Annotated in this window: 46 protein-coding genes, 2 tRNA genes and 1 pseudogene (1 of these 49 only partly in view); 18 read left to right on the top strand and 31 right to left on the bottom strand. The window is 66.0% G+C overall.

Translation table 11 applies throughout. The annotated features are described in order from the left end of the window. On the bottom strand, positions 1-1,337 hold part of the coding region annotated (locus BKH28_RS06150; protein ID WP_075417976.1) for a transglycosylase domain-containing protein (this coding region is incomplete at its 3' end). 1,051 nt of the annotated region lie to the left of the window's left edge; 1,337 of 2,388 annotated nt are visible. A gap of 550 nt (positions 1,338-1,887) precedes the next feature. Between BKH28_RS06150 and BKH28_RS06145 the strand changes: the two genes are divergently transcribed. Both BKH28_RS06145 and BKH28_RS06140 read left to right on the top strand, forming a co-directional pair. Next, the gene (locus BKH28_RS06145; protein ID WP_075417958.1) at positions 1,888-3,264 is read left to right on the top strand and encodes an anaerobic C4-dicarboxylate transporter; all 1,377 of its coding nucleotides are present in this window, start codon (positions 1,888-1,890) and stop codon (positions 3,262-3,264) included. 138 nt (positions 3,265-3,402) lie between these two features. After that, complete coding sequence (locus BKH28_RS06140; RefSeq protein WP_075417957.1) at positions 3,403-6,819, top strand: hypothetical protein; 3,417 nt, start codon at positions 3,403-3,405, stop codon at positions 6,817-6,819. Positions 6,820-7,044: 225 nt separating this feature from the next. Here BKH28_RS06140 and BKH28_RS13535 read toward each other — a convergent pair whose 3' ends face one another. Further along, positions 7,045-7,203 carry a hypothetical protein gene (locus tag BKH28_RS13535; RefSeq protein ID WP_178388837.1) on the bottom strand — a complete coding sequence of 53 codons (159 nt, stop codon included), beginning with the start codon at positions 7,201-7,203 and terminating at the stop codon, positions 7,045-7,047. After that, positions 7,203-7,976, bottom strand: a complete 774-nt coding sequence (locus BKH28_RS06135) for a class E sortase (protein WP_075417956.1) — start codon at positions 7,974-7,976, stop codon at positions 7,203-7,205. Before BKH28_RS06135 ends, BKH28_RS13535 begins: the two co-directional genes overlap by 1 nt. A 195-nt stretch (positions 7,977-8,171) precedes the next feature. On the opposite strand from BKH28_RS06135, the gene BKH28_RS06130 reads away from it, so the two are divergent. Further along, a complete protein-coding gene (locus BKH28_RS06130) occupies positions 8,172-8,633 on the top strand; it encodes a cell division protein CrgA (protein ID WP_081380065.1) in 462 nt (153 codons plus the stop codon). Positions 8,634-9,126: 493 nt separating this feature from the next. Here the strand turns inward: BKH28_RS06130 and BKH28_RS06125 are convergent, their stop codons facing one another. Beyond that, on the bottom strand, positions 9,127-9,981 hold the full coding sequence (locus BKH28_RS06125) for a rhomboid family intramembrane serine protease (protein WP_075417955.1): 855 nt from the start codon (positions 9,979-9,981) through the stop codon (positions 9,127-9,129). A gap of 186 nt (positions 9,982-10,167) precedes the next feature. Further along, on the bottom strand, positions 10,168-10,689 hold the full coding sequence (locus BKH28_RS06120; protein WP_075417974.1) for a peptidylprolyl isomerase: 522 nt from the start codon (positions 10,687-10,689) through the stop codon (positions 10,168-10,170). Positions 10,690-10,865: 176 nt separating this feature from the next. Here BKH28_RS06120 and BKH28_RS06115 point away from each other — a divergent pair, with 176 nt between their 5' ends. Then, positions 10,866-11,411, top strand: a complete 546-nt coding sequence (locus BKH28_RS06115) for a hypothetical protein (RefSeq protein ID WP_075417954.1) — start codon at positions 10,866-10,868, stop codon at positions 11,409-11,411. Between the two features lie 184 nt (positions 11,412-11,595). Here BKH28_RS06115 and BKH28_RS06110 read toward each other — a convergent pair whose 3' ends face one another. Beyond that, entirely contained in the window at positions 11,596-12,357 is a 762-nt protein-coding gene (locus BKH28_RS06110) for a Rossmann-like domain-containing protein (protein ID WP_075417953.1), read from the bottom strand. 550 nt (positions 12,358-12,907) lie between these two features. Here BKH28_RS06110 and BKH28_RS06105 point away from each other — a divergent pair. From BKH28_RS06105 to BKH28_RS06085, 5 genes are all read left to right on the top strand, one after another. Then, a complete protein-coding gene (locus BKH28_RS06105; protein WP_075417952.1) occupies positions 12,908-15,544 on the top strand; it encodes a CshA/CshB family fibrillar adhesin-related protein in 2,637 nt (878 codons plus the stop codon). Between the two features lie 139 nt (positions 15,545-15,683). After that, a complete protein-coding gene (locus BKH28_RS06100) occupies positions 15,684-16,226 on the top strand; it encodes a helix-turn-helix domain-containing protein (RefSeq protein WP_075417951.1) in 543 nt (180 codons plus the stop codon). 52 nt (positions 16,227-16,278) lie between these two features. Then, positions 16,279-16,500: a PLD nuclease N-terminal domain-containing protein gene (locus BKH28_RS06095; RefSeq protein ID WP_075417950.1), complete on the top strand. Its 222-nt coding sequence runs from the start codon at positions 16,279-16,281 to the stop codon at positions 16,498-16,500. Continuing rightward, the gene (locus BKH28_RS06090; protein WP_075417949.1) at positions 16,500-17,414 is read left to right on the top strand and encodes an ABC transporter ATP-binding protein; all 915 of its coding nucleotides are present in this window, start codon (positions 16,500-16,502) and stop codon (positions 17,412-17,414) included. Before BKH28_RS06095 ends, BKH28_RS06090 begins: the two co-directional genes overlap by 1 nt. Further along, positions 17,414-18,202 carry an ABC transporter gene (locus BKH28_RS06085; protein ID WP_075417948.1) on the top strand — a complete coding sequence of 263 codons (789 nt, stop codon included), beginning with the start codon at positions 17,414-17,416 and terminating at the stop codon, positions 18,200-18,202. The genes BKH28_RS06090 and BKH28_RS06085 overlap by 1 nt, the downstream gene beginning before the upstream one ends. Before the next feature lie 87 nt (positions 18,203-18,289). On the opposite strand, the gene BKH28_RS06080 is transcribed toward BKH28_RS06085, so the two are convergent. The 17 genes from BKH28_RS06080 to dnaA form a co-directional block, all read right to left on the bottom strand. After that, the gene (locus BKH28_RS06080; protein ID WP_075417947.1) at positions 18,290-19,138 is read right to left on the bottom strand and encodes an AraC family transcriptional regulator; all 849 of its coding nucleotides are present in this window, start codon (positions 19,136-19,138) and stop codon (positions 18,290-18,292) included. Further along, positions 19,135-19,584 (bottom strand): GyrI-like domain-containing protein, encoded by a 450-nt coding sequence (locus BKH28_RS06075; RefSeq protein ID WP_075417973.1) that lies wholly within the window; start codon positions 19,582-19,584, stop codon positions 19,135-19,137. Before BKH28_RS06075 ends, BKH28_RS06080 begins: the two co-directional genes overlap by 4 nt. 65 nt (positions 19,585-19,649) lie before the next feature. Then, entirely contained in the window at positions 19,650-20,621 is a 972-nt protein-coding gene (locus BKH28_RS06070; RefSeq protein ID WP_075417946.1) for a quinone oxidoreductase family protein, read from the bottom strand. A gap of 136 nt (positions 20,622-20,757) precedes the next feature. After that, complete coding sequence (locus BKH28_RS06065) at positions 20,758-21,258, bottom strand: MarR family winged helix-turn-helix transcriptional regulator (RefSeq protein WP_075417945.1); 501 nt, start codon at positions 21,256-21,258, stop codon at positions 20,758-20,760. A gap of 1 nt (position 21,259) precedes the next feature. Then, complete coding sequence (locus BKH28_RS06060) at positions 21,260-21,463, bottom strand: helix-turn-helix transcriptional regulator (RefSeq protein ID WP_075417972.1); 204 nt, start codon at positions 21,461-21,463, stop codon at positions 21,260-21,262. After that, positions 21,460-21,849, bottom strand: coding sequence for a hypothetical protein (locus tag BKH28_RS06055; RefSeq protein WP_075417944.1), 390 nt, complete (start codon positions 21,847-21,849; stop codon positions 21,460-21,462). Before BKH28_RS06055 ends, BKH28_RS06060 begins: the two co-directional genes overlap by 4 nt. Positions 21,850-21,952: 103 nt before the next feature. Next, positions 21,953-22,477, bottom strand: a complete 525-nt coding sequence (locus BKH28_RS06050; protein WP_075417943.1) for an HXXEE domain-containing protein — start codon at positions 22,475-22,477, stop codon at positions 21,953-21,955. Positions 22,478-22,573: 96 nt separating this feature from the next. Continuing rightward, a tRNA-Ala gene (locus BKH28_RS06045) sits at positions 22,574-22,649 on the bottom strand. A gap of 32 nt (positions 22,650-22,681) precedes the next feature. Then, positions 22,682-22,816: a DLW-39 family protein gene (locus BKH28_RS13620; RefSeq protein WP_009396342.1), complete on the bottom strand. Its 135-nt coding sequence runs from the start codon at positions 22,814-22,816 to the stop codon at positions 22,682-22,684. 30 nt (positions 22,817-22,846) lie between these two features. Then, positions 22,847-22,920: transfer RNA gene (locus BKH28_RS06040), tRNA-Ile, on the bottom strand. 49 nt (positions 22,921-22,969) lie between these two features. Beyond that, on the bottom strand, positions 22,970-23,467 hold the full coding sequence (locus BKH28_RS06035; protein ID WP_075417942.1) for a DUF3566 domain-containing protein: 498 nt from the start codon (positions 23,465-23,467) through the stop codon (positions 22,970-22,972). Further along, positions 23,464-26,145 (bottom strand): DNA gyrase subunit A, encoded by a 2,682-nt coding sequence (gyrA, locus tag BKH28_RS06030; RefSeq protein ID WP_075417941.1) that lies wholly within the window; start codon positions 26,143-26,145, stop codon positions 23,464-23,466. The genes BKH28_RS06035 and gyrA overlap by 4 nt, the downstream gene beginning before the upstream one ends. 68 nt (positions 26,146-26,213) lie before the next feature. Next, positions 26,214-28,241, bottom strand: coding sequence for a DNA topoisomerase (ATP-hydrolyzing) subunit B (gyrB, locus tag BKH28_RS06025; protein WP_075417940.1), 2,028 nt, complete (start codon positions 28,239-28,241; stop codon positions 26,214-26,216). Positions 28,242-28,567: 326 nt separating this feature from the next. Next, entirely contained in the window at positions 28,568-29,245 is a 678-nt protein-coding gene (locus BKH28_RS06020) for a DciA family protein (RefSeq protein WP_178388836.1), read from the bottom strand. Further along, complete coding sequence (recF, locus tag BKH28_RS06015; RefSeq protein ID WP_075417939.1) at positions 29,238-30,455, bottom strand: DNA replication/repair protein RecF; 1,218 nt, start codon at positions 30,453-30,455, stop codon at positions 29,238-29,240. The genes BKH28_RS06020 and recF overlap by 8 nt, the downstream gene beginning before the upstream one ends. Before the next feature lie 13 nt (positions 30,456-30,468). After that, positions 30,469-31,599 carry a DNA polymerase III subunit beta gene (dnaN, locus tag BKH28_RS06010; RefSeq protein ID WP_075417938.1) on the bottom strand — a complete coding sequence of 377 codons (1,131 nt, stop codon included), beginning with the start codon at positions 31,597-31,599 and terminating at the stop codon, positions 30,469-30,471. A gap of 654 nt (positions 31,600-32,253) precedes the next feature. Then, the gene (gene dnaA / locus BKH28_RS06005) at positions 32,254-33,933 is read right to left on the bottom strand and encodes a chromosomal replication initiator protein DnaA (protein WP_075417970.1); all 1,680 of its coding nucleotides are present in this window, start codon (positions 33,931-33,933) and stop codon (positions 32,254-32,256) included. Between the two features lie 596 nt (positions 33,934-34,529). On the opposite strand from dnaA, the gene rpmH reads away from it, so the two are divergent. The 8 genes from rpmH to BKH28_RS05965 all read left to right on the top strand — a co-directional run bounded on the left by rpmH (position 34,530) and on the right by BKH28_RS05965 (position 40,555). After that, complete coding sequence (gene rpmH, locus BKH28_RS06000; protein WP_003788507.1) at positions 34,530-34,667, top strand: 50S ribosomal protein L34; 138 nt, start codon at positions 34,530-34,532, stop codon at positions 34,665-34,667. Between the two features lies 1 nt (position 34,668). Continuing rightward, entirely contained in the window at positions 34,669-35,037 is a 369-nt protein-coding gene (rnpA, locus tag BKH28_RS05995) for a ribonuclease P protein component (protein ID WP_075417937.1), read from the top strand. A 22-nt stretch (positions 35,038-35,059) separates the two neighbouring features. Next, the gene (gene yidD / locus BKH28_RS05990) at positions 35,060-35,344 is read left to right on the top strand and encodes a membrane protein insertion efficiency factor YidD (protein ID WP_075417936.1); all 285 of its coding nucleotides are present in this window, start codon (positions 35,060-35,062) and stop codon (positions 35,342-35,344) included. A 95-nt stretch (positions 35,345-35,439) separates the two neighbouring features. Beyond that, entirely contained in the window at positions 35,440-36,633 is a 1,194-nt protein-coding gene (gene yidC, locus BKH28_RS05985; protein WP_075417935.1) for a membrane protein insertase YidC, read from the top strand. 52 nt (positions 36,634-36,685) lie between these two features. Beyond that, positions 36,686-37,312 carry a protein jag gene (locus BKH28_RS05980; RefSeq protein WP_075417934.1) on the top strand — a complete coding sequence of 209 codons (627 nt, stop codon included), beginning with the start codon at positions 36,686-36,688 and terminating at the stop codon, positions 37,310-37,312. A gap of 2 nt (positions 37,313-37,314) precedes the next feature. Next, positions 37,315-37,959 carry a 16S rRNA (guanine(527)-N(7))-methyltransferase RsmG gene (gene rsmG / locus BKH28_RS05975; protein ID WP_075417933.1) on the top strand — a complete coding sequence of 215 codons (645 nt, stop codon included), beginning with the start codon at positions 37,315-37,317 and terminating at the stop codon, positions 37,957-37,959. 107 nt (positions 37,960-38,066) lie between these two features. After that, the gene (locus BKH28_RS05970; protein ID WP_003788519.1) at positions 38,067-38,969 is read left to right on the top strand and encodes a ParA family protein; all 903 of its coding nucleotides are present in this window, start codon (positions 38,067-38,069) and stop codon (positions 38,967-38,969) included. Continuing rightward, positions 38,969-40,555, top strand: coding sequence for a ParB/RepB/Spo0J family partition protein (locus tag BKH28_RS05965; protein ID WP_075417932.1), 1,587 nt, complete (start codon positions 38,969-38,971; stop codon positions 40,553-40,555). The genes BKH28_RS05970 and BKH28_RS05965 overlap by 1 nt, the downstream gene beginning before the upstream one ends. A 3,592-nt stretch (positions 40,556-44,147) precedes the next feature. Here the strand turns inward: BKH28_RS05965 and BKH28_RS05960 are convergent. The 8 genes from BKH28_RS05960 to BKH28_RS05925 all read right to left on the bottom strand — a co-directional run bounded on the left by BKH28_RS05960 (position 44,148) and on the right by BKH28_RS05925 (position 56,983). Next, entirely contained in the window at positions 44,148-45,095 is a 948-nt protein-coding gene (locus tag BKH28_RS05960; RefSeq protein ID WP_075417931.1) for a D-alanine--D-alanine ligase family protein, read from the bottom strand. Between the two features lie 8 nt (positions 45,096-45,103). After that, positions 45,104-46,417 (bottom strand): PLP-dependent aminotransferase family protein, encoded by a 1,314-nt coding sequence (locus tag BKH28_RS05955; RefSeq protein ID WP_075417930.1) that lies wholly within the window; start codon positions 46,415-46,417, stop codon positions 45,104-45,106. A 226-nt stretch (positions 46,418-46,643) separates the two neighbouring features. Further along, positions 46,644-48,083 carry a threonine synthase gene (thrC, locus tag BKH28_RS05950; protein ID WP_075417929.1) on the bottom strand — a complete coding sequence of 480 codons (1,440 nt, stop codon included), beginning with the start codon at positions 48,081-48,083 and terminating at the stop codon, positions 46,644-46,646. Positions 48,084-48,305: 222 nt separating this feature from the next. Beyond that, a complete protein-coding gene (gene trxA / locus BKH28_RS05945; RefSeq protein WP_075417928.1) occupies positions 48,306-48,632 on the bottom strand; it encodes a thioredoxin in 327 nt (108 codons plus the stop codon). A gap of 83 nt (positions 48,633-48,715) precedes the next feature. Continuing rightward, positions 48,716-49,642, bottom strand: coding sequence for a thioredoxin-disulfide reductase (gene trxB / locus BKH28_RS05940; RefSeq protein ID WP_075417927.1), 927 nt, complete (start codon positions 49,640-49,642; stop codon positions 48,716-48,718). 86 nt (positions 49,643-49,728) lie between these two features. Next, positions 49,729-54,015: a murein biosynthesis integral membrane protein MurJ gene (locus tag BKH28_RS05935; RefSeq protein WP_075417926.1), complete on the bottom strand. Its 4,287-nt coding sequence runs from the start codon at positions 54,013-54,015 to the stop codon at positions 49,729-49,731. After that, complete coding sequence (locus BKH28_RS05930) at positions 54,012-56,477, bottom strand: DUF6049 family protein (RefSeq protein WP_075417925.1); 2,466 nt, start codon at positions 56,475-56,477, stop codon at positions 54,012-54,014. Before BKH28_RS05930 ends, BKH28_RS05935 begins: the two co-directional genes overlap by 4 nt. Then, positions 56,474-56,983 carry an NUDIX hydrolase gene (locus BKH28_RS05925; RefSeq protein WP_075417924.1) on the bottom strand — a complete coding sequence of 170 codons (510 nt, stop codon included), beginning with the start codon at positions 56,981-56,983 and terminating at the stop codon, positions 56,474-56,476. The genes BKH28_RS05930 and BKH28_RS05925 overlap by 4 nt, the downstream gene beginning before the upstream one ends. Positions 56,984-57,184: 201 nt before the next feature. On the opposite strand from BKH28_RS05925, the pseudogene BKH28_RS05920 reads away from it, so the two are divergent. Further along, a pseudogene (locus tag BKH28_RS05920) lies at positions 57,185-57,671 on the top strand (CCA tRNA nucleotidyltransferase); the annotation flags it as partial.

The raw sequence follows: 57,671 nt of genomic DNA, 5'->3' as shown, positions 1-57,671 counted from the left end.
CACCCGTTCTCCAGGGCGGCCACCAGCGCAAAGGGCTTGAAGGTGGAGCCGGCCTGGGCGATGGCATCGGTTGAGGTGTTGACCTGGCTGGTCAGGTAGTCGTCACCCCCGTAGAGCGCCAGCAGGCCACCCGTCTTGGGATCGATGGACACCAGCGCCTTGCGCAGGTTCGGAGAGGCGCCGGGCGGCAGGGATTTGACCGCGTTGACCGCGGCCTCCTGGTCCTTCTTGTTGATCGTGGTGACGATCTTGAAGCCACCGGTGTCGATCTGCTCCGGCGAGATCTTCGCCTTGTTCTCGAGCTCGGAGCGCACCATCTGGAGCAGGTAACCGTTGGTGCCGGCGTAGACCTGCTTGGTCTGGGACTCCTCGGTCTTCGGCATTCCCGTCTGCTTGGCCTCGCTGTACTGAGCCTGGGTGATGTAGCCGTCGTCGAGCATGAACTGCAGGACTCGTCCCCACCGCTCCTGGGCCTTGTCCGGGTTCTCGGCCGGATCCCAGGCACTGGGGGAGGGCAGGATCCCCGCCAGGAGCGCGGCCTGCGAGGGGGTCATGTCCTTGGCGGGCTTGCCGAAGAACGCCTGCGAGGCCGCCTCGATGCCATAGGCGCCGCGGCCGTAGTAGACCGTGTTGAGGTAGTCGCCCAGGATCTCCTTCGTGGGCTTCTCCCGGTCGATCTTGATGGCCATGATGGCCTGCTTGAACTTGCCGGTGTAGGAGCTGGTGGTGTCGACGTAGTAGTTCTTCACGTACTGCTGCGTCAGGGTCGAGGCGCCCTGGGTGTCGCCTCCGCGCAGATTGTTGACCAGGGCGCGCGCGATGCCCTTGGGGTCGACGCCCTTGTTGGAGTAGAAGGTGCGGTCCTCAGAGGCCACCACCGCGTTGCCCACGTAGTCCGGCAGGGTGGAGGCATCCACGGACTGCCGGTTGATCTCGGCGAACTTCCCCATCTCCGAGGTTCCGTCGGCGTAGTAGACCGTGCTGCTCTGAGCCAGCGCGAACTCGCTGGGCTTGGGCACCTTGATGGTGTTGTAGGCCCACATGAAGGCGCCGATGGTGCTGAGCACTCCCAGCAGGAAGACGCCCAGAACGAATCGCCAGCTGGGGATCCAGCGGTGAATCCGCCCCTTACCGGCGCGGGGGTAGTTGAAGAAACGGCGCTTGCGCCCCGAGGCGGCGTCCTTGGAGCGCTCGGCCTTTGACCGCTTGCGCTCCTTTCCGGGCTTCTTACCAGCCCCCGAGACCCTGCCCAGGGTCTGCCGACCGGCGCCGGTCACTCGGGTCGGCTTGTTGCCGACGGGGCGGCTGGGTCCGCTCCCATTCGTGCCTTCTGCCACGCGCTCCTCGTTTCGGTTGACTGTCACCAAGGTGACTGGGTGCCGCAACGGCGCGGGGGATAACGCTCCGGTTGCGACGTGAGGTCCTAATCATGACCGATGTTGGCTGCTGGCGCCGACTCGGACGCCGGTCACCATCCTGCGGGACCGCCGACGGCGATCGGGAGTGATCGCTGCGGACAAGCCACATCGGGCACCGACATACGTCCAGTATGGGGGAACAGAGGGCAGTGATGGTAGCGATGCGGGCCTGGGAACCAGCCATGACGCCGCCGACTCACGTTATCTGGATGTCACCTAAATCGCTCCGAACAGTGCACTCATGCGCTTTGGTGGCCGGTGATAGTGCAGCGGGAACCAGAATGTGAGTTCGCGCCCAGACCGCAACGAAGCACTCCGAAAACAGCCGATATCCACCAGGACAATGGTCCCCGACTGCTGGTGAGACACTGAGCCGAACCCTGACAGGTGGTCAGTTTCACGCATCGGCTCCTCGCCTGCTCGAGAAGCACCGACCCTCGCCCGTCCGGCTCAACCGGGGAGATCCGCCATGGACGCCAGCTCAACCCTTCAGACCCTCAGCATCATCCTTCAAGTCGTCATCATCCTCACCTGCCTCATCATTGGGGCGAAGAAGGGCGGGATCGCCCTCGGTCTCATCGCCGGGATCGGGCTGCTGGTTCTGGTCTTCGGCTTCCGCCTGGAGCCGGGCGAGGCCCCTGTCGACGTCATCCTCACCATCCTGGCCGTCATCGGATGCGCCGCCACCCTCCAGCAGTCCGGCGGCCTGGACGTCATGATGCAGGTGGCCGAACGGGTCCTGCGCCGACATCCCGAGCAGATCACCATCCTGGGGCCGTGCGTCACCTGGTTCCTCACCGTCCTGTGCGGGACCGGCCACGTCGTCTACACGATGCTCCCGATCATCGCGGACATCGCCATCAAGAAGGACATCCGACCCGAACGTCCCATGGCCGCCTCCTCGGTCGCCGCCCAGATGGGCATCACGGCCTCACCGGTCTCGGTCGCCACGGTCTCGATCGTCTCCATCATCGCCAAGAACACCGACCGGCACTGGTCGGTCCTCCAGATCCTGGCGATCTCCATCCCGGCGTCGTTGTGCGGGGTGCTCCTGGCCTCCCTGTGGTCAATGCGCCGGGGCAAGGACCTGGACAAGGACGAGGAGTACCAGAAGCGCCTGGAGAACCCGGAGTTCCGCGCCGCCGTTCAATCCAGCTCCGAGACCCTCATCGGCAAGGCGTTCCCATCCGAGGCCTACCGCGCCACCTGGATCTTCCTGGGCGCCATCGCCGCCGTCGTCATCCTGGGCGCCTTCGAGGTGCTGCGTCCCCAGTTCCCCACGGGCGACGACGGCGCGCTGGAGCGCCTGAGCATGAACCTGGTCATCCAGATGGTCATGCTCGCCGCCGGAGCACTCATCCTGCTGACCTGCAAGGTGCAAGCCGGCAAGATCGCCTCCACCGCCGTGTTCAAGGCCGGGGCCACCGCCATGTTCTCCATCTTCGGGGTCGCCTGGATGACCGAGACGGTCGTCCACGCCCACCTGGAGAGCCTGGAGCACAGCCTCGCGGGCGTCCTGTCCCAACACGTGTGGATGTACGCCATCGTCCTGTTCATCATCGGCAAGCTGGTGAACTCCCAGGCGGCCGGCCTGCTCATCGTCGCCCCCATGGCCCTGTCGCTCGGGGTGAGCCCGGTCGTCGTCGTCGGGTTCATCGGCGCCTCCTACGGGTACTTCATCCTGCCCACGTACCCCTCGGACCTGGCGGCGATCGGCTTCGATCCCACCGGCACCACACGCATCGGCAAGTACGTCATCAACCACTCCTTCCTGGTGCCCGGGCTCATTGGAGTACTCACCTCCTGCATCGTGGGCACCGCACTGTCCCAGATGCTCCTGTCCTGAGCACTCGACGTCGTACCTGCCACTCGACGCGGACAGCAAACGCAGGCCGGCAGGTGCGACGTCGAACACACCACTGAAGCCGTCCTTCTGGGTAGAACGTAACAGGGTCGTGTCGTCGCGTCTGTCTAGGCTCGTGCCATGACAACAACAGACGCGGCCACCACTTCCGCCATCGCCCTGCGTTTGGAGCTGCTGGGGATCTCCGCCCCGGCACAGGTCAAGCAGAGTGAGGCGGACCGTCTCATGTCCCCGATCCTGGCTCGCCAGCGCGAGCTCTCCCGCCGCCTGGCCCACCGCCCCTGTGCCGCTGACCAGCGCATTCAGACCTTCCTCGACTCCTACCTGGAGGGAGCGGCCGCCACCCCAAGGCTGCCCCGCTCAACCTTCGTCCTGGACCAGCCGGGTCTGGCGCGGGCACTGTCCCTGCCGGCGGACTCCACCAGCTTCACCTCCGACTACGTCGAGAGCTACCGGGTGCTCGGCGGCGTCCTGCACAATCCCCGCAACGACCGCCGCACCACCGCCGGCGTCTTCCACGTCGCCGAGGGCGGCCTGCCGATCCCCGACGACAAGATCGCCGTCCCGCGCGACGTCTTCGCCCGCCTGCTGGCCCACGCCGTGGAGGCCCCCGAGGACCTGCTGACCCTGCCCTGGGCCTCCCGGCAGGAGGATCCGGCGCGCTGCTTCGTGTCCCTGCTGCTGCGCCCCGTCGTCGTGCCCGAGGTCCCCGGCTTCTCCGCCGAGCGCTCCATGGAGATCCGTTTCATCGCCCCCGGCGGCCTGGTCTCCAACCTGGACTTCGTCGAGGGCATCTTCGGCAACGGCGGCGACCCCTACCTGCCGGAGAACGACTCCTCCCTGGCCCCGGAGTCCTGGACCGGTCACACCGGCTGCGTCATTCTCGCCCCGCACCTGACCACCCTGACCAAGAAGGAGCTGGGCCTGCCCTCCTGGGAGGAGGCCACCGAGCGCCAGCGCCGCGACGGCCAGTGCTGGAAGGACGAGGCCGAGCTCTACAACGGCGGCAAGGCCTTCAAGTGCGTGGCCCGCGACGAGCGCGGCGTCATCGTCACCGTCATCGCGGACAACTACTTCGGTTACTGCAAGAAGGAGGTCAAGACCCAGATCGGGTACTCGGCCAACCTCTTCGGCTGCGTGGAGGAGGAGCACGCCGGCGGCGCCGTCGCCTACCCGCGCTACAACCTGAGCCAGGAGTACACCGACACCCACACGCCCGAGAGCCTGACCCTCGAGCACGTCGTCGAGCGCAATCCCGGCCGTTTCGAGGTGCGCGAGGACGGCTCCGCCGTCGTGGTCGACGACCCGACCATCGTGCTGGTCCCCGCCGGCGCCCACTACTCCATGCGCAACCAGACGATCACCTGGACCGGCCCCGACGGCCAGGAGGCCTCGATCCCGCTGCTGGTGAGCAACACCTACGTGGCCCCCAACGGCTACCGGGTCCACGCCAAGCACCGCGAGGGCGACGCCACCCAGTGGCACCTGGTGGGCACCGCCCCCTGGTCCACGCAGGCCCACAAGCCGGCCACCGTCTCCGGCGGCGGCAAGTCGGAGATCTCCAAGTCCCTCCTGGACGCCTTCGTCTTCGGTGAGGCCTACGTCGGCGACGTCGACGAGGACTTCGACGCCGTCCAGACGATCCTCGACGGCAACTACGCCGACCGCTTCGTCGACCCGGCCAACAAGAGCGACAACCACCGCTCGATCCTCTCCGAGCGCCGCTCGCTGGGAAGCGTCATCAAGCTGCTGACGCCGTCGTCGATGTACACCGAGGAGTACAACGCCTTCCTGGAGTCGATCCCGGCCCACATCAAGGAGCTCATCTTCACCGTCAAGCGCTTCTACCAGCCCAGCTGGGGCGAGGACTGGCGCAGCCACTTCTCCGTGGGCATCATCAACGGCCGCAAGGGCAACTCCCTGCGCCTGGACGGTGAGGTCATCAAGGTCAACATGCTGCGCGTGGGCTTCGAGGACGACGGCGCCTGGCGTCTGCTGTCCCTGCGCCCGGACTTCTCGCCGGCGGCCAAGGTCCAGACCGAGGACGACATCACCGCCTCCATCGTGGCCCCCGGCGGACTGGTCTCCACCCCGGACTCGGAGCTGTCGCGCAAGTTCGTCACCAACTGCGAGTCCCTGCTCTTCCAGCGGCCCGACGACGCGATCGTGCGCGGTTACGACAAGCAGACCGAGTCGGACATGTCGGATGCGCAGGCGGACCTGTTCATCTCCAACTTCCAGCCGCTCACGCCCGCCGACGCGCGGGCGATGGCGGCCGACGCCCCCGGCCTGTCCCGCTTCACCCAGCCCATGCAGGACCTGGTGGCCCGCGCCGCGGCCCTGCCCGAGGCCGAGGACTCCGCCGAGCAGACCTACTGGGTCTCCACGGCCGACCCGCGCCTGGTCAACGGCGCCCCCACCAAGAACCCCCGTTACCTCCAAGTGCGTCCCGACATCGCCAACCCGAAGGATGTGGCGCTGGCGGACCTGACCAACCACCTCTTCCGGGACGTGCCCCTGGACGCACCGCTGCGCCACAGCGTCGACGTCGTCGCCGCCGGGCGCCGCAACAACCCGCCCGAGGACGGGGTTCCGCCGCTGTGCGCCTACAACCCGCTGCACTACATGGAGCTGCCCGAGCTGTTCATGGAGTTCATCTCGTCCATGACCGGCAAGTCCCCCTCGACGACGGGCGCCGGTAGTGAGGGGGCGCTGACCAAGTCCCCGTTCAACGCGCTGCCGGCCATCTACGACCTCAACGCGGCCCTGCTGTCCTACGCCCTCAGCGGCTACGACGGCTGGCTGTCCTCGGCCGGCTACATCGGCCCGAAGGTCCAGGTGGCCCACGACATCTCGCTGCTCATCCCGGAGATCTTCTCCCGCATGAGCGTTGAGGAGCGAGACGCCCACCACCTCGTCGAGGGCGGCTACCTCGAGCGCATCGAGGACTTCGAGTACGAGGGCCGCACCGTCCAGGCCTCGCGCCTGGGCTACCGCATGAACCAGGCCTTCGCCTCGACCTTCTTCGGCCGGATCTTCCTGCACCCCGACGTCGTCTTCACCGAGGAGATGCTGCGTCCCGAGCTGCAGGACGAGGCGGTCTTCGCCGACTCGGTGGACATCATCGTCACCACCCACAAGGTGGTGGCCGAGCACTACCGGGCCGACGGCTCCATCGAGTGGGCCGTGCCGCCACTGCGGGCCCTGCTGGAGATCATGATCGACGGCACCTCCCGCGAGGGCTGGGACCTGACGAGCCCGGAGTTCCGCGCCCTGTTCGAGCGCGAGAACATCCTGAGCTCGTCGTGGTACGCGGAGCGCCTGGACGCCAAGGTCGCCCGCGACACCCGCCAGGCCCACCAGGCCATCGAGGACCTCACCCGCTTCTACACCGCGGAGAACAATGAGGAAGTCGTCGAGCGCCTGAACATCGAGGGCCGCCTGGCCGAGGCCCGCGCCTGGCTGGACAAGGTCAGCTCTCCGGCCTACCGCGAGCACCTCGTGGGCACGCTCGGCCTCCAGCCATCGCTGGCCTGAGCGCCGTCGCGCCGGGCCCGCACCGACCTCCCGCGGGCCCGGCCGCACGCCACCTCGCTGACGACGACGGAGCGCGTGTGGGGAACAGGATTCCTGTTCCCCACACGCGCTCCGTCTCGATGAGAGCAGTACGAGCCTTTGTCACGGATCTGGACGCCCCGGCCTCCTACCCGCCGGCTCCCATTCCGGTGCCTGCGGGGGCTTCCGTGAGGTCTGAGGCGGGCGTCAGCCGACGTCGGCGTTGCCGGACAGGTGCCAGGTGGCGTTGGCCCAGGGGAAGACGTACTGCATGAGCACGTAGACGATCCCGGCGATGAGGATGAGCGACTCGATGGCCTTGAGCCACGCAGGCCCCGGCAGGTGCCGCCAGATGAAGCCGTACATCAGTTGACCCCCGGATCGTTGAGCACGGAGTCCGGACGGCCCTCGGAGCGGTCCATCCAGTACGCGAACTTCGCGTGGACGATCCAGCGCTGGTCATTGCCGAACTCACCGGCGGTCGACCCGTGGCAGGTGGTCAGCGTGATGTATCGGTCGGTGGGCTGGGCGTCCGGCTGGTTGGGCACCGGGGCGATGACCTCGACCTGCTCGGGCTGGACGAGCTCGTGACCGGTCACCTTGAACACGTACCAGGTCTTGGCGGTGGAGACGATGATCTCGTCACCCTCCTGGAGCAGGTCGATGCGGCGGAAGGAGTTGCCATAGGTGCGGCGGTGCCCGGCGATCGCGAAGTTGCCGAGCTCTCCGAGCTGCTGGGTGTTGGTGTAGTGGCCCGCCGCGGCCTGGTCCAGGACGTCGGATCCGGTGCCCTCCATGATGGGCATGTTGTTGTTGGTGACGCCGTACCACTTGGGGACGACGAGCATCCCGATGGTCTCGCCGTAGCCGACCTGCTCCATGACGGGCGGGGCGTCGGTGTGCTTCTCGCCCGCCTTCTGAGGTGACTCGACCTGCTTCTCATGGAACTGGGTGGCCACCGCCTGCGCACTCGCGTTGGCGTCAATGCCGGTCCACCACAGCTGCCAGCACAGGAAAAGGGCGACGACGAGGCCAGCGGTGATGAGCAGCTCGCCGATTCCGGTCAAGGCGCCGTTGAAGATTCGGACAGCACGACTCTGGCCGGGCGCTCGGTGTCGCACAAGACCTCCTCCAGTCATCGCCCCTCCTCAGAACTAGGGCATCATCGGGCTAGCGGCCAGTCTAAGGGGGCACACCCCCCACATGACCAGCCAGGAGTGGTGGACTCATCACAGGGTGCACCGTGAGGAAGCTTCACAGCATGTCCTAGGCTAGGGCCGGATGTATTGCGGTGGTCTCATGCCACCATCCCCCAACCAGTGAGGAGACCCAGGGTGGCCTCGGAGAAGAAGTCCACAACGGACGACGCCGACAAGAGCTCGGAGAAGGTCTCGAAGAAGAGCTCCGGCAAGAACAGCGTGAAGGGCACTGAGAAGGACAAGGGCTCGAAGAAGAGCTCGTCGTCGAAATCGAAGAAGAAGCACCCTGAGCGCTCCGGCAACCCAGCCAAGGCGGCCAAGGCTCTCGAGGAGGAGTCGCGCGCTGCGGCGAACCGGGTATCGCGCACACCCAAGAAGATCAAGGACACCGCCTCGCCGCGCTGGTACGCCCCCACCATGGTGTCGCTCCTGGTCATCGGCCTGCTGTGGGTTGTCACCACCTACCTCTTCGACGGCAAGTACCCGCTGCCCTACTTCACCGAGCATCACATGTATGACTGGTTGTACAACGGCAACCTCTACATCGGCTTCCTCATCATGATGTCTGGCTTCCTCGGTCTGTTGCGCTGGAAGTGACAGTTCAGATGCTCATGTGAACAGACATCCGCGAAGGCCCCCGAGCACCGGCTCGGGGGCCTTGTCGTTGTCGTGTCTCCTCACTTCTGAGACGCTCGCTCGGGCAGGAGACCGGGGCGGGCTGGTTGTCCCGGAGTCCACGACGGGCCGCGGGCCTGATTGACTCCACGGGCCCCTGGCGGCGAAGCCGGGCGCCCTCACCCCGGGCCGGCCCCACCTTCCCCTGCCCGGCCACTTCCAGCTCCCGCCCAGGGGCCAGGAGGTCATGGTTCAACGCCGGCTCCGGCCCACTCCTCCCCCGTCTTCCACAGATCTCCTGTGGATCCGTGGACAACCAACTCCCCACAACCCACGTCGACTTTCCCCATGTGTGGACACACCTGTGGATAACTACATGCTTGTGTTTCCACACCTGTGTCCACAGATGTGGATGAACCACAGCGGTGTTCTTCCACCTGTGTCATTCACGACCGTGCGGACCGCGGACGGCGTCTCAGGCGAGGAAGGCCCGAAGAATGTTGAGCGCCACAAGAGCCACCACGACCGCGATGGTTCCGGCAATCCCCACGGCCTTTCGCCTCCCCCGAGGAGCCCAGGCGTAGATCGCCGAGACGATCCCTCCGACGAGGAGTCCGCCGAGGTGCCCCTGCCAGGAGATGTTGGCGCCCAGGAAGGAGACGACGGCATTGATCGCCACCAGCGCCACGATCCCCGAGGTGTCTCGTCCAAAGCGCCGCTGCACGATGAACATGGCGGAGAACAGGCCGAAGACCGCTCCCGAGGCCCCCACCGTCAGCGTGATCCAGGACTCGGTGCCCGGCCAGGAGAGCCAGTAGATCGCCGTCGAGCCGCCCAGGGCACTGAGCAGGTAGACGCTGGCGAAGCGCCACCGCCCGAGCACCGGCTCAAGGGTGCCGCCCAGCACCCACAGAGCCCACATGTTGAAGCCGAGGTGCATGTAGTTCGCGTGGAGGAAGGCGGTGGTCAGGAACCGCCAGGGCTCGTGGGCTGCCAGTACCGGCAGGAAGCCCAGCCGGAAATCCAGCGACTGCGTCGCCAGGCCGGGGGCGAGGACCTGAAGCGCGTAGACGACGACGCACAGACCGAGGAGGATCTTGGTGACGAGGGCGCCGGAGACCATGTTCCCACCCAGCAGCGTGCGCGCCTGGCGTCGACCGGCCTGAGACCGACGAGCGCAGTCCACGCAGTGCACCCCCACGGAGCTGGGCACCTGGCAGGTGGGACAGGTGGGTCGGTCGCAGCGCTGGCAGCGCACGTAGGCCACCGTGTCCGGGTGCCGCGGGCACACCGGCGGTGCCTGCTGTGCGAACGAGTTCGTCGAGGTCATCGGATACTCCTGTGCGGATGATCGGGGCTGAGTGTGTTGTGACAGGTGGACCGGGTACGACGACGCCGCCGGGACGCGGGTCCCGGCGGCGTCACAGGGGCGAATCACACCCGATTCCGGTGGTTCGGTAGCGGCGCGGTGGCAGGTCGGCCGAGGCTGAGCGGCCGTCCATCCCCTCCTGGGGGACTACTCGGTGATGTCCACCGAGGTGATGATGACCTCCTGCACCGGGCGGTCACGTGGGTCGGTCTCCACGCCGGAGATCGCGTCGACGACGGCACGGGAGGCCTCGTCGGTGACGGCGCCGAAGATCGTGTGCTTGCCCTGGAGCCACTCGGTGGGGGCAGTGGTGATGAAGAACTGCGAGCCGTTGGTGCCCTTACCCAGGCGGCGGCCGGCGTTGGCCATGGCCAGGACGTAGGGGGCGGCGAAGGTCAGGGAGGCGTCGATCTCGTCGTCGAAGACGTAGCCGGGGCCCCCGGTGCCGTCACCCAGCGGGTCACCGCCCTGGATCATGAAGCCGGGGATGACACGGTGGAAGATGACGTTGTCGTACAGCGGGGCGTGAGACTCCTCGCCGGTGCGAGGATCCGTCCAAGCCTTCTGGCCAGTGGCCAGCCCCACGAAGTTGGAGACGGTCTCGGGAGCCTGTTCGGGGTAGAGCTCCAGGCGGATATCACCGAGGTTGGTGTGAAGAGTCGCTTCCATGGGTGCCATGGTGACACGGTCCTGAGCACATCGGTATGAACCCTGGGCGGCGTGCGGCGCTGTTCACCCCAGGCAAAACGTCTGGACATCGTGTGGGCCAGGCCGCTCGAGGGTGCGACCATTGGTGCACGTTGCACAACAACCGCCTGTATCCGTTTCCAACCTGGGAGGCAACCATGTCCTGCCTGACGAAGACATGCTGCGACAAGAAACTCGACACCACTCATCTGCGCAAGGAGGCAGCATCCTTCGCCGGGTCCGTCGCCGGCCAGGCTGAGAAGGCAGCCCAGTGGGCGGCTCCCCACGTCAGCAAGGCCGCCGGGAGTGTGGCCCGCGCCGCCAAGGACGCACAGGAGCGTCTGGAGCCGGTGGTCCACGATGCCCGCCACCGGGTTGTCGAGGACTACATCCCGCGTGCGCAGCGCGCCGCCGTGGCTGCCCAGGCTGCCGCAGGTACGGACGGTACCCTGACAGAGCGCGCCCAGCGCGTGGCTGTTGCCGCAAAGTCCGCCGCATTGGAGGTTCCCGTGAAGAAGCAGAAGAAGCACCGCGTGCTCAAGACCCTGGGTTGGCTCGCCGTCGCCGGCGCGGCCGCTGCCGGCGCCTACGTCGTGTGGCGTCGTAGCCAGCCGGTTGAGGACCCGTGGGCCGAGGAGTACTGGGCCGACTCCACCGAGGATGAGGCCGGCTACGGCATCAGCCCCGAGGACGCTCAGGCCTGACGGCCCCAGTTCCGTCGACGACGGCGCCGCGCGGGTTTCCACCTGCGCGGCGCCGTCGTCGTTTCTGTGATCACTCCATGGGACTTGGAGTGCGGTCGATGTCCTGCCGGCAGGCCCCGGTGTCAACGGCGGACGGGGATCGCCAGCCCCGTCGCGCCGGTGGCCGGAGCCGGCATGGGCCGGCTCAGACCCGATGACGGTGAACCCGGAAGCCGGGACCGATGTCGCCGGCCGGGACCATCTCAGCCAGGGAGGCGGGGTCGCCGAGGGACCTCGCCGCAACGAAACCGGTGATGGTGTCCACGCCGTAGTCGAGGAGAACCGGGTTGAGCGGCGTCGACGGACCGACCAGGACGGTGTGCGCGTCACGGGAGAGCTCAATGAGGCGCGGCGCGGTCTTGTTGACGAAGCTCGATGACGAGATGAAGACGAGGTCGCACTCGGGCAGGACGTACTCGCAGGCGCTGTCCGGCCAGTCGCCGGGCTGAAGGTTGCGCTCAAGACAGATGTACTCACCGGCACCGGCCAGGGCGGCCTCGGCGAAGGGGAAGTGCCCGATGACCGCCACCCTCTTGCCGACGATCATCTCCTGGTAGGGGTCGAAGACCTGGCGCCAGGTCAGTCCCTCACCGGTTGGCTCGAAACCGTTGGCTGCGGCCGTCTCCTCCCGCGAGTACCAGGAGTTGATGGCGGCCTGGCCGATACTGGCCTCAGCCAGGTTCCAGGACTTCACCAGGGCACCGACGTCGCGCAGCGGCCGCCCATCGAGCGGTCCGTCGTCGCTGAGGGCCGGGCGGCTGCGCACGTCCATGGTCCAGGCCGTGCCGACACCGCCGGCGGAGTTGAGGACGCGGCTCCAGCGGGGCCCCTGGCCCGACGTCCGCACGACGACGTCCTCAGGCAGTCCGTCAAGAAGCGCGTCGTAGATCTTCCATGGCTGTGACATGACCTCATCCTTCTGCAACCAGGTGGTAACTGAGCCTGGCCTATCCTAAGCAGTCCCGTCCGACGGCGCAGCCCTTCACTCCAGCGCCTCAACGGTTCTTCACGGCATCACGTCAGTGGAGACAGATCTGAGCGGAGCTCTTCACACCACGGCCGTGCGCGCATTGCTGATGCAAAAGAACACCGATGCATTACTTTTCGACCGACGACGTAATTCTTTGTCGACACTCGACCGTAATATTGATTGCTGTTGAGTTGCAGGGATCTTGGGCGGGCTCTCCATAGAATTTCTTGATGCTACCGTGTCAAGGCCCATACCCCTGAGACTGAGGTAGCGCTTCATGCTTCGCCGACTTTTCGTCCGCTCACACCGGCGGGAACTGACGTCATCGCGTCAGTCATCACGCCAGTCTCGTCAGAGACTGAAGAGTGGTGCCGCCGTCTCGGCAGTGGCTCTGATCGCTGCCGCACTCGGCACGGCAACACTTCCAGCACCCCCGGCCGAAGCCATTCACGGCAATTCTGCCGGGGGGTCAGGAAAATTCAGTCAGGTGATCGACTGGATCGACTGGACCGAGATGACCAACACCGTGGCGGGCAGAGGCGCGACCATCCTTCCTGATGGAAGCACCGGCGTGGTCTGGTCGACTCCGACACAGGTCTCCGGCAATATGTGGCGCACCAGTCGTTGCACCGTGTCCAACGTGCGGACCACTGCTGTAGGGAGAAAAGAGTCGGGTCTACCCACGGATCGGGGTCTGAGTATCGGATACAAACCGGGTAGCTGGAGAGGAGATGGCCTGCCTCATCTTTATAATGACGGCACGAACTACACGGCCGGGGCTGCCAAAAGTCCCTACGTGACCTCATCCAACCTCCCCCTGGGTATTGCCAACCTGCAGGACTCCTCAACCCACCAGTTCCAGGTCGAATGCAGTTCCTACCTCGTCACCTCCGCCTCCAAACCCGCGAAGAGCCAATTGGAAAGTCTCCCCAATAAGGTGGAGGTTCCCATGGAGGGCATGGTTTTCGCCGATGCGGAGTCCTCGAGCTGGCACAACCCGCACGGCCAGAAGGAGTACATCTCTGTTTCGCCGCTTCCCTACGCCTCCAACCAGGACATTTCCTTCCGTCTGTTGGAGAGCGCCCGGACAGAAGGGTGCAAGACGAGTTCCTGGGTGGGAAAAGTTAACGTCTCCACACCTTTCGGCTACAGGTCGGGCTTGAAGTTCCGCCCGGACAACGCCGAGTGCAGCTCGTTCTTCAACCCGGGTTATGGCCCCTCCTCGGTCATGCTTCTGAGCAACACCCGCAGTGGCTACGTTGAGATCCACGGAGGCGGTAAGGGCGCCGTCGCCCTCGGCATCGTCTCCTACATGGACTACGGCGACGCACCTGAGAGCTACGGCACCGCCGGCAGCGTGTTCCAGCCCGCATGGAACGGCGGGGAGCTGTCTGACAGCGGACAGCTCAACATCGCCCGCGGTACGACACCGTACGAGGGCGACCCCGGCGATTGGTACAACCTGAGTCAGGCCGCTGATCAAGAGCACGTGGCCACCACCAATTCCGCCGTCGTGCGCCTGGGCTCCCTGACGGACCACAACAGCAGCATCCCTTACACCACTGACGCCTCAGGCGACGACAGTGATGACATTGATGACGAGGACGCCCTCCCTGCTGATTGGGACCGCGTCATCTGGACCGACATCGGCAAGAAGTGGAGCCAGGAGATCACCTGCTCGGGCAACCAGACCAAGGTTGCCGGCTGGGTGGACTGGAACCGGGACGGCACCTTCTCTGCCGGCGAGCGCTCCGAGGTGACCTCCTGCTCCAGCACCGGCACGGCCACCCTGACCTGGACCGTCCCCCAGGACGCCAAGCGGAGCACCATCAACGGGAACGGCGCCGCCACCTTCATGCGTCTGCGCATCACCGGCAACCTGGCCAACGGTCAGGCAGCTGAGGACCCTCAGCCCACCGGTATCGCACTCAACGGCGAAGTCGAGGACCACCAGGTGCAGGTCCAGCTGCCCAGCCTGAGCATGGTCAAGCAGGTGGATAACACCGCGGCCGGGCCCCTGGGCCTGTCCGCCAACGACTGGACGCTCACCGCCTCTCCCAAGAGCGGTAAAACGGCCTCCGGAGCCGGCGGCTTCGACGCCGCTTACCTGCCCCAGGGCAAGACGGTTCTCTCCGAGTCCTCGTCGTCGCCCAAGGCCGCCGGGTACAAGGCCACCGTCACCTGCGTACCACACCCGAAATCAGATATCAGGATTCCGACGTCGACCGTCGACGCCGCCTCGAAGACCCTGGACCTGGCCACCGGCGAGTGGATGCAGTGCACGATGGTCAACACGGCACTGCCCGGACAGGTCATCTGGAGCAAGGTCGACGAGGCCGGCAAGCCTCTGGCAGGGACCATGTTCACACTGGCCTCGACATCACTGAACGGCGGCCAGAAGGAAGTGGCCGACTGCGTCGTCACCGGCGGCCAGGCCACCTGCCCCAACGGCTCGGCGGACCAAGACCCTCGTGCCGGGTTCTTCAGGGTCTCCGGGCTGACCTGGGGCGAGTACTCCCTCACCGAGACCCAGGCGCCGACCGGCTATCACCTCTCTGAGACCACCCTGACCAAGACCCTGGACGGATCAGCGCCCGCTGCCGGTAAGGACGACAACACCCCCACCCTCGACCTGGGGCAGGTCGTCAACACCCGGATCAAGGGGTCGGCCACCTGGACCAAGACCGATGAGCGCGGCAACGCCATCAAGGGCGCCCAGTGGTCGCTGATTCCCCTTGACTCCGACGGAAGGCCCCAGCCGGACCGGGCCCGCACCATCACCGACTGCGTGGGCACCTGCGCCCAGGGCGGCCTGGACACCGATGCGAACCCCGGGGTCTTCAAACTGGTGGACCTGGAATACGGCTCCTACCAGCTCATTGAGACCAAGGCGCCGACTGGCTACGTCCTGGACGCCACCCCCCGCACCATCACCATCTCCACTCAGGGCCAGGTCGCAGCGCTGGGCAATATTTCCAACCGCAAGTCGGCGGTTCCCGCCATCCCCTTCACTGGAGGAAGCGCAGCTGACACCTTCCTCATCGGTGGAGGGGCGGTGCTGGGGATCACCGCACTGGTCGTGACGATCCAGGCGTACCGACGCCGTCGAGGCGGTATGGACTGACAAGGGGCCCACGAGGGAGTGATCCTCCCAGCGGATGAGCGCGGCTGACGGGCTGCTGGTGCTTCGGCATCGGCAGCCCGTCAGTCGTTCCCGCACCCGCCAACTTTGTTTTCAATATCGATACTGATACTGTTCGGGCATGGCCTCCTCCGCACTGCTGCACCCGGTTCGTCTGCGCATCGTCCAGACACTGCTCGCCGACGGCGACCTCACACCTCATCAGCTTCAGGCACGTCTTGCCGACGTCCCCATCGCGACGCTCTATCGGCACATCAACCATCTCGCCTCGCACGGACTCATCGAGGTGGCCCAGGAGCGTCAGATCCGGGGGACCAGTGAGAAGACCTATCGAGTCGCACCTGGAATGGCCAACCCGACCCCACAGGACCTCGACTCCTTGAGTCGCGAGGAGCTCATGACGGTGTTCACCGTCTTCACCACCGGACTCATCGGCGACTTCGCCGCATACATCCGCGATGGCGATCGCCCTGATCTCACCGAGGACCGGGTGAACTTCACCCAGGCCAGCTTCTGGGCGACTCAGGCGGAGGTCGATGCGTTTCTCAACACCGTCTCCCGAGCTCTGCGAGACCTGATGGGGAATCAGCCCGGAGACGACCGGCGGCGTCGAACGCTGACCACGGTCCTGATCCCACGGCCTGACGGCGAGCAGAGCGACTGACCACCACCAGGACCCTCCCCACTCACCCCTCACCGAGAAAGCGAGCTTCACCGTGAACGCTCCTGGCCATCCGTCCATCTGGATCCCCGTCATCGTCCTGATCACCATCGTGATCGTGGCATGCCTGATCGATATCGTCAGACGCTCCCACGTCAAGCACCTGCCCAAGGCGGCCTGGGCTCTCATCGTGGTGCTCGTCGTCCCCCTCGGAGCGGTCGCCTACCTGGCCCTGGGACGGGGCAGGGGAACAACGCTGAGCGACGGAGACCTGTGATGCCTCCCGGCACCGCTCTTCATGTCAGCCACCTGAGCAGGGTCTTCGCCAATGGAGCCGGTATCCATGACATCTGTCTGGAGGCCCAGGACCAGTCGGTCACGGCGGTCATCGGACCCAACGGGGCCGGCAAGACGGTCCTGTTCAGCGTGATCGCCGGCCTGTGCCCGGCCGATGAGGGCGACATCGAGGTCGCCCCTGGCCGGACGGTGGCCTACTGCCCGGATGTTCCTCAGTTCGAGTCATGGTTGACGGCAACCGAGATCGTGGAGACCTCGTTGGCACTATCAGGCACCTCCGGCGACATCGGTGTCCTCGAGGCGCTGGATCAGTGCGGGCTGACCCGCGTAGCCCACCGACGGGTCGCCGACTTCTCGAGAGGGATGCTGCAGCGCCTGGGGATCGCGGCAGCACTCGTTCTGGACCCGGGTCTGCTGATCCTGGACGAACCCAACAGCGCCCTGGATCCCGTCGGCCGCGCCGACGTGCGCCGCCTCATCCAGGAGCAGAAGCAGCATCGGTGCATTCTCCTGTCCAGCCATCTGCTCAGTGAGGTCGAGCAGCTGGCCGACCATGTCATCGTCATCAGTGAGGGACGCGTCATTTCCCAGGGCACGACGGCGGATCTCCTCACTTCGGGTCGCGAGCCCTCCTGGACCCTCAGGTTCCTTCACCCCTACGAGCCCGGCGAGCAGGCACATCTGACCACGAGGCTGAGTCAGGCGTTCCCCAGTGGTTCCTTCACCACACCGACCACAACCACCTGCACGGTCCGGTTTCCGAGCCTCGACATGGGGACGGCCCTGCTTCCCCGGGTCATGGAGCAGGTGGACGTCCCCACGCTCGAGGTGACGCTGACGGGCCGCGACCTCGACGCGTCCTTCGCCCACCTTGTCACCAGACAGGAGTTCTGATGTCCACCCCGCTTCGATCGCCCACGGCCTCCGTCACCAGGACCTCCATCACGAGCTCTCTCATAGTCGAGCTGCGCCGGCTCGCGCGCTCCGGCCTCGGTCTCGGGGTACTCGTGGCCTTCGCCTTCTTCGGCCTGTCCAGTCCGGCACTCGCGATCTACATGCCTGAGATTCTCGGCGCCGCAGCGAGCAGCGACCAGCTCACGATCTCGGCCTCACAGGCCACACCGGCCGATGCCGTCTCGCTGTTCAACCAGTCCGCCATGCAGCTGGGTCTCATTGTGACGGTCGCAGTGGCGATCACCTCAGTCGGTTGGGACACGCGCCCGGGCTCCTCGATCTTCTACCGGACCCGGGTGCGCCGGTTGAGCACCGTGCTGCTTCCGCGTCTGGCCGTCGACTGGCTCATCGCATGGGCAACGTACTCGTGCGGCCTGCTCCTCACCGTCATCGTGACTGCCGGTGCGATCGGACGTCCCCCTTTTGCCATGGTGGTCAGGACGTGGGCGGCCTGTGGACTCTACATCGTCATGGCGATGAGTATCGGCCACCTGCTTGCGGCAGGTCTGCGTCGAACGACGACGGCGATTGCCCTGACCACCCTCCTGGTCCTCGTCCTGCCGGTGATGAACCAGGTGCCGGGAACGTCCCGTCGGCTTCCCACCGCGCTGCTCCTGCCGACGGGGCCGCATACGATGCCGGTGATCGCGGCCCTGGTCGTCATCGCACTGTGCTGCGCCGGAAGCGTCCTCATCGCCGGACGACAGACGCTCAGGCGCGATGCCTGACGGGACTCGTGGGTCAGGACGATCTTGATGGGTGGCAGACACCTCGGTGTCTGCCACCCATCTGCGTGCCCCCTCGGTGCGGATGCCTCACAGGAGCGGCAGGAGGATGTCGGTGACAGCGTCGACAGGCGGGGTGGTTGCCGGGTCGGTGAGGTACTCCTCGATGATCGGATGATCTCGCGGCTCCTCGCCCGAGCCCGGCAGCCACTGACCGTAGAGCCACAGGTAGGCGGCATGCATCGAGGAGTAGGGGCCGATGTAGCGCATAATCGCGTACCGGCCGGCCGGCACCACCCTCTCTGCAAGATCGTGGGGAATCTTCGTACTGGGGTCGACGACGGTTCCAGCCGCCGAGCGCAGATCAGCCGGGGGAACGGCGTCGGGATCGTCCTCATAGATGGCAACCATCAGACTCCCGGAGCCCACACGGTCTCTGACTCGGCTGAAGGCCCGGCCGATATCCATATAGGAACCACGGTGCTCGGATACGGCAAGTCGATAGCCGCGGCGAGTCTCCACGCGCACCGCCCACCCCGGGTCCTGACTCACCGACGACGTCGATCCTGAACCACAACTCGTCACTGGTGAGTCGATCGATGCCGGGCGTCCACCGATGCGGAATCGGCTGGGAGTCGTCCTATATGCGCGGAGAAAGGCTCGACTGAACACTTCGGTGCCGGTGAACCCGGCTTTCCAGGCGATCCGTTCCACCGGCCACGAGGTCTCTGTGAGCATGGCGGCAGCCCGCTCCAGACGGAGACGGCGTACGGTCTGAGCGGCCGTATCCCCGCGCACCGCCCGGTAGATGCGGTGCCAGTGATAGCGGGAGAACCCGGAGACGTGAGCGAGGGTCTCCAGACTGAGGTCCTCGTCAAGATGCGCATAGATGTAGTCGGTGACAACGTCGAGCTGGCGTTGGTACTGCTCAGCCCTCATGTGTCCGAAAGGACCCCAATGGACAGGTGAATCGAGCCATCCGGAGCGTAGTACTCGTAGTCGGCACGATAGTCACGGGTCAGGTCCTTGCGGGCCCAGACATCCACCCACGCGTCATAGACACTCTCCGGCCGAGCATCAGCCAGCGTGACGATGTCGTAAGTGGAGTTCGGGATCGTGACAGTCACCTGGCCAGGGGGAACCGGACCTCCGGCCTCGATGCGTCTGCCGATGACGAGGGTGTAGACGCCGTCGACATCGTCGCCGGGAGTCTCGTAGTCGGTATAGACCGCATAGATGCCGGGGCCGACACCGGGCTTCTCGGGTACGAGGAGCCCGGCGTCGGCAGCGGCCCGCCAGTGAGGAGGAATGGTACGGGCCGCCTCTCGGTTCGATGTCCGAAGAGGCAGGCCAACGACGTCGAAGGAACCAATCGTTTCTCTCATGCGCACCATGATGCTCATATGGCGCCCGGAGCTCACCGACGATTCTTGCGGACCTAAACAGGTCGTCAGTCCTGCGAGTGGGTCAGGACGATCTTGCCGGTGGTGGTTCCTGCGCGCACCGCGGCGACGGCCTGCGCGGCCTCCTGGATCGGGAGCCGGTCGGTGACGTGGACACGGAGCTCTCCGGAGGCCACGAGCTCCACCGCACGCCTCAGGTGGCGTCCGACGAGCGCCGGGCTCACCCGGCTGAAGGCCCCGAGGTTGAAGCCGATGACGCCGATGCCTCGCAGCCACAGCGACGTGGTGCTCACCTGCTGTTCCTGAGCCTGGGAGGCGTCCCCCAGCGCGAGGAGGCGTCCTCCCGTGCGCAGCAGGTCGAGGCTGCGCAGCCTGGCCGGGCCCGCCACCGGGTCGGCGACGACGTCGAACTGGGCGGGTTCGGCGTCATCGAGCTCCTCGGTCAGCCAGGCCTCGTCATAGCCCAGGTCCAGGATCTCCTGGCGCTTGGCCTCGCTGCGGGTGACGCCGACGACGCGGCCCGCACCGAGCAGCCGGGCCACCTGGCCCATCTGTGAGCCGAGGCCACCGGCGGCGGCATGGACCAGCACGCTCTCACCGCGGCGCAGGTGGGCGATCTCCTCCAGGGCGACGAGCGCCGTCGTCGAGTTGGCCGGAACTGCCGCGGCCAGCACCGGATCCAGACCCGCGGGCAGAGACGTCACGAGCTCGGCGGGCGCCACGGCGACCTGCCCGTAACCGCCACCTCCGGTGATGGTCAGAGCGACGACGGCATCCCCGACCCGGTAGCCATCCACCCCGTCGCCGAGAGCGCGGACGCGGCCGCTCACCTCCAGCCCGGGGGTCCAAGGCAGGTCGATGGGCACAAGACCCTCGGTGAAGAGCGCCTCGACGTAGCCGACGCCGGCATGATCCACATCCACCGCGATCTGGCCCGGTCCGGGCTCGGGAGTGGGGGCCTCCTGGTAGCGCAGCCCGGACAAGGGGCCATCGAAGCTGACGATCTGCATGGCCTTCATATCAGGCACCTTTCTATATCAGTCATCAACACTGTATCAGATACCTGATACTAGGCAAGAGGCGACCCCTTGGTGATCCGTGGAGACAGTGCGGGCCTTGCGCCTGCGAAAACAATGTTCAGCGTTGACTCGGCCGCTACTCGGCGCTGAGGTCGTCCCGCAGGAGGGCGGTGACCCGTCCGAGCATCTCGGTGAGCTGCTCTCGCTCCCTGGAGGTGAAGGCCTCAGCCATGCGTTGCTCGATGCCTCGCGCGGCCTCGTCGGCGCGCAGTACCAGGGCCTCACCCTCGGGCGTGAGTGAGGTGATGAGGACCTTGGCGTGGTCGGAGGAGGGGTGCCGGGTGACGAGTCGCTTCTGCTCCAACTTGGCGATGACGGTGGCCATCGTCTGCGGGGTGACCGCGGCGGCCCTGGCCAGCTGGGCCGAGGACTGTTGGGGCACGTAGTACAGGGAGAGCATGGCGGCGTACTGGGCCACTGTGAGGCCGAAGCTCCTCAAGGCCTCGGTCTTAGCGGCCATCATGGCCTGCTCCGCCGACTTGATGTGCAGACCCAGTCGCACCCCGGTGTCCTCGACGAGCTCGCGACGTCCTCGCCTCGGGGGCGGAATGTCAACGGTGCGGCTCACGGTGCTCATCCTAGGAGGCACCGTCATCGGGGAAGAAGATCTCCTCGATGGTCAGTCCGAAGACGCGTGCAATGGTGAAGGCCAGGGGCAGGGAGGGGTCGTAGCGACCGGCCTCCAGGGCGTTGACCGTCTGGCGGGAGACCCCCAGCTCCTCGGCGAGTCGGGCCTGAGTCCAGCTGCGCTGGGCGCGCAGCACCTTGAGATCGTTCCTCACCGGTACCGCCAGGTGGACCACAGCATCCCGATACCGAAGAAGAAGGCCCATACAGCACTGACCCATATGAGACTGACTCGAGGAGCCCCCACCTCCTCCAAGAGGCTGTAGGCGATCGAAGTGATCACCGTTCCTGCTGCAGAGACCACGAGCGCTTCCATCACCTTCCGCGCCTGCATCTCATCCGCCTCCCAGGCTAATCGCACCATTGCCCACGCACAGACGACAACACCAACCATGGGAAGCAGTGCCAGGGCGAATCGCAGTGGGTCGTCCTCCATGGATCGGGCCCATCGCAGGCCGACCAGAACTCCAACGGAGTAAAGAATGGCGCCGACACTGAATCGGATGGAGTAGGCGATACCCGCCTTACGCTCAATGGTCATGGCTGCCTTCCGTCGGTGGAGACAATGAAGCGGATCGGTTGCCGGTGATCATCCGGATCAACCCTGACCACAACAAGAATTATAAAGTAACCTTGTCATTGAGTCAAGGTCGCTTTCCTTCTCGACGGTGTTCTCCCGGCCGTCGTGTCGTCACCAGGTACGCGCCGCCCAGCGCCGCGCCGGTGATAACCGGGAAGGCGGGGATCACCCATCGATGGGGTCGCACCTCGACCCCATGGGCTCGCAGCGCCCGCTTCGCCAGGATCCAGAAGGGCAGGACGACCGGCAGCGCCGTCGCCACCCCCGGGGTGTAGCGACGGGCAAGAGCCGCTGTGGCCAGGTGGCTGAAGGTGTGCATGCCGTAGCCGTAGAGCGCGGCCTGATAGAAGGGCGAGCGTCCACGGGTGCGGTAGCCGTCCATGGAAGCGGCAGCCATGAGGACCCCCATGAGACCGATCCCCAGGTAGACGTGCTCACGCGAGCAGCCGTGACGCCGGATGTCCTCGGGCAGGAAGGGGATCGCGTCGAAGGCCGGGTGCGTCCAGCCGGGCATCGTGGCCAACTCCTCGAGGTCATGCACCAGCCACGAGAAGAACAGCCCCCCGGTCGCCAGTGAAACAGAATCCATCGCAGTCACCTCCGATACCGACAGTACCTGAGAAATAATCCCCGAGGCGGACCACCATCATGGCCCATCTCGGGGAGCAGAGAGTATAGAAATCAGTGGTGGAGCCAACGGGACTCGAACCCGTAACCCCCTGCTTGCAAAGCAGGTGCGCTACCAATTGCGCCATGGCCCCTCAGGGAGCGTCATCACCAGTTCCGTCAGCTGCTAGTCGACGGGGTCGGTGACCTCGGCCCACGCGGCCCGCTCCATGCGGGCCGCCTCGAACCTGAGCCACGCGGCATAACCCGCGGCGGCCAGGAACGAAAAGACCGCGGCTGATACGACTGCACGGTTCCTCATGAAACCTCCTCATCGTCTCACCGCGGACGGTGGGCCTAGCTGGACTCGAACCAGCGACCTCATCCTTATCAGGGATGCGCTCTAACCAACTGAGCTATAGGCCCTTGCGACCGGAGAAGATTAACCTGCCCGGCCATGACAGACCAAATCCGATCACTCGTCCGCAAGCGTGAGATGGATCCCACCAACGAGGGTGGCGGTGATGTTGTAGAGAAAGGCGCCCAATGTGGTCAGAGCGGTCATCAGCACGATATCCACCACGGCGATAATTGTGGAGACGGCCAGGGCTCGCGGCAGCTCGAGGTAGGCCACGATCGCGGAGAAGGTGTTGGAGCGTTCACCGGCGACCGTCTTGACGAGCTCCTCGATGGTGGAGAAGACGTGCATGGCGTCGAGCATGAACCACACGACCGCCGTGGCGACGATGAGCATGATGCCCGCGGCGAAGCTGAGCAGGAAGCTCGCCTTCATCACCGACCAGGGATCGACCCGGGTCAGGGCCAGACGCACACGGCGAGGCCCGGCAATGGTCTTCTTGCTCTTCTTGCTCTTGCCGCCCGACGCACTGCCGGAGGCATCCGCGCCACCCACAATGGATGCGGCACCTGCGGACTGCCCACCGTCAGGGGACATGGAAACCGGCTGGCTCATGCTTCGACCTCACTCTCGTTGTCTTCCAACGCTACCGTGTCCTCCGCTGAGTCCGCAGGAGAGTCGCCAGTGTCACCTTCTTGGGTCGCATCGGCCCGGGCCTGACCGGTGGAGTCCGCAGACTCGGCGCTCGGGGCGCTATCGGCGGCATCGACCGCCTCCTCCATGTCCCGTTCAGTGTTGCGTGCCACCGCGATGATGCGGTCTCCGGCGTCGGGCTTGGCGAAAGTCACGCCCTGTGTGGTTCGCCCGGTACGCGAGACCTCGACGACGGCGGAGCGGACCACCTTGCCCGAGGCCATGATGCACAGCACCTCATCACCCGAGTCGGTCACCAGGGCGCCCACGAGGTTGCCTCGTGCCTCAACGAGGTTGGCGACCTTGACGCCCAGGCCGCCGCGGCCCTTGACGGGGTAGTCGACGACATTGGTGCGCTTGGCGTAGCCGCCCTCGGTGACGACGAAAAGGTCGGCATCCTGCCACGAGGGGTCGACGACGTCCATGGCCAGCAGGTAGTCGTCCTCGCGGAACCGCATGCCGGTGACTCCGCTGGTGGCCCGGCCCGTGGGGCGCAGGGTGTCGTCGTCGGCGTGGAATCGCAGGGACTGGCCGGCGTGGGAGACCAGTAGGAGGTCCTGTCCGCTGCTCAGGAGCCGGGCGGAGACGAGCTCGTCGTAGTTGCCGTCCTCGTCCTGGCGCAGGTTGATGGCGATGACGCCGCCGGAGCGGTTGGAGTTGTACTCGCTCAGGCGGGTCTTCTTCACCAGGCCGCGGCGGGTGGCCAGGACCAGGTAGTCGGCCTGGTCGTAGTCCTGGAGCTCCATGACCTGGGCGATCTCCTCGCCGGGCTGGAAGGCCAGGAGGTTGGCCACGTGCTGGCCCTTGGAGTCGCGCCCGCCCTCCGGCAGCTCGTAGCCCTTGGCACGGTAGACGCGGCCGTAGTTGGTGAAGAACAGCAGCCAGCGGTGCGTCGTGGTGACGAAGAAGTGGTCGACGACGTCGTCCTCGCGCAACGTGGCCCCGCGGATGCCCTTGCCGCCGCGGTGCTGGGAGCGGTAGGAGTCGGTGCGGGTGCGCTTGGCGTAGCCGGATCGGGTGATGGTGACGACCACGTCCTCCTCGGGGATGAGGTCCTCCATGCTCATCTCCCCGTCGAAGGGCACGATCCGGGTGCGGCGCTCGTCGCCGTACTTCTCGACGATCTCGGCGAGCTCGTCGGAGACGATGCCCCGCTGGCGCTCCGGGGAGGCGATGATCTCGCGCAGGTCCTTGACGCGGGCGCGCAGCTCGTCGGACTCCTCCTGGATCTTGAGGCGCTCCAGGGCGGCCAGACGACGCAGCTGGAGGGAGAGGATGGCCTCGGCCTGGGCCTCGTCGACGTCCAGCAGACCCATGAGGCCGGTGCGGGCCTCCTCAGTGGTGGGTGAGCGCCGGATGAGGGCGATGACGGCGTCGAGGGCGTCGATCGCCTTGAGCAGGCCCTCGAGGATGTGGAGGCGCTCCTCGGCCTTGCGCAGGCGGAAGCGGGAGCGGCGCACGATGACGTCGATCTGGTGGCTCACCCAGTGACGCACGAACCCGTCCAGGCTCAGGGTGCGCGGCACCCCGTCGACCAGGGCGAGCATGTTGGCCGGGAAGTTGTCCTGGAGCTGGGTGCGCTTGTAGAGGTTGTTGAGGACCACCTTGGCGACGGCGTCGCGCTTGAGGACGATGACGAGTCGCTGACCGGTGCGCCCGGAGGTCTCGTCACGGATGTCGGCGATGCCGGTGACCTGGCCGTCGCGCACGAGCTGGGCGATCTTGTCGGCCAGGTTGTCGGGGTTGACCTGGTAGGGCAGCTCGGTGACCACGAGGCACTGGCGCCCCTGAATCTCCTCGACATTGACCACGGCCCGCTGGGTGATGGATCCGCGGCCGGTGCGGTAGGCGTCCTCGATGCCCCGCCGGCCCAGGATGGTCGCGCCGGTGGGGAAGTCGGGTCCGGGGATCCGCTCGATGAGGGCGTCGAGCAGCTCCTCGCGCGAGGCGTCGGGGTGCTCGAGGTACCACTGGGCTCCGCGGGCGACCTCGCGCAGATTGTGCGGCGGGATGCGGGTGGCCATGCCCACGGCGATGCCCTCGGAGCCGTTGACCAGGAGGTTGGGGAACCGGGCCGGCAGGATGACCGGCTCCTGGTTGCGTCCGTCGTAGTTGTCCTGGAAGTCGACGCTGTCCTCGTCGATGTCCCGGAGCATCTCCATGGCCAGGGGCGCCATCTTGCACTCGGTGTACCGGGGGGCGGCGGGCCCCAGGTTGCCGGGTGTGCCGAAGTTCCCCTGGCCGGCCACCAGCGGGTAGCGCAGCGACCACCACTGGACCAGACGGGCCAGGGCGTCGTAGATGGCGCTGTCGCCGTGGGGGTGGTAGGTCCCCATGACGTCGCCGACGACGCGGGAGGACTTGGAGAAGGAGGCGGTGGGGCGGTAGCCGCCGTCGTACATGGCGTACAGGACGCGGCGGTGGACCGGTTTGAGCCCGTCGCGCACGTCGGGCAGGGCCCGGCCCACGATGACGCTCATCGCGTAGTCGAGGTAGGAGCGCTGCATCTCCATCTGGAGGTCGACCGGCTGGATGCGCTCGGGGGCGGCCACGTTCGTCGCTCCCTCGTCGCCGATGATCTCTTCAACTTCGTCGCTCACAGGATTCCTTCGTGTTCAGAGGATGTCGCCGGCAGCGGGCCGGCGGTTCACGTGTCACTCGGTGCCGCTCAGATGTCCAGGAAGCGGACGTCGGAGGCGTTGCGCTGGATGAAGGAGCGCCGCTGCTCGACGTCGTCGCCCATGAGGATCGCGAAGGTCTCGTCGGCGTCGGCCGCCTCATCGAGCGTGACCTGCTTGAGGATCCGGGTCGTGGGGTCCATGGTCGTCTCCCACAGCTCGTGGTCGTTCATCTCGCCCAGACCCTTGTAGCGCTGGATCCCGCCGTCCTTGGGCAGACGGCGGCCCTTCTCCTGTCCGGCGGCCAGGAGCTTGTCGCGCTCGGCGTCGGAGTAGGCGAACTCGTGCTCGGCGTTGGACCACTTGAGCCGGTAGAGCGGCGGCATGGCGATGTAGGTGTGGCCGTGCTCGATGAGGGGCCGCATGTAGCGGAACAGGAGGGTCAGCAGGAGGGTGGCGATGTGCTGGCCGTCGACGTCGGCGTCGGCCATGATGACGATCTTGCCGTAGCGCAGCTTGGTGATGTCGAAGTCCTCACCGATACCGGTACCGAAGGCCGTGATGAGGCTGCGGATCGTGTCGGAGGACAGGGCCCGGTCCAGGCGAGCCTTCTCCACGTTGAGGATCTTGCCGCGGATCGGCATGATCGCCTGGTGCTCGGGGTCGCGGCCGCCGACGGCGGAGCCGCCGGCCGAGTCGCCCTCGACGATGAAGATCTCGGAGTCCGCGGCGTTCTTCGAGGAGCAGTCGCGCAGCTTGCCCGGCATGGAGGCGGACTCCAGGACGCCCTTGCGGCGGGTGGCCTCGCGGGCCTTGCGGGCGGCCAGGCGCGCGGCAGCGGCCTGGGAGGCCTTGGTGATGATGGCACGGGCGTCGCTCGGGTGGGAGTCCAGCCAGTCGCCGAGCTGGCCGTAGACCGTCTGCTGGACGAAGGTGCGCGCCTCGGTGTTGCCGAGCTTGGTCTTGGTCTGCCCCTCGAACTGCGGCTCGGAGAGCTTGACGGAGATGACGGCCGTCAGCCCCTCACGGATGTCGTCACCGGTGAGGTTGTCGTCGCGCTCCTTGAGCAGGCCCTTGTCCCGGGCGTACTTGTTGACCAGGGTGGTCAGCGCCGTGCGGAAGCCCTCCTCGTGGGTACCGCCCTCGGTGGTGTTGATCGTGTTGGCGTAGGTGTGGACCGACTCGGAGTAGGCGCTGGTCCACTGCATGGCGATCTCCAGGCTGATGGAGTGGTTCTCGCCCAGGGACTGCTCGGCCTCGAAGTCGATGATCTCGGGGTGGATGAGCTCGGCCTTCTTGGACTTGTTGAGGAAGGCGACGTAGTCGCGCAGGCCGTGCTCGTAGCAGTAGGAGTCGGTGCGGAAGCCGACCTCGGGGGCGTCGGGGGCGGAGTCGTCCCCGGCGATCTCGTCGCCGGCGTCCTGGACGCCGATGCGCTCGTCGGTCAGGGTGATGCGCAGGCCCTTGTTGAGGAAGGCCATCTGCTGGAACCGACGACGCAGCGTCTCGTAGTCGAAGTCGACCGTCTCGAAGATGCTCGGGTCCGGGTAGAAGGTCTGGGTGGTTCCGGTGGACTCGGTGGTCTCGCCCTTGACGAGCTCGGTGATGGGGCGGCCGCCGTCGGCGAAGGACATGCGCCACACGAATCCCTGCCGGTGGACCTCGGTGTCCACCCGGGTGGACAGGGCGTTGACCACGGAGATGCCCACGCCGTGCAGACCGCCGGAGACCGCGTAGCCGCCGCCTCCGAACTTGCCTCCGGCGTGCAGGATCGTCATGACGACCTCGACGGTGGGCTTGTGCTCGGTGGGGTGCTCGTCGACCGGGATGCCGCGGCCGTTGTCGCTGACGCGCACGCCGCCATCGGCCAGGATGGTGACCTCGATGTGGTCGCAGTAACCGGCCAGGGCCTCGTCGACGGAGTTGTCGACGACCTCGTAGACGAGGTGGTGCAGGCCCCGCTCACCGGTGGAACCGATGTACATGCCGGGGCGCTTCCGGACCGCTTCGAGCCCTTCGAGGACGGTGATGTCCGAGGCTCCGTAATCGTGATTCACAGTGGCGTCCTGGTCAGACACGTGTCAGTTGCTCCTCAATCTGTGCGCATCGGGACCTCAGTGGTCCGATGTCTCCGTCCGGCCCCTTCACACGACGATCCTGAGGAGGATCGTGCGCACACGTAGGTGGGTACATCAGGACGGTCCTGGGCGCACCTTGGGCGGTTTCACCGCATTCTAGCGTAGACGGGCCCGTGAACCGCTGCACCGTGAGCAGCTGGGAGCGTGCCCGTGGTCACCTCTGTCTCACGCGGATCACCGCGTCGCCCGGTGCCCGGCATCCGCCCCGTGATTTTCCGACGACGACGGCCCCGACCGGCGCGTTGACGATGATACCCGCGGTCCCACTACCCGTAGGTATCGCGCGGACCACGGGTGCCGCGCAGGCCGACACCCCGACGCTTCCAGGAGGGACCGGCCGGCCCCAGGATCCGCAGCTCCACCCCGTCGCCGGTGCTGATTCCTCCGGCCTGGCGACCGCCGGGCCCTGAGCGCAGGGCCTCAACGATCCTGGCCTCGATGGTGGGCTGGAGGAGTCGAAGCTGCTGGGCCCAGCTCGACGACGAGGCGCGCAGAGTGATGCGTCCGGCGTCGAAGGACTCGATGGTGCAGTGCTCGGCGACCTGATCGCCCACGATGGTCCGCCACCGGGCGACGACGCCGGCCACCGCGAGCTTTCCGGCCCAGCCGTTGTCGGCCACCATGCGGCGCAGCTCGCGTTGCCCGGTGCGGGGATCGAAGGGGGTGGGGCCGGGCCGGTCGCGTCCCCGTGCCAGTCCCGGGCCCCGGTCGGCCGGGTCGTCCGGGTTCTGGCCCAGTGCCCGGGCCAGCTCGCGGCGCTGGTCCCAGGGCGCCGCCTGCTGCACGTCGTTGCTCCCGGAACCACCCGCCGGTTCGCGCAGCCTGCGGGCCGGGACGCGACTGGCTCCCTTCTCCCAGGCCTGGGCGCGCTGACGGGTCAGGGCGCGCTGGGCCAGGACATCGGGAAGCGGGCCGTCGCCGGTGGGCGGGGAGGACTCAGCCATGGGTGACCTCACCGTCGGCCACGCGGTACCGGGCACCGGCGAGCTCGGCGGGGACGTCGTCGTCGACGGCGGCGGTCAGCAGGACCTGCTGGGCTCCGGCGACCATCTGGGCCAGAGCGCGGCGGCGCTGCTCGTCGAGGGAGGCGAAGACGTCGTCGAGAATGAGTACCGGCTCGCCGTCGCCCCCGTAGGCGTCGACGTCGGTACGCAGCATGTCGTAGGAGGCCAGACGCAGCGCGAGGGCCAGGGACCACTGCTCGCCGTGGGAGGCGAATCCGCGGGCGGGCAGGCCGGTGAGGAACAGGGAGAGATCGTCACGGTGCGCCCCGACGAGGTTCGCGCCGCGGTCGATCTCGCGGGCGTGGAGCTCGCCCATGGCGCTCTCCAGGCGCGTGGCGAGGGCGGTCTCATCGAGAAGCGTCTCCTCTCCGGCGAGCCAGGCCGACTCGTCGTGAGGGTCGGGCTCCGGGGATCCCTCGTGGGTCAGCAGGCTCGCGCGGTAGGCGATCTGAGCACGGGAACGCTGCCCGCAGGCCCCGGAGACGGTCTCGTAGGCGGAGGCGACCCAGGGGCGCAGGCGCCGAACGACGTCGACACGCGCGGCGATGAGCCGGGCGGCTGCCGCGGCGAGCTGGGCGTCCCAGATCTCCAGGGTGGAGAGCATGGAGGCGGTTGATGAGCGGGCCGCGCGCGCGGACTTCAGGAGGCTGGCGCGCTGGGCGAGGATCTTGTCGTGCTCGGCGCGCACCCCGGCCAGGCCCGGGCGCAGCGTGACCACCAGGTCGTCGAGGAACCCCCGGCGGACCCCGGGCTCGGCGCGCACCAGGGAGAGGTCCTCGGGGGCGAAGACGACCGCGCGCAGCACCCCGAGCAGGTCGCGGGGCCGACAGCTGCCCCGGTTGAGACGGGCCCGGTTCGCCTTGCCGGCGATGATCTCGATCTCCAGGACACTGGGTCTTTCCCCATGGACGGCCCGGGCGCGCACGACGGCGCCGGCCGGCTGGGCATGACCCGGTGCCGCCCGTCGGACGAGGGCGGTGTCCGCACCGATCCGGTGGGAGGAGAGCGTCGCCAGGTAGACGATGGCCTCGACCAGGTTGGTCTTGCCCTGCCCGTTGGGGCCGACGAAGGCACTGGGGCCGGGCTCCAGGGACAGCACCAGGCTGCGGTAGGAGCGGAAGTCGTCCAGGGAGAGGTCAGAGACGTACATGCACCGTCGGGTCTCAGGCTCCGAAACGGATCGGCATGAGCAGGTAGCGGAAGGAGGAGTCCTCGGTGCCCCCGATGGAGTCCATGCCCGTGAGCACCGCGGGCTTCGAGGCATGGGTGAAGTCGAGGCGGACGTAGGGCTGGTTGAGGGCGCCCAGGCCGTCGAGGAGGTAACCGGGGTTGAAGGCGGTGGAGATGTCATCGCCCTCGAGGTGGGCGACGAGCTGCTCGGTGGCCTGGGCGTCGTCGCCCTGTCCGGCGTCGAGCTCCAGGTTGCCCTGGGTGAAGGACATGTGGATGGGAGTGGAGCGGTCGGCGACGAGGCTGACGCGGCGCACGGCCGCCATGAGCTCGTCGGTGCCCACGGTGGCGTGGATCGAGGTGGACTCCGGGAAGAGCCGGCGCACCGGCGGGTAGTCGCCGTCGGTGAGCAGGGAGGTGGTGCGCCTGCCCCCGGCCTCGAAACCGATGAGGCTGGAGGACGCCGACTCGCTGCTGAGGGCCACGGTCACGTCACCCGAGGAGGTCAGGGACTTGGCGACGTCGGAGAGGGTGCGGGCCTTGAGCAGGGCCGTGGTTGACAGCTCGGTGTTGGCCGGCGACCAGGTCAGCTCCCGCATGGCCAGGCGGTAGCGGTCGGTGGCCATGAGCACCAGCGAACTGCCCTCGACCTCGATCTGGACACTGGTGAGCAGGGGCAGGGTGTCGTCACGGGAGGCGGCGATGGAGACCTGGCCGACGGCGCGGGCCAGGTCGTGGGCGTCGATCGTTCCGGCGACGGCGGGCATGACCGGCAGCGCCGGATAGTCGTCAGCGGCCATGGCCGCCAGGGAGAAGCGGGCCGATCCGCAGGAGACGGCCACCTTGTTGCCGTCCACCTCCAGGTCGACGGGCTTGTTCGGCAGCGCCTTGGCGATATCGGCCAGGAGTCGTCCTGAGACGAGGACGACGCCGTCCTCCTCGACGTCGGCGGCCACCTCGCAGTGGGCCGAGACCTCGTAGTCGAAGGAGGCCAGGACCAGGCTGGAGCCCTTGGCCTCCAGCCGTACCCCGGCCAGCACGGGCACCGGCGGGCGGGCGGGCACGGAACGTGCAGTCCAGGTGACGGCTTCGGCGAGGATGTCTCGGTCAACCCTGAGCTTCACGGTAGGTGCCTCCGTCAATCGTGGTCAGTCGGTCGGTAGGCGTCATGGCACTACTGAGCCGAAGAGGAAACGTGGGTGCCGGCGGGTCGCCGGCGGATCGTCGTCATCGGAGCCGCGTCGCTGGGAACGCAGTCCTGGTCGAGAGTGTAGACGGTAGTCCGTGGGAGTCACCCTGTCACCAGCGATCACTCATGCTCATCCCATGAGCCTCCCTGAATGACAAGCGCCCGGGGTCCGGTCGGGCCTCGTTGGCCGATCATGCTTCGCGATTCATGTCATTTGGGTTTGTAGGTGTAGTAGCACGTGTGGATGCTGGGGATAACAGGATCTTTCGCCGTCATGACGCCAATGGCGTTGGGGAACGACACGTGGGTGGTTCTGGTGAGCGGACAGGGGTGTCGGTGGAGAGGCTGAATGACATGCATGTCATTCCACAGTGGTACTGCCGTACCTCCACAGCGACACGCTCGCTCCTCCACGTGCCGTCCTCAGCATCGTCCACAGCAGTGGTTGACGTGGTCCGGTGAAGGCACTCTTGGCAACCATCCGCGCCGCTCGTTCCTCGCGGCGCTCCCGCCAGTCCCGTCCACGCCTTCGAGCACCTTCACCGGACCACATCTGTCAGTCGCGTGAATGATGTGTTCCGTCGTCGGGTCAGGCGGGTGACTGGGCGGCCTGCTTGATGCGACTGGTCAGCTCGGTGACCTGGTTGAAGGTGGAGCGCCGTTCGGCCATGAGGGTGCGGATCTTCTTGTCCGCGCTCATGACGGTGGTGTGGTCGCGCCCGCCGAACTCCCGCCCGATCTTGGGCAGGGAGAGGTCGGTGAGCTCGCGGCACAGGTACATGGCGATGTGGCGGGCCGAGACCATGGTGCGTGAGCGGTTGGCCGAGCACAGGTCGTCGATGGTGATGCCGAAGTAGTCGGCAGTCTGCGCCATGATGAGGGAGGTCGTGATCTCCTGGCCCTCGGGGTCGGAGATGATGTCCTTGAGGACCATCTCGGCCAGGGTCTGGTCGACGGGCTGCTTGTTGAGGGAGGCGAAGGCCGTCACCCGGATGAGTGCGCCCTCGAGCTCGCGGATGTTGGTGGTGATGCGCGAGGCGATGTACTCCAGGACGTCGAAGGGCAGGTCGAGGCCCTCGGCGGTGCCCTTGCGGGAGAGGATCGCGATGCGGGTCTCCAGGTCAGGGGGCTGGACGTCGGCCAGCAGGCCCCACTCGAAGCGGGAGCGCAGTCGCTCGTCGAGCCCACCGAGGGCCTTGGGGGGCTGGTCGGAGGTGAGGACGACCTGCTTGCCCGAGGAGTGCAGGGAGTTGAAGGTGTGGAAGAACTCCTCGAGGGTCGACTCCTTGCCCTGGAGGAACTGGATGTCGTCGACCAGGAGGATGTCAACCTCGCGGTAGCGGCGCTTGAACCCCTCCATGCGGCCGTCGTCCTGGTTGCCGTCACGCACGCAGGCGATGAAGTCTGAGACGAAGACCTCGGAGTTGACGTACTTGACGCGGATTCCCGGGTTGAGGGTCTGGGCGTAGTGGCCGATGGCGTGCAGGAGATGCGTCTTGCCCAGGCCGGAGCCGCCGTAGATGAACAGGGGGTTGTAGGCGCGGGCCGGAGCCTCGGCCACGGCCAGTGCCGTGGCGTGAGCGAAACGGTTGGAGGACCCGGTGACGTAGGTGTCGAAGGTGTATCTCGGATTGAGCTGGGAGACGTCATGGGCTGCGGTGGGCGTCAGCAGTCCGGTGGGGTTCTGGGCACCGGTGGTCCCGGGGCTGTAGGTGCCGGGAAGTCCCGACCTGGCGGGAAGGGAACCCGACATCGTCGACGGGGCCGAGGGGGCGGAGGCCTGGGAATGAGACATCGGTGAGGGGGTGGTCGCCGAGTACGGCGAGGGCTCTGCCAGCTGTTCGGCGTAAGCGGGCACCGTTGGTGCGGCCGGCGCAGCGGATATGGCCGACGCAGTGGAGGGACCCGACATCTGCGGTGAGACCGAGGGGGATGGAGAGGATGTCGGCGCGGGGGCGACAGTCGCCAGGTTGACGGGTTCGGGAGCCACAGGGGGCATGGGTGCGCGCGACACCTCTGAGGAGGTGTCGACCGTGACCTCCATGGGCATGGGGCGTCCCCAGACCTGACTGATGGCGGCGCTGATGGGAGCGCGCGCCTGCTCGACGATGTCCTTGGCGAAGGCCGATCCGACGACGAGGACGAGTGTGCCGTCGACATCGATGAGATGGGTCATGCGAATCATGGACATCTTGCCCTGACCCAGCTCTCCGGAGCTGGAGAGCACCTCAAGGGCTGAGAGCCATTTGGTGTTGGCGGCGTCGGGCACGACGGACTCCTGATCGGCACGGTGGGTGAACCCGGTGACTGCAGCCCGACCGACGCCGGCCAGGGCCCTGCGTCGATGATGACAGGGTTGTGTGGAACTGGCGAACCGGAAGGTCTTGACCGGGCGTCCCATCATGCTGGTTCTCCACAGCCTTGTCCACACCTGGGGACACAGAGAGCGATGGCTCACAGGCAGCGTTCAGAATAAACTCTGAAAACAGTATGTGTGAGTAGCTCCGATCAAGCGGTGCGAGCCCGCGGAATGACAGATGTGTAGCCGTTGACAGGGCTTCTGAGAAGATACACACAGATCAGTGAGTTATCCACATATCCGCAAGGTTGTGGACGGACTGCTTCCCACAGCCGTGGACACGGACCGGCTCGGTTGTGGATGACGTGTGAAGAGAATGTGGATGACGTCATCGGTCACAGTGGTCACAGTCGGCCACATTCGTTTGACCGGCAAGAGGGCCAAACGTAGGCTGTTGCAGACGTTCGCGCGGAGTCAGGTCCCGAACCATGGGGCAGCCGCACGAGCGACAGTGCCGTGAACCTCGCGATGCACTGTTCCGATCACCTCAAGCAGGAGTTAAGCCCGTGAGCAAGCGGACCTACCAGCCGAACAACCGTCGTCGTGCCAAGGTGCACGGCTTCCGCAAGCGCATGTCCACCCGCGCAGGCCGCGCCGTCCTCGCTTCGCGGCGCCGCAAGGGCCGCGTTCGCCTCGCCGCCTGAGGTGCTCGGCGCGGCGCACCGATTAGCGCGGGGTGAGGACTTCACTACCGCGATTCGTCGGGGTACGCGTTGCGGGAACCGCAGGCTGGTCGTGCACTACCACGCCGGCGGGAGAGGGGATGACTCCCCGGCTCTCGTCGGCGTCGTCGTGCCCAAGAAGCAGGTCCCGCTGGCGACCCGCCGCAACCGCGTCAAGCGCCGGGTGAGAGCCCTCATGGCACAACGGGTCGGGTCCCTCGAACCAGGAGCCCGCGTCGTCGTGCGCGGACTGGCAGGTGCCGACGGCGCCGACAGCAGCACCTTGGGACGGGACCTGGATCGGCTTCTGAGCCGGTGCCGGGAGCATCAGACCGAAGGGCGCCGGCGGTGAGCCGGCCGGGCGAGGGTGAGCGATGAACGGATGGTTGGCGCGAGTCCTCTTGGCTCCAGTGCGTTTCTACCAGCGCTTCATCTCTCCGGCTCTGCCGGCCTCCTGCCGTTACTACCCCACGTGCTCGGCCTACGCCGTCACGGCGCTGGAGGTGCACGGTCCGATCAAGGGCACGCTGCTGGCCCTCTGGCGTCTGCTGCGATGCAACCCGTTGACCCCCGGTGGAGTCGATCATGTCCCGGACAAGGGGCAGTGGCGATATCACCACCCCCGTGACGTTCCGAGGTTCACGGTCGAGGATCCCTGATCGATCCCGTTGAACCGATGGTTACGACGTCGGCTCAGTCCTTGAGCTCACACTGATACCGCTCTCGCACGAGAACCCTCATACAAGGAGTACGGATGGACACGTTGCTATGGCCCCTCAAGGTGGCGGTGGCCTGGGTCATGGTCACGATCCACAAGGCCCTGGTCCTTGTCGGGTTCCCCGACGGACCGGGTGTCGCCTGGGTGCTGTCCATCATCGGTCTGACGATCGTGGTGCGGCTGCTCATCATGCCGCTGTTCGTTAAGCAGATCCGCGCCTCGCGCGGAATGCAGCTCCTCCAGCCGGAGCTGCAGGAGCTGCAGGCCAAGTACAAGGGCAAGAAGGATCCCGAGTCGCGCCAGCGCATGAACGAAGAGATGATGGCGCTCTATCGCAAGCACGGGACCAACCCCATGGCCTCCTGCCTGCCGATCCTGGTGCAGATGCCCATCTTCTTCGCCCTCTTCCGCGTGCTGGCCTCACTGGGCGCTGTCGCCAGCGGCAAGTACGGCCGCCCCTCGATCGGCCCGCTCACGCAGCAGCTGGCCGAGCAGGTCCAGAACTCCAGCGTCTTCGGCGCCAGCCTGTCCTCCTCCTTCCTGAGCAGCTCCGACACGCAGGTCAAGGTCGTCACGGTCGCCATGATCATCATCATGTCGGTGACGCAGTGGTACACCATGGCGCAGCTGTCGATGAAGAACATGTCGACGGAGTCCCTCAACTCCGACAACCCCATGATCCGTTCCCAGCGGATGATGCTGTACGTGATGCCGGTGATCTTCGCCGTCTCCGGCGTCAACTTCCAGATCGGTGTGCTCGTTTACTGGGTCATCTCCAACCTGTGGACCATGGGGCAGCAGTACTTCACCATCCGCAACATGCCCGCCCCCGGCAGCGAGGCTGAGAAGAAGTACCGCGCCCGCATCAATGCCAAGCGGGCGCGCAAGGGCCTGCCCTCCCTGGAGGAGGAGGAACGGGCCGAGGCGGTCGCCAAGGCCGAGGCCGAGGGCCGTACCGGAGGCCAGCGGGTGCAGCCGGTGCGCAAGAACCGGCAGAAGAAGTCCGGCGGTCACGGCGAGTCTCGCAGTGAGACCTTTGCCTACGGCGCCGATGACTCCGATGTCGAGCAGCTCGAGGACGGATACGAGGAGAAGGACTCGACGTCGTCCAAGAGTGGTGGCCTCAGCGATGAGGAGATCGCTCGACGTCGTTATGAGCGCCGAGCTCGCCAGCGGCGCGAGGCGGCGGCCCGACGCAAGGCCCAGGCCAAGAAGAAGCACAACCGCTGACGCGTGCTCAGCGGCGAGAAACCCGGTTCCCATCACAGATACGGATGACATTATGAGTGAGCAGCACAGTAACGACTCCTCCCAGCAGTCAGCGGAGGAGACCGTGAGCAGCCCCGTAAGCAACACCGTCTCGCGCCTCGAGGAGGAGGGCGAGATCGGTGCCGACTACCTGGAGGAGCTCCTTGACATCGCCGACCTGGGCGGTGACATCGATATCGACATCGATCACGGGCGAGCCTCCATTGCCGTGGTCGCCTCCGAGGAGGGTGATGAGCGCGAGCTCGCCGACCTCGTTGGACGCGACGGAGAGGTGCTGGAATCCGTTCAGGAGCTGACCCGCCTCGCGGTTCAGGCACGCACCGGCAACCGTTCCCGTCTCATGCTCGACATCAACGGCTACCGCGCTGATCGTCGTATCGAGTTCACCAAGGTCGCCCAGGAGGCGGTCACCAAGGTACTCACCTCGGGAGAGGCCGTCAGCCTGGAGCCGATGAACCCCTTCGAGCGCAAGGTGTGCCACGATGTCGTTGCCTCCGCCGGGCTGGTCTCCGAGTCCGAGGGAGCTGAGCCTCACCGATACGTGGTGGTCCTGCCCGCCGATGAGACGGACGAGGAGGGCGTCGACGAGGCCGACGTCACCGAAGATGCGGCTGACGACTCCGCTTCGGAGCAGTCCTGAGCATGAGTGAGGAGCAGCGGGCCCAGGTGGAGGAGCCGACGGCGGAGATGCGGGAGATCTTCGGGGTCTCCTTCTCCGCGGCGGAGCACTTCGCGCAGATGCTCGCTGAGGAGGGTGAGCTGCGCGGTCTTGTCGGGCCGCGTGAGCTTCCCCGCCTGTGGAGCCGGCACATCGTCAACTCGGCAGCCGTCGTCCCCTTCCTGCCGGCCCGGGGAAGCGTGGCCGATGTGGGTTCCGGCGCCGGCTTTCCCGGTATTGTCGTCGCGCTGCTGCGACCCGACCTCGATGTGACGCTCATTGAGACGATGGAGCGGCGCACTCAGTGGCTCTCCGACGTCGTCGAGGAGCTGGACCTGGACAACGTGACCATTCGGCGGGCTCGGGCCGAGGAGGTCAAGGACCGCTATGACGTGGTGACGGCTCGCGCGGTGGCGAACCTGTCCAAGCTGGTGCGGCTGACGGCGCCGTTGCTCCGCCCGGGGGGTGCCCTGCTGGCCCTCAAGGGCATGAGGGCACAGGACGAGGTCGACGACGCCAAGTATGTCATTAAAAAGGCAAAGTTATCAGTGGCTGTCGTTCATGAGGTTGTCACCGCCGGTGACGAAAAGACAGTTGTCGTTGAGATCCGCCGCCCGAAGAACCGTTGAGATACGGCGCGCGTTCGGTGTAACGCGTAAGGATCGACCTGCTCGCGTAGACTCGTAACTGCCCGACTGGCTCGGGCTGTTGGGTCACCGTCCGAGGAGAAGCAGGTTTGTCCGGATCGTCTATCTTCGATCAGCTCCAGGCCGAGCACCTCGCGTTAGACGAGGTAGCGGGTGGAGAGTTCCCACATCCCGAGCGGACTCGTGTCATCGCAGTCGCCAACCAGAAAGGTGGCGTCGGAAAGACATCGACCGCAGTGAATCTTGCAGCTGCTTTAGCTGAAGGCGGGTTGCACGTCCTGCTTATCGACGCGGACTCACAAGGAAATGCCTCAACAGCACTGGGGGTGGAGCACGACGAGGACAGTGCCTCCATTTACGACGTCCTTGTCGATGCGATGCCCATCAAGGACGTTGTCGCTAAGACGCGATTCTGCGAGTCCCTGTGGTGCGTACCCGCGACTATTGACGTGGCCGCTGTTGAGATAGAGCTCATCTCCACCGCTGAGCGGGAGTCGCGTCTTCGGCGTGCGCTTGTGGACTACCTGGTTTCACGTGAAACCGACGGTCTGGAACCCCTCGATTACGTCATCATCGATTGTCCACCGAGCCTCGGCATTATGACGATTAATGCCTTCGTCGCTGCGGATGAGGTTCTCATCCCCATGCAGGCCGAGTACTACGCTCTCGAGGGACTTGCCCTGTTGACGCGCTCCATTGACAGGATCGCACGCATTCACAATCCGGGACTGGGAGTCTCCATGATTGTGCTCACCATGTTTGACGGACGGACCACCCTGGCACGTGAGGTGGAGTCTGAAGTTCGTTCCTATTTCCCTGATGCGACGCTGGACACCAAGGTGCCACGTTCCATCCGTGTTGCCGAGGCCCCCTCCTTCGGTGCTCCCGTGGTGTTCTGGGATCCCCGGTCCACCGGCGCAATTGCGTACAAGAAAATGGCTCGTGAGGTCGCTCTGCGGGGCGCTCCCCGAATTGAAGGCGAGGAAGCCTGATGGCTCAGAAACGGCGCGGACTCGGACGGGGTCTGCAGGCGCTGATTCCAGAGGCGCAGAAGGAGAAAACGCCTGCTGCGTCTCGTCCTTCCGATGTGTTCTTCCCTGAATCGCGGAAGGACGAGTCGCGTCATGACGATGCGGCTGCTCATACCGAGCATGTCGCCCCGGAGCCTGAGCCGGCTTCGGAAGCACGGAGCACTCACGATCTGACTGCTGCTCTTCTGGCTCCTTCTCAGCGGAAGCGTGGATCCAAGGGTCGCTCGGCCCGTTCGACGACCGCATCCAAGACGACCGCACAGAGCAAACAGACGACGTCGGTTTCACGTGAAACCACGCCGAATTCGAAGGCTGCGACTCAGACGGAGGAGAAGAAGGCCTCGAAGGCATCGTCGTCGGCCAGCTCCGCGAAGCGGACTCGTTCAGCTGCCAAGGCTGCTCCCAAGCCTGTTGCTAAGAAGGCTACGGAGACTGTGTCCGCTCCGGTGGAGGAGCCGCCGCACGAGACTGTGGTCGTCGAGGATGAAGTGACGGAGGTGTCAGTCCCAGAACCGACTACAACGCCAGCCACTCCTGATGTTTCACGTGAAACGGAGGAGGAGCAGCCTGCGGTGACCGATAGCGAGCTCTCCGGCTCTGAGAATGAGCAGTCCACAGAGACTCCGTCGTCGGATGCCTCTGATGGTGGGCATACCGAAGTTGCCGCGGAGACCGATGGCGAGCATGACGCAGCGGATGCTGATGGTCTTGTCCCCGTGCCGGGAGCCCGTTTCGCTGAGATTCCGGTGGAACTGATCCATCCGAATCCCCGCCAGCCTCGTCAGGTCTTCGATGAAGAGGACATCTCCGAACTGGCGGCCTCGATTGCAGAAGTGGGTCTCCTGCAGCCGATCGTGGTGCGGCAGGTGCCGACTGCTCCGGGTGAGGAGCTGGGGTATGAACTCATTATGGGAGAGCGTCGTCTTCGTGCTTCCAAGGAAGCAGGCCTGGAGACGATTCCAGCAGTCGTTCGGGACACGGACGATGTCGACCTCTTGCGTGATGCACTGCTGGAGAACCTGCACCGTGTCCAGCTCAACCCCTTGGAAGAGGCCGCGGCTTACCAGCAGCTTTTGGAGGACTTCCAGTGCACTCACGCGGAGCTGTCTGAGCGAATCGCCCGGTCACGTTCGCAGATCTCCAATACCTTGCGCCTCATGAAGCTGCCCCCGTTGGTGCAGCGCCGGCTCGCAGCGAATGTCATTTCAGCGGGACATGCCCGCGCACTTCTGGGCCTCCCCAATGCGGCCGAGATGGAGCGACTCGCTCAACGCGTGGTGGCCGAGGGGCTTTCGGTGCGTGCGACGGAGGAACTCGTCGCCCTCCACGAGGAACCCGAGCCGGGACCGGATCAGCCAAAGGTACTGCGTGCTCGGAGTACCCCTCTCCCGGCCCTCTCGACTCGACTGTCCGATGCCTTCGACACCCGCGTGAAGGTGACACGGGGAGCGAAGAAGGGACGTATCACCATTGAATTCGCCGGAGATGAGGACCTCGCTCGTCTGGTCGATGCACTAGCGCCTGGGACATCTCTCGACGAGGAATAGCCTGAGCTCATAGTGTGAGCACGGTGGGGCCGAGACATTGAATGTCTCGGCCCCACCGTTGTCTCTGTTCGCTGGGGCGAATAGGGGACGCTGTGGGTGGGGGGGCCTCGTGTTTCACGTAAAACCAGCATGCGCCTGTGTGTTCTTCGACGATATCAGGAGGATCAACAGGCGCAGCGAACGCTACAGAACTTGGTTGTCGGTGGTTTCGAGGTCTCACGTGAAACACGTGAGTGTGCATCTCAGCGCGCATCTATTGGTCGTCGTCATAGGGGACGGATAGGGCGGTTTAGCGTACAGCGCCGGAATCGGATCATCATCAGTATCCGCGAGGTTTCACGTGAAACAGGTTCACGTATCACTGTTGTTGCTGCGATGCCGACGGGCACAGCAAAGCGTGGCGCTGGAGTCGGAACTGTAGTGCTCCCAAGGTTTCACGTGAAACAAGGGAATCAGAGCCTATAGGGCCTTGGGGTGTACCGAGAGATGGTTGACGCTCGGTGATATGGATATGGGATCACATGCTGACTGAACGGCTCACGCTGGACGGCCGGAGCGTTGCGACATCAGCAGGTCTGGTGTGGTAGCGGATGAAGCCTCACCAGGATGATCTGTAGGGAGCCCTGCAGGCTACGCCTCAAGACACCCGATGGGACATCCATGCTCCTGTTCAGATGCTCCCGCATAGTGGTGGCGGGTACCCGACAGAACGCAGCGTAGGGAGTGGGAAATCCGATGACGCTCTCAAGCGTTCCGGTCTTGTCTACAGGTATGTCCTTGCGGGTCCAGCTGTTCCGGGAAAGGAACGCAGTTCCCTTTGGTTTCACGTGAAACCGAGGCGCGCCCTGCCCCATTCTCTCGGGGTAGGGGGCGGGTGTTCTCGGTGAGCCCCACTGCCTGGGCGTTGCAGACAGCTCGTGTGGAGAACACCGACTTCTCATCGCGCACCTGACCTACGTCGATATGCGGGCATTGATACGCGGTGCAGGAACCGTATTGGAGAGGTCAAGGCGATGCAGTCTCACGTGATGCCAACGGTTTCACGTGAAACCCAAGGCGGATGGTGCTCATCAGTACAGGGTAGGGGTGGGTTGTCCTGGCGCCCGTCATGATCAGCATCCTGGCTGACCCCTCTCTTTGATGTGCTGACTTGTTACCTCCGTCCGTCACCGAGGTTGAGACTTGTGTGCGGGTGCGCTTTCTAGAACCTGTGGGTCGGAAGCAGTGAGGTCATGCAGCGTACTGTGACACTGGCAGTTTCACGTGAAACAAGGAGAGAAGAAGCGGTGGCACTCTTCCTTCAGACTCCTCAGATGGAATTGAATCGAGTTCAGATGAGGCCCACACCGTCGGGTGTGATGATCCGGCGATCCAGCCCCCTTCGCCAGGAAGAGAGACCGGCACTGCCCTCACGTAGAAACAGTACTCAGGCCAGAATCGAGCTCTGTGTGTGCAAGGCCTGCGGTCGAATGATGCTGTGGGCATCGGGTAGGTGTGCCCGTGAGGTGGATCAGCACGAAGAGAGCCGGGCTCTGGTTCCCTCGAATCGCGCGCTAGACATCAAGGAAGGACAGGCGATTCACGTGCTTCTGCGCGTACGGAGGTACGACCGGTGCTCTATTGCGGTACGCGGGGAACCTCTGTGGGGTTTCACGTGAAACCAACGGTGGGTATGGCTACCGCTCTTCTTTCGAACTCACACCGGCGGGCGGGTTCGAACTCGCGACCCCTTCCCCAGAAGAAGAGAACGGTCCCCTCGTCGCGTACGAAGACGGCTCAGATCTGATGCTGATCTACCAGCGAGCGAGGACTGCTACCAGACGACGATGTCTTCATGGAATTGAAGGCCTACCGTGGAGATGCGTCTGCACGATGAAGAGTCTGGCTTTAGCCCCTCCTCGATTCACATGCCGTGTATTAAGAAGGGACAGCTCATCCATCGCTTCGATATGCTCCGGCAGAATGTCCTTTGCGTGTGGGCTATAGCGCTTAGTGCTTCTGAGCAGGTTTCACGTGAAACCATGGAGAACAACAGAGTGCGAAGGGCTTCGACACGTGCCGTTGCGTGTCAACGGCGTAAGACCTGTTTCGCAGGAGTGGGGCGGAGTAGGTGTCGCTCATGGCATCTTGAGCAGGAGCTCGTCTGTGGAGGCGAGACGCATTGCAGGGATAACGGAGACGCCGGCTCCAGTCGAGGAGTCCATCATCTATAGTGCACGGATTCAGGACCTCTCTCTGTGTTTTTCACGTGGGTGCACTCCCCGATGGTGGGCGCAGGGTAGTCCTGTTTCGAACGCTGGCGTCATATGGCTTCCGGAGAAAGGGGCAGGAGTCAGGCGACCAAGACCGGGGCCGGGCCTGGCGAAAGCTTCGAATACGCGGGCGGAACAGCAGCCGCCAGATTGCAACGAACGTCAGTACGGTCGCGCTGTCCGGGATGATGGTGCCCCGAACGTAGCCGCTGTTCTTGAACGCCTCGGCTCCTGGGAGAGGTTGTTCCTCTCAGGGTTCGGAGGACCCCAGCACGAGCCGTCTCGCATGTGGTGACGAGATCTCCGTCCTGGTTTGCACTGTGAGGTCCTCTCCCCGCAATCAGGCGACCATATCCCCACGTTCAGAGGCGCGCATTCGGTGATGCCTCGGGCCCCGCCTGGTTTCACGTGAAACAAGGAAGGCCATGTCGACTGTTCATACTGGGTGCCGACACATGCCCGGGCCTCTCTTTACTGGAGAGACTGCCGTCGCCTCTGCCGAAACCGATGGGGCGTGCCTTCCATGCAGGACCGCGCCAATCTCTTCAGTCTTCTTCGCCTTCTAGTGTTCTGGACATCCGCTATCTGAATGGGAACACAATGCACTCCGAATGCGTGTCTGAGCTTCCTGAGCATCAATGAGTTCGCTAACAGGGCAGGACATGACGCAGCCTTCGGAGGACGGGCACAGGCGTTGTGAAGGCACGTGAGGCCCTGTCGGACGATACGGTTGACTCCTGGTTTCACGTGAAACCAAGCCAGCCGGTCTGTATTCATCAGCGCATGACGACGATTGAGACGCTCATCCATCGTCGATAGGGCCTCCGCTTCCCGATGTAGCGCGGGTGTTGAGCGCGCACCGAAAAGAGGACGGGTGGGCGAGGATGCGAACGGTATGAACTCGAAGCAGGTCGTTCTACGGGCGAAGGAAGCGAACCTCCTGCAAAGGGCATGGGCGTGCGGAAGTCGCGGAATCAGGTTTCACGTGAAACCAGGGAACCCCGCCTGCACTCATGCTCGTCCTCTTATCGTCTCGATAATATCGCCATGCCGATGAGGCAATGTAGGAAGCTCCTGCGAGAGTCAACCCCTACCCCGCTCGGGGTTGATGTGCTCCAATGAGGGGGAAGGTCTCGCTTCAGGGAGCGATGACCGACAGCTACCTGCTCTGGTTTCACGTGAAACCAGAGACCGTGTTGCTACCGTTGATGAAGTATCCCGGGCCAAGCAACGAGTGCTGTCAATATCGACAGAATGTCGCCGTGGGGCGGTGGCAGAATATGGCGGTGGCTCCACTCGATATGAGTGGAGCCACCGTTTCACGTGAAACTGAGCCGGAGTTACGGATGAACCAGCGGGTTCCTCACCAACGCGTCATACAGCTCGTCTAACGATCCCTCTGCTTCGGCCGCAATGGGCAGCAAGGACGTCTCTGTCATTCCTGGAATGACGTTGACGTCAATGAACCACGGCGTCCCGTTATCGTCGAGAATGAGGTCGGTTCGTGAAAGGTTACCCAGTCCAAGGGTGGTGTGCACCGTGACAGCAGTGGCTTTCACCGTCTCGATGACCTCGTCATCCAGCCGAGCAGGGACGAAGTACTCCGAGCGGCCAGGGTTGTACCGTGCGTCAAAGTCATACTGTCCATCGGTGACTACTTCGACGGGGGGAAGCGCACGTGGCCCCTCTCCTGTATCGACAACGGAGACCGCAAGTTCCGTCCCGGCGACATAACGCTCGATGAGCGCGCGCTCATCGTAAGCGAAGCAGGCCACCATCGCGGTGCGCAGCACATCTGCCGTCGATGCGTAAGAGACACCGAGGCCAGAACCCCCCTGATGGGGCTTCACCACCACCGGAAGTCCCAGATGACCTGCGACGACGGAGAGAACCTCCTGCGCTCCCAGTTGACTGAAATAGGATTGTGGAAGCGTCAACGAATCAGGAGTGATCACTCGTCCGGTGCGGACGCTCGCTTTTGCCGTCGGTTTGAAGGAGGCCCGTTGGCAGCCGTCTGAGTGTGTGCCGACATACGGCAGCCCCAGGGAGATGAGCACATTCTGCAGGCCCCCGTCCTCGCCGGGGCCGCCATGGACCAAGGGCCAGACGACGTCGGGTCCGAAGGTCTTGAGTGATCCAATGGTGCGTGCGTCGATATCCAGGACGAGGACGGTATGCCCGAGGTGCTTGAGCACCTGGGCGACACGATGCCCTGAGCGCAGGGAGATGTCGCGCTCGTGGCTCAATCCGCCGGCGAGGACAGCGATACGGAGTGGAGACTGGTTCATCGTCAACCTCAGATCTGGTCGGGTGCGGGCGCGTGGACGCCTTCGGACGGATGGGGACTGTGGGTGGGGCCGAACAGATTCAGCAGCTCGAGATCACGGGTCACGACGCCGGATAGCCTCCGCACTCCTTCGCGGATATCAGCCGGTTCGGGATAGCAGAAGGACAGTCGCAGATGGTCCTGCCCCGCCCTACCACCGGCGTAGAAGGCGGTCCCGGAGACGTAGGCAACCAGGCTGGTGACCGCGCGTGGCAGCATGTCCTTGGCGTCGAGTCCCTCCGGAAGCCGTACCCACACGTAGAAGCCGCCATCGGGGACATTCCAGTGGCACATGGGCAGGAACTCTTCCAGCGCCGACACCATGGCGTCGCGTCGCTCCTGGTACATGGCACGGAAGTCCACAATCTGCTGCTTCCAGTCGAACTGGTCCAGGTACATGGAGATCGAGAACTGGCCCATCGACGACGGACACAGGATGGCTGCCTCTGAGGCCAGCTTCATCTTCTCCCGCACGGCCGGTGGAGCCACGGCCCAGCCCACGCGGTATCCCGGAGCGAAGATCTTGGAGAAGGACCCCAGGTAGACGACGTCGTCGGGCGCGAGGGTCTTGAGCGCCGTGTAGGTCTGCCCCTCGAAGCCCAGAAGACCGTAGGGATTGTCCTCCACGATGAGGATGTGGTGGCGCCGGCAGATCTCGATGATCTGCGGACGACGCCCCTCAGTGAGCGTCACTCCGGCGGGGTTGTGGAAGTTGGGCAGGCAGTAGAAGAACTTGATGCGACGCCCCTCCCGCTCGAGGCGGATGATCATGTCCTCCAGGGCCTCAGGGATGACACCTTCGGCATCAATGGGTACCTGCTGCACGTCGGCCTGGTAGGTCGCGAAGATCGACAGTGAGCCGACGTACGTGGGTGCTTCGGTCAGGACGACGTCGCCGGGGTCGACGAAGAGCTCGGCGATGATGTCGACGGCCTGCTGAGAGCCGGTGGTGACGATGACGTCCTCCGGGTCGGCTCTGATGCCCTCCAGAGCCATGACCTCAGTGATCTGCTCACGCAGCTGTGGCATGCCCTGACCGTTCCCGTACTGCAGCGCCCGGCCGCCGTCCTCGCGGATCATCCGCGAGGTCGCCTCGGCCAGATGCTCCAGCGGGAGGTCCTTGAGGTTGGGCATTCCGCCGGCCAGCGACACGACCTCGGGACGTGAGGCGACGGCGAACAGCGACCGCGTCTCCGAGGCACGCAGACCGTGGGCTCGTGCTGCATAGCTGTCCAGCCACGGATCGAGTCGGTTGCCCTTCACCTGGTTACTGCTCTCACTCACCTGAGGTCCTTCCCTGGTCGCCACTGCTGCGTCCGTGGACCCAAGTCTGCCACGGACGCAGCAGTGTTCAGGAGCCGGCGCGGCCAGGAGTATTCCGCGATGTTTCACGTGAAACACGGGAATCGCTGCGCGTGGGTCAGGACGACGAAGCAGCCCGGACAAGGACGCGCCGCACATCGTGGGCACGATGTGCGGCGCGGTGAGGAGCCTTGCGTGTCGGCGCCGGTCAGCGCCTCAGGGCGCGCTCCTCAATGAGGGCTCGCAAGGGAGCCTCCTCGTTGTCGATCGTCTCCACCTTCTGGGGCTGAGCGAGCAGATCGGCGACGACGTCGGGAGTCTCCGGCTCGCTCCCGAGTGCCTCGGCCACGGTCTGCGGGAACTTCGCGGCCTTGGCGGTCTCCATGACGAGGGTGGGGAAACCGGGCTCCATGACACGCAGAGCGACTGTGACGCCGTCGGCCGTGTGCGGGTCGATGAGGCGCCCGGAGCGCTCCTTGACGCTGCGGATGGTCTCCAGCCGGTCGGCGTGTGAGGACGTGCCCGCCACGAAGCCGAACTCCTCGCGTAGCCGCGGGAGCTGATCGCGCAGGTCGAGCCTTCCGGTGGCCTCCAGCTCCGCCCAGCGCTGCTCGAAGGCCTCCGGCCCCAGCAGTGCCCAGATGAAGCGCTCCAGGTTGGAGGCCTTCGAGATGTCCATTGACGGGCTGGAGGTGGCCAAGGTGTCCTCCGCTGAACGTGGCCGGTAGACGCCAGTGGTGAAGAACTCCTCGAGCACGTTGTTCTCATTGGTGGCCAGGATGAGACGGCGGATCGGCACCCCCATGGACCGGGCCAGGAAGCCGGCGTAGATGTTGCCAAAGTTGCCCGAGGGCACGCACACGTCGACGCGGTGGTCGGCGCGACGCCCCTCCTCCACCGCGTCGGTGATCCTCAGCCAGGACCACACGTAGTAGACGGCCTGTGCGGCGATCCGACCGATATTGATGGAGTTGACGGCGCCCAGGTGATGGGCTGCCTTGAAGCTCGCGTCATTGCTCAGCGCCTTGACCAGCGCCTGGCAGTCGTCGAAGACACCGCGCACCGCGATGTTGTGAATATTGGCGTCCTTGAGGGTGTACATCTGGGCGCGCTGCACCGGGCTCATGCGGCCGGCCGGCGAGAGCATGAAGACACTGACGCCCTCCTGTCCCCTGAAAGCGTGCTCGGCCGCTGAGCCGGTGTCGCCGGAGGTGGCTCCCAGGATGTTGAGGACCTGGCCGTGCTTGGCCAGAACATAGGGAATCGCCTGCCCCAGGAACTGCATGGCCAGATCCTTGAAGGCCATGGTCGGTCCCTCGGACAGGCCCACAAGGGCGAGACCGTCGGCGACGTCGTCGAGCCCGGTGACGGGAACGACCGGCTGCGGGAACCGCTCCTGGCCATAGGCGGCCCGGGTCAGCGCGGCGAGGTCATCCCGGGGAATGTCCGTGGCGAACAGGCCGATGACCTCCGTGGCCAGGTCGGCGTACCCCAAGGACCTCCAGGCCTCGATCTGTCCGGTAGTCAGAACGGGCAGCCGGTTGGGTACCGCCAGGCCTCCATCGGGTGCCAGGCCCGCCAGAAGAACGTCCGTGAACCCGGCTGCCGCCATCTGGCCACGGGTGGAGATGTACTGGGTGTGCTGCATGTGCCGCCTTCTTGCCGTGTCGCATGCCCTGGTGCCGCGTGCGATTCCGGTGCGATTCTACGGGGCGGTGGCGGCGGGTGACAGATGCGGTGACGACCGCCTGGCGGCGAGACCAGACATCAGACAACCGGTGGGACAGGACATCGGCCCCGCCGAGACACCTGGAGGGGTGCTCGGCGGGGCCGATGCGTGAAAGTGAGAGAAAAGGACGGGGCCTCGGGCTCAGGCCAGGACCTTCTCCACCTCGGCCTTGAAGGAGGCCTTCGGACGTGAGCCGCTGAACTGGTGGAAGACCTCGCCGTCGCGCACCACCGCGAAGGTCGGGATGGAACGCACGCCGTAGGAACGGGCCGTGGCCGGGTTGGCGTCCACATCGACCTTGACGAACTTGACCTTGCCACCGAAGTCGGCGGCGACCTCGTCCACAATCGGCGCCATCTGGCGGCAGGGACCGCACCACTCGGCCCAGAAGTCAATGACGACGGGCACCTCGGACTTAAGGACCTCCTCCTCGAAGGTGGCGTCGGTGACGGCGAGAGCCTGGGACATGATTGTTCTCCTCGAACGTTGTGAATGGGTGAGTCGGGAAGGGGCGGAGCCTGCCCGCCTGTGCCGGGTGGAGGGCGCTACCCTCAGGCCTGCAGAGTGGTCAGGTAGTGCTCGGCATCCAGGGCGGCGCGGCAGCCGGATCCGGCCGCCGTGATCGCCTGCTGGTAGGTGGGGTCGGCGACGTCACCGCAGGCGAAGACCCCGGGAATGCGGGTTCGCTGCGAGGGCACTTCGACCTTGATGTAGCCGGCCTCGTCGAGCTCGAGGACGTCGGCGACGAGCTCGCTGCGTGGCACCTGACCGATGGCGACGAACAGGCCCGTGGCCTCGATCTGGCGGCGCTCCCCGGTGACGGTGTCCTCCAGGGTGACACCGGTCAGCGAGTCCTCACCGTGAAGCTCGACGACTCGCGAGTTCCAGGCGAAGGAGATCTTCGGGTCCTCCTGAGCGCGCTTGGCCATGACGGCCGAGGCGCGCAGCTCATCGCGGCGGTGGACCACCGTCACGGAGCGGGCGAAGCGGGTCAGGAAGGTGGCCTCCTCCATGGCCGAGTCCCCACCGCCGACGACGACGATGTCCTGGTCCTTGAAGAAGAACCCGTCGCAGGTGGCGCAGTAGGACACACCGTGGCCGGAGAGGCGCTCCTCCCCGTCGATCCCCAGGTGCCGGTACTCCGAGCCGGTGGAGATGATGACCGTGCGGGCCTCGTAGACACCATCGGAGGTGGTGATGCGCTTGACGTCGCCCTCCAGCTCGAGAGCGGTGACGTCCTCATAGCGGATGTCGGTGCCGAAGCGCTCGGCCTGCTCCTGCATCTGGTTCATGAGTTCGGGGCCCAGGATCCCCTCGATGAAACCGGGGTAGTTCTCCACCTCGGTCGTGTTCATCAGGGCGCCGCCTGCAGTCACCGAACCGGCCAGGACGACCGGATTGAGCTGGGCACGGGCCGCGTAGATGGCGGCTGTGTAGCCGGCGGGACCGGAGCCGACAATGACGACGTCGTGAATCATGACTCTCCTGACGAGCGGATGGGGGCCGCAGTGTGCGGTCACTTGGGGTAACTGGTAATCAATACGGCCTGTTCCCGGAGAAGATCTTATTTGAGTGTGATCTCCGTCATTGTGGCCTTGTAGTTGTCACGCGTTTCCGTCCTCTTCAAGTTTTGGGGAAGCTGTGTGATTCGAATGACGATGGTGTTGACCTCTTCAGGCTTATCGATCTTCAACGTGGTGTTACCTGCAGTGAAGGAGTTCGTAGCGAGTATCGTGCCATTGGCGTCCGATGCGTGGACCTCGACCTGACCTCCCTCACTGGTGCCCTGAAGATCGATCTCTGAGACCTTGGCTGGGTTCTTGAGCTTGATCTCAATGTCGACCGGCTCCGTGTCAGGAGTTGCCGAGTAATGAGAGGACCACTCATTACTCGTGTCGCCATCAGCGAGGAATCCAGCTTGCGAGGCAGCGAAGTTACTGGAGTTGTCCACAACGCTGACGCCGGCGATCTCGGGTGTGGCCGGGGGTGCCTGGGTCGCGGGCTGCTGCCCGCCACCGTCGGCCTGTTGAGCACTGGCCGAGGGAACGGTGTCAGCGGCCGCACGGTCCTTGTCCGCGAAGGGGATGCCGATCGTCTGGTACACGATGTAGCTGGCCACCACCAGCAAGACGATGACCATCAGGGCGAAGGTGACCAGGACCGAGCTCGTCGTGCGCTGCTCCCGGCGAGCGGCCTCGGGGTCGATCTCCTCGTCCTCGTCGTCCTCGAAGGCCGGGAAGCTGCCGGTGAAGGGCTCGGCCGGAACCGGCGCCGGCCCGGGGACGGTCTCCGAAGCGGTTGACAGGACATTCGGGATCGGGTTCGTCGGCCCGGTGACCTGGACGTAGACGTCGTCGGCGGACTGCTCCTGCACGGCCGTCGGTTCGGGCCGCGGATCAGGGATCGGCGTGGTCGGTGCTGCGGTAGCGGAGGCGGCCTCCATGACGGTGGTCTGCTCCGCAGGTGCATCGGTGGCGGCGGGCACGGATGGTGCCGGCTCCGGCTGAACCGGCGCAGGTGCCGTCTGCCCTGCCGAGGCGCTGACCGTGGCGCTCTTGCCGGCGCCACTGCGCCGCAGCCTGTCCAGGACTCCGCGAGCCGCGCTGGCGACACCGGCTCCCGCGGCACTGACCGCGGCCGTCGCACCCGCGGTGGCGCTGGCGCCGGTGCCACCGCCACCAGTGCTGCCGCCGCTCGATGCGGGGCGCTGGGACGAGGGGACCTGTGTCGGGCCGGACTCGTGGTAGCCGGTCACCTGGTCCCAGGTGCCCAGTGAGCGCGCCACCTCCGCCGAGGAGATGGGGGGCTGGCTGCTCCAGGTGCGTTCGCACAGCTCATCCAGGACCGGGTCGATTCCCGGCACGAGCGTGGAGGGCTTGACCGGGACGCCACCCAGGCGTGGTGCGGAGGGAATGCCGGGGCGCTTGCCCGGCCACCGGCCGGTCAGACCGTAGTAGAGGATCTCCACCAGGGAGCGGGCGTCGGCACGGTCGGCGGCCGACGGGTCATGGCCGGCGACTCGGTTCTCCAGATCGAGGGCGGCGGCCTCGATTCCCAGGCCGCTGACCTTGACCGTCCCGTCGGGAAGAACGCGGATGGACTCGGGAGACAGGTTGAGGTGATGCAGGCCCCTGCGGGCGCCGGCGTCGAGCGCCTGCGCCGTCTCACCGATGATGGCGCGCGCCTGCGCCGGGGGCATGCCCCGGGAGACCAGAGAGGAGAAGGTGCGTCCGGTCAGCGGCTCGGTGACGATGACGGAGGGCTCGGCGCGCTCGACGTCATAGACCTGCTGAAGACGCTGGTCCTCAACCAGCACTGCCCGGCTGGCCGACTCCAGGACGTTGTCGCGATGAAGCGTCGCGTCGGTGAGAACCAGGATCGTGACGTCTCGATCCAGGATCGTGTCGACGCCGCGGTGCCTGACAATGCGCGGCAGAGTGGTGGACAGCGTTCCCAGGAGCCCGTAGCGACCACTGCCGATAGGCGTCGCCTCCGACATGCGTCTCCTTCCTTGAGATGGTTGTCCCTCTGAACCAGTTGCCCCCATCGTAACTGTCTGAGGGCTCCGGACCGGGGTGATGTGGCCCGTGTGGGCAGAGGTGTGTGGCGGGTGGGGAGCGGACTGCCCTGTGGCCACCCGGGAAGGGGGAATGCTGGCCGGCAGCGACGGCGGGATACTCCCGGGGGCGTTGGGCGGGACGTGCCCCGGGGTCTGCCAGTGGTGGGAGGAGCCGGCCGTGGCATCGGCGCTCGTGGGCGGTGGTGGTGGCGCAGCCTGTGAAGGGGCCTGCGGGGGTGCCGGCGGCGGCGCGAGCGGGTGGCCCGCGATGGCCTGAGACGGGTGACCGCCCGCGTGCTGCGGCCCCATTTGACCCGGCTGTCCCCAGGAGTGGGTCTGTGTCTGAGTCGGCGGCGGGGGTGCGGGCGGCACCGCCCGAGCGCCGCCGGAGGTGTAGCCAACAGCACCATGCGCCGTCGCGTCCGTCGAAACGCCTGAGGGGCCTGAAGCCGCCTGAGCCGGTGGTGGCGGCGGGGGTGCCGGTGTCTGAACGGCGGCCATCTGAGCAGTCGCCTGAGCCGGTGGCTCCGGCGGTGACAGCCAGGCCGCCGCCGCCAGGACCGCTCGTCCGGGTGCGCCGGGCAGACGACGGCCGACCGTGGACAGGATCCGGGAGAAGGGCCGGAAGGCGACCGTGATCTCCTCGATCCTGACAATGCGCCCCATCAGCAGGTAGATGAGCGACATGACGGTGGCGACGACGGCGATGTGCCCGAGTGCCGCGGACATGTTGGCCAGGGAGGAGTCGGCGTCGATGTCGCCCAGCATCGCGTTGAGCAGGAGCCCGACGACCACCGCGGGCGCCACCGCCATGATGAGACGCAGGTGAGTGGTGACGATCCTGCGGCCGTCGAGGCTGGGCAGGTGGGAGCGCATCATGGGGATGACCACCACGCAGCCCCCGATCTGGCTGATCGTGTTGGCCGCGCCCGCCCAGGTCATCCAATGGTTGGCCGGAGCGACGAAGTAGGCCAGGACGCACAGGATCACGGGGATGACGCCGACGACGACGTCGGCCAGCAGCAGCCGCTTGGTGTCGGAGTAGGCCAGCATCACCCGCTGGGTCCCGAACCAGATCCCCTGCGGGATGATGCCCAGAGCCAGAGCGATGAGCATGGGGGCGCTGGCCTGGGCCTCGGGCAGGGAGATCGAGGGGGTGAAGAGCTGAAGGGCCGGGACGGACAGGACGCAGATGCCCGCAGTGGCCAGCACCGTGAAGACACCCGCCGAGCGCAGCCCCAGGGAGAGGTCCTCGCGCACGCCGGCGGCGTCCCCGGCTGCGGCCTTCTCACTCATACGGGTGAACAGGGCGGTGATGATGGAGGTGACCACCAGGGACTGGGGCAGCATGTACACCAGGTAGGCGTTGAGCCACATGGTCGTCGAGGGCACGATGACGTCCGCGTACTCGGGCTGCTCGGAGGCCGTGACCGCGTAGGAGCCCAGGTTGGAGGTGATCCAGTTGCTCAGGCTGGCTACGCCCACCCCGGCCAGCGCCCACAGGGCCACCTTGACGGTCTTGCCCAGCCCCAGGCCCCGCACCCCGAAGATGATGCGCGGCCGGAACCCGGAGCGCACCAGGGGGATGTAGAGGATCAGCGCCTGAACCGCGATGCCCAGGGTCGTCGTCGCCCCGATGAGAGTGATCCGGCTCCCGTCCCAGACATCTGCTCCCTCACCGGTGGTGTAGCGACCGTAGAGATGGAGATAGAACAGGATCGATGCGATCGAGATGATGTTGTTGAGCACCGGGGACCACATGTAGGGCCCGAAGCTCGAGCGGGCGTTGAGCACCTGCCCCCACAGGGCGTACAGGCCGTAGAAGAAGACCTGCGGCATGAACCAGAACGCGAAGGCGAAGGACAGCGTGCGCCACTGCCCCTGAGTCAAGGAATTGGCGTTGAGGGTGAAGATGAGGGGCGCGGCCGCGGTCGCGATGCACGTGACCGCCAGCATGAGTGTGGCCGCGGCGGTCAGGAGGCGATTGACGACCTCCTCGCCGTTGCGTCGTCGCAGCGCCTGGACGATCTGCGGCACCAGGATCGCGTTGAGGATCCCGCCGATCATCATGTTGTACAGGTACGTGGGCAGGTTGTTGGCCGTGTTGAAGGCGTCGGCGGCGCCCGAGCCGGTGGCGCCGAGCGCCATGACGATCAGGGCGTTGCGCACCATGCCCAGGATGCGGGAGACCAGGGTCCCCGAGGCCATGATGGCCGAGGACCGCGCCAGGGATGCCTGGCTGCGCCCCTGGGAGGAGGAGCGCCCGGTCCGTACACGTTTGATGATGCTCATGCCGTCTCCTGTGCAGCCGGGGCCACTGCGGTGCGGCGGCCTCGTCGTACTGTCCTCACCGTACCGATCACCACGATGGAGACCAGGACCCCGACGATGACGCCGGTGCCTCGGCCCTCCCAGTCGGCGCGCACTCGCATGTTGACGGTGGTGGGTGTGCCCACGGTGGTGCCATCGGCGGCAAGCACCTGCACCGTCAGACCGACGTCGCCCGAGCCGACGGCCTGGATCGGCACCGTGACCTTGGCCTGCTGGTGAGCCGGGACCCTCACGGTGGTGGTGCGTGGGACCTGGAGGCGCTTGTTGTTCGAGACCAGGTAGACCTGGACGGTGACGTCCTGACTCAGGGAGGAGGTGATGCGCACCGGCAGCTGCGCCTCGGAGCTGATGACGTTGATGGTCGACGACGGTACCGCGGCCAGTGAGGAGGTGACGTTGGCCCCGGAGGCCTCGGCGGCCGGAATCTGGGCACTGCGGGTCTTGGGATCGGCCCGCCAGGATGCGGAGGAGACGACGGCCTCCAGGTCGGTGTAGTCGCCCAGCAACGCGGCCGGTTCGGAGAGCACCGAGGAGATCGACTGCAGGGTTCCGGCCGTACGGCCGGCAGCGGCGAGGGTGTCGGTGGACAGCTCGTCGTCGTCGATCACCGTGTCCGACAGCTCGGTGCGCTCGATCCGAGAGGTGCCCTCGTTGACGGCCGTGACCTCCTCCTGGGCCCGCTCCTGGAGGGCGCCCAGGGACTGGGAGCTGGCCCAGGGGACCGAGCGCAGGGCGGCCACCCTCTCCCGCACGACCGATGACTGCACGCCGGAGGCGGCCTGGCGGGGCATCGCCACGACGATGTCTCGTTCCAGCGTCGGGGCCTGGCGGGCCAGGATGGCACTGTTGCCGCGCAGCAGCTGGCGGGTGTCGAGCTCGGTCGCCTGGGCGCTCTGGGCAGCCTGGGGGTTCGAGGAGCTCTGGTCGGGGGCTGTGGGCTTGGCGCCCTCACCGGTGAGTGCCTCTGACAGTGACTGCTCCGGAATCAGGACCGCGTGATCCCCGGAGGCACCCAGACCGGAGGGGGTGTAGGTGAGCTCGTCGGGCGGAGGCAAGGACTCCGGTGAGGCGATGATGGTCGACGCCGGCTGTGCCAGCGCATTGACCGTGGTTTCGTCCGCGACGCTGGAGGCCAGCCAGGTCAAGGACGTCGGGGCCCCCACCTTGACAATGGCCGACTCCTGGGTGCGCCGTGCGGCGGTCTCGATGAGGCTCGTCTGCTGCAGATGCGCCAGGGCCGCGGTATCGGAGTCGCCCCAGGGCAGAGCCACCAGGCTGTTGGTGTGGATGGCCCGCGCGAGAGCGGCGGAGAGCTGGATCACCTCTTTGGAGGCGTGAGACGCCTTGTCCGACGGTGATGTCGTGGCGGTGCCCCCCGACTGCGGGGACGGGGTGGCGCTCGCCGAGGGCTCCGTCGTCGACGGTGCGGACGGGGCCGATGACGCGGAGGAGTCAGCGCTCTGGGGTGTCTGAGGGGCGGCATCCGGCGTCGCGGGCTGGGAACCGCCGTTGCGGTCGGCCTGCTCGAGGCTGGCCTTGGTGACGCCGAGGGCCTCGACCAGCGCCGGGTCGACGGCGGCGACGATGCCGTCACCGGCCATGCTCACCAGACCGAGGACTCGGCTGTGGATGCGGTTGAGGGCCTCCGAGCGCTCCTTGGTGCGCGGACCGGCCAGCACCGCCATCTCCTGCGCGGAGGCGGTGACCGGCAGGAAGACGGTCATGCGCACCGGTGCGACGGAGGCGCCACTGTCCCACACCAGGATGCTGCGGTCCTGGGCCAGGGAGACGTCCTGGGCCGCCAGAGTGACGGAGACGCCGCGCGGCCCCCACTGGTCAGTGCTGCTCAGCGGCAGCTCGCCAGCGGGGATGGTGATGGAGAACTGGGTGACGCCCCCGGGTTGGAGGTCGTGCCCCAGGGGGACCGTGACCGGGTCCGACAGTCCCGACTCATCAGTCTCGGTCAGCCACGTGCTCAGACCCCGACTCGTGGCCTCCGTGGATCGCTGCACCCTGGTCACCAGGTCCGCCCCGGTGATGGCCTGACTGGTTCCGTTGGTGACGGTGCCGGTCAGAACGAGGTCCTGGTCGGTGTGCAGCACTTCGGGGGCCAGGGCGTCGATACTCACGGTCACCTGGTTGGTGGTCTTCTCGCTCGCCGCCGCCGGGGCCGATGAGGAGGCCGTCGTCGTGGACGGCGTCGCCGGGGCGAGCGGAGCGACGTCGGCGGAGAGCCCATCGGACTGCGCGACCAGGATCGCGTTGGCACCCTGGTCCGCCTCGGCCGTGGGCAGAGCGATCACCGGCCACATCACCAGGCCCGCCACACCCAGTAGGGCGGCAATGGTCACCATCGCCCTGCTCCGCAGCCGGGAGCCCAGCGTGGTGACCACCTTCGCGCACAGATAGGTGGTGCCCGTCATCCATCCCCCACGAGGATGTCCCAGGCCGCGGCCACGATACGGCGCTCATTGGGGTAGGCCAGGCGGTGGGAGACGTCGTCGAGGGCGACCCACTCGACGTCCTCGGCCTCATGGTCCGGATCGTTCTCCGTGGTCAGCGTGCCGCTGACCGCCTCCAGCAGGAAATGGTGCACCACCTTGTGGACGCGGTGCTCGTGGCCGGCGAACCAGTAGTCGATGGTCGCCAGGTGCCGAAGAACTCGACCGGTGATCCCGGTCTCCTCCATGATCTCGCGGACTGCGGCCTGCTCGGGGGTCTCAGTGCCCTCCAGGTGCCCCTTGGGCAGGCACCACTCCAGCCGCCCGCCCCGGTTGCGCCGAGCGATGACCGCGGTGAAGGCCTGCCCGTTCTGAACGTCGACGACCAGGCCGCCGGCGCTGGTCTCGTTGACGATCGGCAGGGCGCGCGCACCCGCCCGGTGGGCCGGGTTTCCGGCGCGGGGCGTGCGAGTGCGTGGAGAGGGCATGGGGACACTCTAGGGCGTTCGGACCGCCGAACGCCTCTGGCCGAGTACGTCGTCGCACACAACTGCGCCGTGCGCGGACGGGTGTGAGGACGGCGGCGGTCGGTGGCGGCCGTGGCCGCGGTGCGGGATGGTCCTCACCACAGGGATGCTGAGGCCGACGACGACGGCGCGCCGGTGAGGGTTCATGGCAGGCTTGGGCCGATGACTGCGCACCCCGCTCCCGCCGATCCCGTCAATCCTACGGACGACTCCGCTGAGAACCGGGGCCTGACGCCCAAGGCCCGTCAGGCACTCGAGGGTCTGCCCCCCGCCCTGGCGGCCCTGGGGTACGCCTTCGTGCGCGCCGGGCACGAGATCGCCCTCGTCGGCGGACCCGTGCGGGACGCCTTCCTCGGCGTGGCCCCCCACGACCTGGACCTGACCACCTCGGCCCGCCCCGAGCAGACCGAGAAGATCCTGGCCGCCTGGGGTGAGACCACCTGGGACGTGGGCCGGGCCTTCGGCACCATTGGCGCGCGCAAGGGCTCCACCATCGTGGAGGTCACCACCTACCGCACCGAGGCCTACGAGGTGGGCTCGCGCAAACCCCAGGTCACCTACGGCGACACCCTCACCGGGGACCTCACCCGCCGCGACTTCACCGTCAACGCCATGGCGCTGCGCCTGCCCGACCTCGAGCTCGTCGACC

Origin of the sequence: Actinomyces oris (assembly GCF_001937665.1) — a bacterium.
Taxonomy (GTDB): Bacteria; Actinomycetota; Actinomycetes; order Actinomycetales; family Actinomycetaceae; genus Actinomyces; species Actinomyces stomatis.
This window is presented reverse-complemented; position numbering and strand designations above follow the sequence as displayed.

Excerpts from the sequence above, each read along its gene's own strand:
- BKH28_RS06145 (WP_075417958.1), top strand. The coding sequence starts at position 1,888 with ATGGACGCCAGCTCAACCCTTCAGACCCTCAGCATCATCCTTCAAGTC.
- BKH28_RS06140 (WP_075417957.1), top strand. The coding sequence starts at position 3,403 with ATGACAACAACAGACGCGGCCACCACTTCCGCCATCGCCCTGCGTTTG.
- BKH28_RS13535 (WP_178388837.1), bottom strand. The coding sequence starts at position 7,203 with ATGTACGGCTTCATCTGGCGGCACCTGCCGGGGCCTGCGTGGCTCAAG.
- BKH28_RS06135 (WP_075417956.1), bottom strand. The coding sequence starts at position 7,976 with ATGACTGGAGGAGGTCTTGTGCGACACCGAGCGCCCGGCCAGAGTCGT.
- BKH28_RS06125 (WP_075417955.1), bottom strand. The coding sequence starts at position 9,981 with ATGACCTCGACGAACTCGTTCGCACAGCAGGCACCGCCGGTGTGCCCG.
- BKH28_RS06120 (WP_075417974.1), bottom strand. The coding sequence starts at position 10,689 with ATGGAAGCGACTCTTCACACCAACCTCGGTGATATCCGCCTGGAGCTC.
- BKH28_RS06115 (WP_075417954.1), top strand. The coding sequence starts at position 10,866 with ATGTCCTGCCTGACGAAGACATGCTGCGACAAGAAACTCGACACCACT.
- BKH28_RS06110 (WP_075417953.1), bottom strand. The coding sequence starts at position 12,357 with ATGTCACAGCCATGGAAGATCTACGACGCGCTTCTTGACGGACTGCCT.
- BKH28_RS06100 (WP_075417951.1), top strand. The coding sequence starts at position 15,684 with ATGGCCTCCTCCGCACTGCTGCACCCGGTTCGTCTGCGCATCGTCCAG.
- BKH28_RS06090 (WP_075417949.1), top strand. The coding sequence starts at position 16,500 with ATGCCTCCCGGCACCGCTCTTCATGTCAGCCACCTGAGCAGGGTCTTC.
- BKH28_RS06085 (WP_075417948.1), top strand. The coding sequence starts at position 17,414 with ATGTCCACCCCGCTTCGATCGCCCACGGCCTCCGTCACCAGGACCTCC.
- BKH28_RS06080 (WP_075417947.1), bottom strand. The coding sequence starts at position 19,138 with ATGAGGGCTGAGCAGTACCAACGCCAGCTCGACGTTGTCACCGACTAC.
- BKH28_RS06075 (WP_075417973.1), bottom strand. The coding sequence starts at position 19,584 with ATGAGAGAAACGATTGGTTCCTTCGACGTCGTTGGCCTGCCTCTTCGG.
- BKH28_RS06070 (WP_075417946.1), bottom strand. The coding sequence starts at position 20,621 with ATGAAGGCCATGCAGATCGTCAGCTTCGATGGCCCCTTGTCCGGGCTG.
- BKH28_RS06065 (WP_075417945.1), bottom strand. The coding sequence starts at position 21,258 with ATGAGCACCGTGAGCCGCACCGTTGACATTCCGCCCCCGAGGCGAGGA.
- BKH28_RS06055 (WP_075417944.1), bottom strand. The coding sequence starts at position 21,849 with ATGACCATTGAGCGTAAGGCGGGTATCGCCTACTCCATCCGATTCAGT.
- BKH28_RS06050 (WP_075417943.1), bottom strand. The coding sequence starts at position 22,477 with ATGGATTCTGTTTCACTGGCGACCGGGGGGCTGTTCTTCTCGTGGCTG.
- BKH28_RS13620 (WP_009396342.1), bottom strand. The coding sequence starts at position 22,816 with ATGAGGAACCGTGCAGTCGTATCAGCCGCGGTCTTTTCGTTCCTGGCC.
- BKH28_RS06035 (WP_075417942.1), bottom strand. The coding sequence starts at position 23,467 with ATGAGCCAGCCGGTTTCCATGTCCCCTGACGGTGGGCAGTCCGCAGGT.
- BKH28_RS06020 (WP_178388836.1), bottom strand. The coding sequence starts at position 29,245 with ATGGCTGAGTCCTCCCCGCCCACCGGCGACGGCCCGCTTCCCGATGTC.
- recF (WP_075417939.1), bottom strand. The coding sequence starts at position 30,455 with ATGTACGTCTCTGACCTCTCCCTGGACGACTTCCGCTCCTACCGCAGC.
- yidD (WP_075417936.1), top strand. The coding sequence starts at position 35,060 with ATGAACGGATGGTTGGCGCGAGTCCTCTTGGCTCCAGTGCGTTTCTAC.
- yidC (WP_075417935.1), top strand. The coding sequence starts at position 35,440 with ATGGACACGTTGCTATGGCCCCTCAAGGTGGCGGTGGCCTGGGTCATG.
- BKH28_RS05980 (WP_075417934.1), top strand. The coding sequence starts at position 36,686 with ATGAGTGAGCAGCACAGTAACGACTCCTCCCAGCAGTCAGCGGAGGAG.
- rsmG (WP_075417933.1), top strand. The coding sequence starts at position 37,315 with ATGAGTGAGGAGCAGCGGGCCCAGGTGGAGGAGCCGACGGCGGAGATG.
- BKH28_RS05965 (WP_075417932.1), top strand. The coding sequence starts at position 38,969 with ATGGCTCAGAAACGGCGCGGACTCGGACGGGGTCTGCAGGCGCTGATT.
- BKH28_RS05960 (WP_075417931.1), bottom strand. The coding sequence starts at position 45,095 with ATGAACCAGTCTCCACTCCGTATCGCTGTCCTCGCCGGCGGATTGAGC.
- thrC (WP_075417929.1), bottom strand. The coding sequence starts at position 48,083 with ATGCAGCACACCCAGTACATCTCCACCCGTGGCCAGATGGCGGCAGCC.
- trxA (WP_075417928.1), bottom strand. The coding sequence starts at position 48,632 with ATGTCCCAGGCTCTCGCCGTCACCGACGCCACCTTCGAGGAGGAGGTC.
- trxB (WP_075417927.1), bottom strand. The coding sequence starts at position 49,642 with ATGATTCACGACGTCGTCATTGTCGGCTCCGGTCCCGCCGGCTACACA.
- BKH28_RS05935 (WP_075417926.1), bottom strand. The coding sequence starts at position 54,015 with ATGAGCATCATCAAACGTGTACGGACCGGGCGCTCCTCCTCCCAGGGG.
- BKH28_RS05930 (WP_075417925.1), bottom strand. The coding sequence starts at position 56,477 with ATGACGGGCACCACCTATCTGTGCGCGAAGGTGGTCACCACGCTGGGC.
- BKH28_RS05925 (WP_075417924.1), bottom strand. The coding sequence starts at position 56,983 with ATGCCCTCTCCACGCACTCGCACGCCCCGCGCCGGAAACCCGGCCCAC.